Origin of the sequence: Citrobacter europaeus (assembly GCF_037482245.1) — a bacterium.
GTDB lineage: Bacteria > Pseudomonadota > Gammaproteobacteria > Enterobacterales > Enterobacteriaceae > Citrobacter > Citrobacter europaeus.
In genome coordinates this window covers 4,086,806-4,144,476 of sequence record NZ_CP148084.1, presented here as the reverse complement: position 1 = coordinate 4,144,476, position 57,671 = coordinate 4,086,806, and the positions used below count along the sequence as shown (strand labels likewise).

The window sequence follows — 57,671 nt, the reverse complement described above, 5'->3', positions numbered from 1 at the left end:
CCGTCGGTGACGTTACCTGCGCCAATACCGATAACCGGAATCGACAGCGCCTCAGTGACGCGCTTCGCCAGCTCAACCGGCACGCACTCCAGCACCAGCAACTGAGCGCCGGCGGCTTCTAAGGCCAGCGCGTCGTCCAGCAGTACCTGTCCGGCGTCGCCGCGACCCTGAATTTTATAGCCGCCGAAGATATTCACCGACTGGGGGGTTAATCCCAGATGACCGCAAACCGGCACCGCGCGTTCGGTGAGCATTTTTACGGTATCCGTAAGCCAGGCGCCACCTTCGATTTTGACCATATTCGCGCCCGCGCGCATCACGATGGCGGCGTTTTCAAATGCCTGCTCCGGAGTGGCGTAAGCCATAAACGGCAGGTCGGAGAGCAGCAGGCAGTTGGGCGCGCCACGGCGCACGGCGCGGGTGTGGTAGGCAATGTCTTCCACGGTGACCGGCAGGGTGGAGTCGTGCCCCTGTACCGTCATGCCCAGCGAATCGCCAACCAGCATCACGTTGAGGCCAACATCGGCGAACAGTTTAGCAAAGCTATAGTCGTAGGCAGTGATTGTTGCGAAGCGCTTTTTCTCTTGTTTGCATTTCTGCAGCACAGCGATAGTAGTGGGTTTGCTCATAACCTCTCCGGCCATAATATTGATGAATAGAATGGGCGCATTGTAGGGGAATGAAGCAGAAAAGCGTTAGCCCTTTGTGGGAATTCCCGACGGTGTTCCGTCGGGAATATGTTCAGGGACTGGCTGTTGTGAACGGACCGTGGCGTTATTCGTATTTTACATTCACTAACACACGGCTGCTTAACTCACCTGGCGTCACCGTGCCGCTATCAAGGATTTTTTGCATTCTGGAGTAAAAGGTCCAGCTGGTATCGCTGTAGGCCGTTGCGTTAAAGGTTGCTCGCGATGTGCCATCCGTATTCAACACATTCTTACGCGGGGCGTCCGTGGTAAAGATCACCACGCCTACGTTGTCTGCTCCGCCTGCGCTCTGAATAAGCTCGTTGGCAAACACCTGCTGATTGCCCGCGGCAAACTGCCCGCTTTGCGGCGTGAATTCAAACGTCACATTGGTCATGGCTCCGTCGCTGACCGGGCAACTCAGGAGCTTAATGGAGAACTCTTCTCCCCCCTTATAGTCGCTTTCGGCGGAAATGCCGTCAGCGAAATAGGCGGGACCTACGGTTGCGAAATTTACCGTTCCACTGCCATTAATTTCTATCTGGCAGGTATCCTTCTGCACGGTGGCGGTGAAATCCACGTTGGTGTCGGCATACAGCGGCGCGACAACCAGGGCTGTTGCCAGCCCTGAAATTAACGCGGAGAGTGTGAATCTACGCAAACGCATCATGGCGATTACCGTTACTGGTAAGTAATGGTGAAAATAGTTGAAGCCAGAAAATCACCCGCAGTCAGCTGAGAAAGTAGCGTTGACCCAGTGGATACCGGCACCAGACGCGCGCTTAGCGGATAATCCAGAGGCGTGGTAGATGTCGCAGTTGAGAGATCGATAGTATGCAGGTCTGTTGCAGCATGGCCACAGTAGAACCGTACGCTATCCGCGCCTTCTGGCGTTGCTGTCGTCCAGATTTCCAAACCGGTTTTAGCTGCCTTTGTTGCTGATGCTGAGGCGTTGGCAAACTCGGGGTTATCGGAGTTGCCTCCAGCGCACTTTCCTTCCGCCGCTTCAATCTTTAGTGTCGCCGTTTTATCTTTTAACCCGGCGCAGTCGCTAAAGCGCAGGCTAAAAGGTTTTGATTTGCTTTTAGCCCAGACTTCCGAGATATACACGTTGCCCAGACCAATCGTAGCGGTGGCTGTCCCACCGTCAACCACCGATGCTGAACAGGTGCCGGCGGTGATATTGGCTTCTACGGTTAAATCCAGGCTTGCCGTGCCGTCGGCCTGCGCCAGGGTGGAAACGCCCGTACCCATCGTTGCCAGTGCGCCAAAAATTAACCCGCGCAAAAATTGTTTTTTCATTATCATCGTCCCTGTTATTGATAAGTGAAGGTAAAGGTCGCTTTGGAGCTGAATGCGCCGGTGGTACCCGCGCCATCCGTCAGTTCGCGCAGCGCCACGGTCATTTCAAGGGCGTTGTTAGTGCGCTCCTCAGGAGACCAGGTGAGGGTACTAGAAGCACCCGGCGTCATATAGGTTTCACCGCTGGTGCTTTTACGCTTAAAGCCCATGCCAATATTGGTGGCGGCACCGGTTTCGAGGGATTCATTTTTAATAAAATTGCCGCTGGCGGATGCGGATGTCGCCAGTGTGGTGGTGATACTGGTCATTGAACCGGCACATTCGCTGGAGACAAACTTAAAGTTCTTCTGCGACTCTGCTGATTTCTTAACGATCTTATCCAGACCGACGTCGCCCACCGTTAACTTATAGCCGTTGGTGGCGTCGCCGGAAACTGATGAACCATCCAGCGCGGCAATGGTCATGTTACAGGTGGTGCCCAGTACGGTGGCGGTGAAGTCGACGTTCACTGTTTCCGCCTGGCTGGTCAGCGGAAACAGTACCGCGAGTACGGAGGCAGCTAAAAAGCGCTTATTCCTTTTCATTGGGGATTCCATTTACATTGTGGTTGATGACACGACACGTAATGTTGTCTAACAGTAGGGTCTGGCTGGCGCCGACCGTTTGTTGTGTTGCCGGCAACTGGAAGATTGCCTTACAACGGGTTGGCTGGTTGTTTTCGAACCAGTTCACCGAAAGTTCGCCGCTGTCGCTAATGCCGCGAACAAATGCCTGGCCGCCCTGGCCCATATTGCCGATCTGCACGTCGTTCTCGTAAACCTCAGCGCCGAATGGAATGGTTTTACCATCGTCGCGCGTCATGTTGAGAATGGCTGAACGCCCTTCATCGGTTTCAAAACTGGCGAAAACGACCGCGCCATCGCGTGGAACCAGGGTGGCGCTGGTGCTCTTGAGCTCGACGTCGTTATCCATTGTGTCAATGTCGAGGTTGACCTGGTTTTCACGGTAGGCCGTCAGCGAGTTCGTTGCGCCGTAACCCCAGCGGTCAATGGTGCTGCTGCCGCCGTTAATTTTGGCGCCTTTGGCGCCAGGGGCTTTCACCAGCACGATGGCATCGTTGTTGCCGAAGCTGTCGCTGGTAAAGGTCAGCCCGCCGCTGTGCAGTACAAAGCCGCCATTGGTGGAAAGCGAGTACTGACGGTTGCTGTCGTTATTGGCGGAGGCAGAGGCTGAAATATCACCCCACGGCGACTGGTAGCTGGTGTAGCCGCCGACATCGGAGATGTTCTTACCCTCTTTTTGCATGGTGTAGCCGGTATTGACGCTGTAGTTGAACTTGTTGTCTTCACTGCTGCCGCTACTATTCATGCTGAGCTGGTGCCCACCGTTAAAATCGGTACGCATCTGGGTGCTCAGGTTATTGAAGCCTGAGCGGCGATGTTCACCGCCCAGCAGGTTTGCCAGCGGTATGTTGAAGTTGATGTAGAGCGAATCATCCTTCTGACCCTCTTCATCCCAGGTGCGCTGCAGGTTGATGCTCATGCTGCCCCAGGAGAAGCCTTTTCCGTAGCCCATGCTGTAATCGCTGCGGCTTTCATTGCTCGCCCAATAGTCGGTCCAGGTGGCTGACAGATAAAATGAACCGTAATCAACCTCAGCCGACTGCAAAGGCTGGTTCATGCTGACGGTGACCTGATTCTTCATGCGCGAGAAGTTATTCATGGTGTCTTGCTCGGCATCTTCACCTTTGAATTTGGCGTCGTCGATAAGCTCGATAGCATCATTCAGGCCGAGATAGTTTTGCGTCGAATAACGGTAAGCCGCGACGTTGAACGACGTATCGGTCGCTTCAATCAGTTTGTTCCACGTTACGCGATAGCTTTGGCCCTGATAGGTTTTGTCGTCCGGGATTTCCGCGCGCGAGTGGGTTACGTCGACCGCCAGCGCGCCAAAGGACGTGTTCAGGCCGAGGCCGAAGAGTCCTGCAAGGTAGTTATTATCCGTGGCCTGAACGCCGGTGTAGGCCGTCAGCACGTTGTTCAGACCGTAGTAGTACGAACCCTGCGCCATATTGGGCTTGTCGTGAAGTTCGTCGTTATTGACTTCCCCGACGCTCAGATCCCAGCGCCCGACGCCCGGACGCTGCATCTGCATAACTGAAGAGAACGGCTGAGAGAAGGTGCGTTTGCTGCCGTCGGCTTCTTCGATGGTGACGACCAGATCGCTACCGTAGCCGGACGGGCTGATATCGTTGATTTCGAAAGGTCCCGGCGGGACGGTCGCTTCATAAATCTTGTAGCTGCCCTGAGTGATGGTCACTTTGGCGTTGGTGTTGGCGACGCCACGGATGATCGGCGCGTAGTTAGCCAACTGCGAAGGCAGCATGCGGGTGTCGCTATACAGACGCGCGCCGCGAATACTCACCGAGTCGAAGGTTTCGCCGGTGGTATAAGCTTCGCCGACGATCAGCTGTGAGCGTAGCGCCGGCAGGTCGCGCTGCAGATAACGGTTCTGATAGTCGAAATTACTGTCGCCATCTTTCGTCCAGTTATAGTTGCCGCTGGCGCGCAGGCGCCATGCGCCGAGGTTGATACCGGTGTTAAATGCGGCGTACAGGCTGTCGTTGTCAGTACCATTGCTGGTGCTGTGGTAGCCGTTAAGGTTATAGGAAAATAACGCCGCCGGAATACCGCTTTCCCACAGGGACGGTTCAACATAGCCAGAATAACCTTTGATCAGCCACGCCTGTGGAATGGAGACATCCAGACGTTGTTCGCCCATATCAAAGCTCACGTTTGACTGATCGATAAGCGCCGGAAGATTTAAACAGTCTTCCTCTTCTTCATTACCTTTCTTCAGAATGGCCTGCTCACCGGAGAGTTCTGGCTGTTTGATATGCAACTGCGCCAGGTTTTTTGACGTCAGGCAGGCTTGCGCACTCTTTTTACCGGTATCAATAAACGGTATCGACAGGGTGGCAACCGCTTTTTCGTTAACGTAAACCTTTACATTGTAGATCCCCGCTGGCGTTGGGTTGCCATCGGCATATTTACTGATATCAATCGTTGAGGCACTGCTCCCCATCAGGAAGGTGCTGTCATATTCAACGCTTTCGGCAGTTAAACCCGACTGGCTATAAAACAGTGCGCAGCAAACCGCCAGCAGCGTTTTTTTCGGCATCTTATTTTTATGAGGAACGTTTTGCACCGTCTTTTCATCCTGCGTTTTGATTAATTGATTACAGAGAAACGGAACCTTCGATCATGCCGCCGTAATCATTAATGGCGTGGTAGTCCAGCTTGCCTGAGGTGGCGTTTTGCAGACCTTTAACGCTGAAGGATGCTTTACTCAGAGGTGCAACCATGGTGGCGTCGACGGTGTAGCGTTTTCCGCCAACCGTAACGACGGCATCATTAAACGAAACGTAGTAAGGGGTTGGGTTATTCACCTGCACGGCTGCTTTGCCTTGTTCATTCCCCATCTGCCACTTCAACTGTTTGGTGGCTTCGGCAGGTGAACCCTGAAGACCTGCAGGGCGGTAAAACAATTTGATGCGAGTGCGGAAGGCTAACTGCAGTAAATTTTTGTTTTCTTCTTTGCTGGTGTCGGCTTTAGGCGGCACTTCCAGCACGTTGAACCAGAACACGCTTTCGCGGTCTTTTGGCAATGCGGTGGCCTGGGTATACATGATTTTTACGGATTGACCGCGTTTGGGTTCAATTCGTGAAACCGGAGGCGTAGAGACGAAAGGCGCCTTAATACTGCCCGGATCGCTGTTTTCATTCCCCATATCAATCCAGTTTTGCACCAGTAATGGGCGAGTCCCTTTGTTTTCCAGGCGAACACTGACATCTTTTTTATTTTCATCATAAATGATGCGCGTGCCGGAAATAATGATATCGGCATGGCTGATATTACTAAATAAGCTTCCTGCAAGTACCAATGTGGTAAGCGTTTTCTTAAAATTCAACATGAGCATTCCTTGCTTGTAGTGAGTTGGATGTTTATAAATCAATGACGGGGGAGTGATTGCTGTAGTCATCACTACCCCGTTATTACACGACGTGTTAATAGAAAATGAATCCTGATTACTACATGGTGCTATTAACGATCGTCTTATTACCTGTTTATTTCATCGTTTAAAAAAACGATTACTGATAGGTAAAGGTATACATTGCGTTGGTGGTAACGTGACCTGGGGTTACTGTATCAGTACCGTTCGCTTTAACGTAAGAAGCTACGAAGTTATAGGTCGCGATTTTGCCTTCACTGAAGGTGGCTTCGTGAACGTCTGCACCATCAACTTTCATCAGCGTTTTGGTGACGTCGTCATGGATAGCGATGTTTACGTTCTTCGCAGCAGCCATGCCAGCAGCAGTCAGGTTGGTGTCGTTATCCAGAGTCCCTTTGGTGTTACCAAAAGCAGAGACCATTGACAGACTAGCCTTAGTACCGGTGGTCACTTCGGCAGCATCTTTACAGTTCAGAATGATGGAGAAAGGTTCTGCTTTTGCGCCGTAAGTAGAATCAGCGACTTCAGTGGTGATATCAGCAGGTGTTGCGGTCTCCAGATAGACGTTGCCATCGGTGGACTCGTCACCACGGCTGGTGGAAACCACTTTAGAACAGGTTGTTGCGCTCACTAAACCGTGAAAATTAATCTGGCCGCCTTCTGCATCCGCTGCCATTGCTGAAGTTGAACCCATTGCCATAACCATGGCTGCTGCCAAAATTGCTTTTTTCATTACTGTATCCTTACAGGATTTGAAATATTAGATAATTGCTATTTTGCTATATTAAATAGCAGGGGCATATTTTAGCTGTTGGTAATGTTTTGTAAAATAATTTGGATTTATGGATTTGGTAAAATCATTTAATTTTGGCATTATTTTGGGGAAATTCTCATTTGGTTCTTTTTGTCATATTTTTACAGAATATGGTTTTTTGTAAGGGGGCGCAGAAACTAATCAATAATTATTCTTTAATAATAATTATTTTACATGGGTTGTAGTGGAAGAACGTGTATAAATTAGTTTTGCTGAAAACGAAATGTAGTTTAATTAATATGGAAAGTGTTTTTCCCGTAATTAACTTTGTTATATAACGCTACTACCAGCGTGCAGGGCAGGGGGAGGTTTGCTGGACGAGCAACGCAAGTGATTGTTGATCATCCGGGAAGATAAGCTCTGGCGCAATTTCGTATAACGGCCACAGCATAAAACCACGGTTTTTCATGTCGTAGTGCGGCACAGTCAGACGGTCGGTGTTAATCACTTCGTCGCCAAACAGCATAATGTCGAGGTCCAGCGTGCGTGGCCCCCAGCGTTCAGCTTTGCGCACGCGGCCCTGTTGCAGTTCAATACGCTGAGTATGGTCCAGCAATGCTTCGGGGGCGAGGGCGGTTTCCAGCGCCACGGCGGCGTTCAGGTAGTCTGGTTGATCCTGCGGACCTAACGGCGGTGTGCGGTAAAACGAGGAGATTGCCACGATACGGCTGTCGGGAATGTCGCCAATCGCTTTGACGGCAGCATTAACCTGCTCCAGCGGGGAAGCGAGGTTACTGCCGATGGCGATATATACCCGTCGTGTTTCAGGCTGCATCTGCGTCACCGCCTTGATGCAACCCGAAATCCATTGGGTATACGTGATGGGTCATGCGGAACCTTCGCGACGCGGCGCGCGTTTACGCGGGCGACGATGACGACGGCGTACGTCTGGCTCTTCATCCAGTTCGTTCAGCATGCCTTTTTGTTCCGGCGGCGCTGAAACCTGGAATTCACCCCACCATTTCGCCAGTCGTTGCAGTTCGGCATTGTTTTCTACTTCGGCGCGCAGGGCCAGCAGATCGTAAGCGGCGCGGAACTTCGGATGCTCCATCAGCTTCCAGGCGCGTTTACCCTGACGACGAGACATGCGTAGCTGCAGCTGCCAGATATCGCGGGTCAGCGAGGTCAGACGTTTTGGTATAGCCAGCGAGCGGCAGGCTTCGTCCAGCACGTCGTTCATTGCCAGCGCGAATGCGTCGTAGTAGGCCAGACCGCTTTCCTGCGCAATTTTCTGTGCGGCTTCCAGTAACGGATACCAGAACATGGCGGCGAACAAGAACGCTGGGTTAACGCGCATATCATTGTGAATGCGGTTATCGGTATTCTTCAGTACCTGGGCGATGATGCGTTCCATCGGGCTGTCACCGTCTTCGGTGAAATAGCGCGTAATGGTTGGGAACAGCGGCTGGAACAGGCTGTACTCACGCAGTTTTTTATAGGTTTCATACCCATAGCCAGCCTGTAACAGCTTAAGCGCTTCTTCGAACAGGCGTGCGGGGGGAATATCGTTAAGCAGCGTTGCCAGACGCGGGATCGGCTCTGCGGTTTCTGGGCTGATACGCATGTCGAGCTTGGCGGCAAAGCGCACGGCGCGCAGCATACGCACAGGGTCTTCGCGATAGCGCGTTTCCGGATTACCGATCAGGCGAATGATGCCCTCTTCGAGATCCTGCATGCCGCCGACGTAATCGCGCACGGTGAAATCGGCCACGCTGTAATACAGGCTGTTAATCGTGAAGTCGCGACGCTGGGCATCTTCTTCAATGGAGCCGAAGATGTTGTCGCGCAGCAGCATGCCGTTTTGTCCGCGCTGGGAAGTTGTGCGATCGGACTCGCTGCCTTCATGATGACCGCGGAAAGTCGCCACTTCGATGATTTCCGGGCCAAACATGACATGGGCCAGACGGAAACGGCGACCGACCAGGCGACAGTTACGAAACAGTTTTCGCACCTGATCTGGCGTAGCGTTAGTGGTGACATCAAAATCTTTCGGCTTTTTGCCCAGCAAAAGATCGCGTACGCCTCCGCCAACCAGCCATGCCTCGTATCCGGCCTTATTGAGCCTGTACATTACCTTCAGGGCATTTTCACTGATATCTTTGCGGGAGATAGAGTGCTGCTCACGCGGGATTACCGTCATATGTGGACGGGCGACGGCAAGCTCGGCCTCGCGCTCCTCGCGGCTTAGCACCTTGCGGCAAAAATTAGCGACTCGGGTAAAAATAGTGCACCTCGGTAGTGTCAAACTTCAATCAGAACAAGTGTTGCTGTGTAAAAATAGCGGCTAATCATAGCTCAGCATGGCGCATTTGAGAATGGCGGATTTAATATCGCCGATTCTGGCACTGCTTTCAGGCTCCAGTTTTCCACTGCAAACGCCAGGATCTGCTCCACGCGCATCTCCTGCCACGGAAGATCGGCGCGCTGGCCGAGAAAGCACAGCGCGGCGACAATCACCGGACGCGGATCGCCTTTCGGCAATGCAGGTGCATGATTTTGTTTGGAAAGTTTAGCGCCTTGTTCGTTAAGCGCCAGCGGCAGATGAATATAGTCTGGCGCCTGCCAGCCAAACTGCTGATACAACGAAATCTGCCGTACCGTTGGCTCGATAAGATCGGCGCCGCGCACAATCTCGGTTACGCCCTGGAAGTGGTCATCGACGACCACCGCGAGGTTATAGGCAAACAGTCCGTCGCGCCGGTGGATAATAAAATCTTCGCCTGCAAGCTGTGGGTCGGCCTGAATCACGCCGCGCAACTGGTCCGTAAACTGCATTACCGGATGGCGTTGCTTAATGCGAACTGCGGCCTGTTCAGGCCCGTGGCGCAGCTCACGGCAGTGACCATCGTAAATGCCGCCGACGCTTTGAATACGCGCGCGCGTACACGTGCAGTAATAGCTCAGATCCTGCTGATGCAGCCAGGTGAGCGCCTCTCTGTAGGCGTCATGGCGCTGGGATTGCCACAAAATGTCGCCATCCCAGTGCAGTCCGTAATGTTCCAGCTGACGCAGAATCGTATCTGCAGCACCGGGAACTTCACGAGGGGGGTCAATATCTTCAATGCGTACTCGCCAGATTCCGCGCCGGGCACGAGCCTGCAGGTAACTGCCGAGGGCGGCAATCAGTGAACCGAAATGCAGTTCGCCGGAGGGGGAAGGGGCGAAGCGGCCAATATAGTGTGAATCGCTCATTTTGCGGACTAACAAATAATAAGGCGGGAGATGCTCCCGCCTGTAGTAAACGTGGTAAAAATGACCGGAATTAACCTGCCATTTGTTTTTCGCGGATTTCTGCCAGCGTTTTACAGTCGATGCACAGATCGGCTGTCGGACGCGCTTCCAGACGGCGAATACCAATTTCTACGCCGCATGATTCGCAGTAGCCGAAATCTTCGTCTTCCACTTTCTTCAGCGTCTTCTCGATCTTTTTGATCAGTTTGCGCTCACGGTCACGGTTACGCAGCTCAAGGCTGAATTCTTCTTCCTGTGCGGCGCGGTCCACCGGATCAGGGAAGTTAGCCGCTTCGTCTTGCATATGAGATACGGTGCGATCAACTTCATCCCTAAGTTGATTACGCCATGCCTCAAGAATACGCCTGAAGTGCGACAGCTGGGCTTCGTTCATATACTCTTCGCCCGGTTTCTCCTGGTACGGCTCCACCCCAGCGATGGCGAGAATACTCAGGGACGATGTTTTACGGTTTTGCCCTTCTTGCATGTTGCTTCTCCTTAACACGCACTATCGATCCCCATGTTCGGGGGAAAAATCAGGTCGCTATAAATAGCAGATGCTTTTCCGGATAGCAATTATCTAAACGTAACACTTGACAACCCTGTGAGGAAAAGCGTATTTGCCCACGCGCCCAGAATACTAATTAACCAAATGTTTACACCATTACAAGGTAATGGGCAACGGCTCTTTAAGAGTCATACCATGGGCAGAAAGTTCCGCTTTATAAACCAGAATTTCTACCCCCTTAAGCTGTGCTTCAACTAATAATTGCGCATATTTTGCATCGATATGGCGCGCGGGTGAAAACCGTGTAATGGCTGAATGCAGCGCCGCGAAAAATATCACCGCCCGCTTGCCTTCGGCCGCTACGCTCATCAATTCCCGAAGATGTTTCTGACCTCGTTCAGTGATGGCATCGGGAAAATAACCCTGATCTTTTTCCGCCAACGTGACTGATTTCACTTCAATATAGCAGTCTGGTCGGGAATCCGCCTGCAACAAAAAGTCGATGCGGCTCCCTTCGGCGCCGTATTTTACTTCGCTTTTCAAGACGCTGTAGCCTGAAACTTCCGAAATTAACGCCTGCTGAATCGACTCTTTCGTTAATCTATTGGCCCACAGTGTGTTAACACAAATAAATGCCCCTGATTGGGTTTGCGTTAATTCCCAGGTATGTGGATATTTCCGTTTAGTATTTTCTGATGTCGAATACCAGACGGTGTCACCCGGGGTTGCGCATCCGGTCATCGCGCCGGTATTTGGGCAGTGTAGCGTTAACTCAGTGCCATCCGGTGTGATCACATCCGCTAAAAAGCGCTTGTAGCGCTGAATGAGCGTAGCCGGTTGTAAAGGTGGAGAAAATTGCATCAGCAGTCCCTTTAATTATTCAGTCAGCGTCCAGCGTTGCAGCTGTGTGTAACGCGTGCGTCCTCGTGCAAATGAGGAGGAGTAAAGCGCAAATTCCGTGACCGGAAACGACCAGCCAAAGCCCGGTGGGGGGATGGGAACCGCGTGGCCGGCATCGCGCAGCAGCGTGATATGCGGGTGAAACGGCTGCGGGCTTTGGTAGCACCCACTGCGTGCGGCCTGCGCCCGCAGCATATTCGCCAACTGCAGCAACCCGCGCGGCGGCTGACGCATTCCCAGCCACACGACCCTGGATCGCAGCCATTGCCCGGCATCATCGAACTTGAGCGTAAAACCCGGCTGGCGAATACGCCCCGCGAGCTGAGACAGCGCCTGCTGTTTCTCCGCGCTGACATCGCCTAAAAAGGCCAGCGTCAAATGCAGATTATCGGCGGCGACGGGACGACCCGCTTCTGGGGGGAACTGCGCGGCCCGCCAATGGATTAACTGCTCCCGAACCTCGCCTGGCAATTCAATCGCAAAGAACAGCCTTTTTGGCTCAGACATGATGGATACTCGGTTATGAATTAACGCGATGCTACAATGCAGCGCGAAGAATGTTAACCCTCTGGAGCCATTTGTGACGTCGTTGCCCGTTGCCGCCGTAGTGCCTGAACTGCTTACCGCCCTTGATGCCTCGTCGCAGGTTCTGCTGACGGCGCCGACCGGGGCCGGGAAATCGACCTGGCTGCCGTTGCGGCTTCTTGAGCATCGCGGGATCAAGGGACGGATTATTCTGCTGGAGCCGCGCCGTCTGGCGGCGCGCAACGTGGCGCAGCGGTTAGCGGAATTGCTGAATGAAAAGCCGGGCGAGACTGTGGGGTATCGCATGCGCGCGCAAAGCTGCATAGGGCCTCAGACCCGACTGGAGGTGGTAACGGAAGGTGTGCTGACGCGCATGATCCAGCGCGATCCTGAACTGGCGGGCGTTGGGTTAGTGATCCTCGACGAATTTCACGAGCGGAGCCTGCAGGCCGACCTGGCGCTGGCTTTGTTGCTGGACGTACAGCAAGGGCTGCGTGACGATTTAAAACTGTTGATTATGTCTGCCACTCTGGACAACGGGCGTTTGCAGCAGATGTTGCCCGATGCGCCGACGATCGTCTCTGAAGGCCGCGCATTTCCCGTTGAGCGGCGGTTTCAACCGTTAGCGGCGCATCTGCGTTTTGATGAAGCGGTGGCGATAGCAACAGCAGAGCTACTGCGCCATGAAAGCGGGTCGCTGCTGCTGTTTTTACCGGGCGTTGGCGAAATCCTGCGCGTGCAGGAGCAGCTGGCAACGCGAGTAGGCAGCGATGTGGTGCTGTGCCCGCTGTATGGCGCATTGACGCTTGCCGAACAGCGTCAGGCGATTTTGCCCGCGCCGCAAGGTAAGCGCAAAGTGGTGCTGGCGACCAATATTGCCGAAACCAGCTTAACGATTGAAGGTATCCGGCTGGTGGTGGACTGCGCGCAGGAGCGCATGGCGCGCTATGACGCACGTACCGGTTTGACGCGGCTGATTACCCAGCGCATCAGTCAGGCTTCAATGACCCAGCGAGCGGGTCGCGCAGGGCGTCTGGAGCCCGGTATCTGTTTGCATCTGCTTGCTAAAGAGCAGGCGGAAAGAGCGGCGGCGCAGGGAGACGCGGAGATATTACAGAGCGACCTGTCCGGGCTGTTGATGGAGTTGCTGCAATGGGGATGCACTGACCCTGAGCAACTGAACTGGCTGGATGCGCCGCCCACTATCAACCTGCAGGCGGCAAAACGGCTGCTGGAGATGCTGGGCGCGCTTGCAGGCGACAGGCTCAGCGCCACGGGGCAGAAAATGGCGGCGTTGGGTAACGACCCCCGTTTAGCGGCTATGCTGGTTAGCGCCAACAATGACGATGAAGCGGCAACGGCGGCGAAACTGGCTGCGATTCTGGAAGAGCCGCCGCGCGGCGGCAGTACCGATCTGGCTGTGGCGTTTTCACGAAATCAGCCTGCCTGGCAGCAGCGCAGTCAACAATTGCTGAAACGGCTTAACGTTCGCAACGGACAGCCCGACAGCGCGCTGCTCCCCTCATTGCTGGCGCAGGCGTTTGCCGATCGGATCGCGCGTAGACGCGGGCAGGAAGGGCGCTATCAACTGGCCAACGGTATGGGGGCAATGCTGGATGCTGATGACGCCTCAGGACGCCATGAATGGCTGATAGCACCGTTGTTACTGCAGGGCAGCGCTTCGCCGGATGCGCGTATTCTGCTGGCCTTGCCGCTGGATATCGAGGCGTTGATGCAGGCATGTCCTGAACTGCTGCAACAGTCCGACACCATCGAATGGGATGAGACTCAAGGAACGTTAAAGGCATTACGTCGGTCACGCATTGGTCAGCTAACGGTAAAAGTACAGCCGCTGGCCAAACCCTCGGAAGAGGAGTTGCACCAGGCGATGTTGAACGGCATTCGCGATAAAGGACTCAGTGTGCTCAACTGGACGCCGGAAGCCGAGCAGTTTCGCCTGCGTCTGCAATGCGCGGCAAACTGGTTGCCAGAGTATGACTGGCCCGCGGTAGATGAGGACTCTCTGCTGGCGTCGCTGGAGAGCTGGCTGCTGCCGCACATGAGCGGTGTGCACTCGTTACGCGCGTTAAAAGCGCTAAATGTGGCTCAGGCGTTGCGCGGTTTGCTGGATTGGTCAATGCTGCAACGTCTGGATAGTGAACTGCCGGCGCATTACACTGTGCCGACGGGAAGCCGGATCGCCATTCGCTATCATGAGGATAATCCTCCGGTACTGGCGGTGCGGATGCAGGAAATGTTTGGTGAAGCGAAGACCCCAACCATCGCCCAGGGACGCATACCGTTGGTGCTGGAACTGCTGTCTCCTGCCCAGCGACCGCTACAGGTGACCAGTGATTTGAGCGCGTTCTGGCAGGGATCGTACCGCGAGGTGCAAAAAGAGATGAAAGGGCGCTATCCCAAACATGTCTGGCCGGACGATCCGGCGAATACCGCGCCAACGCGGCGCACCAAAAAGTATTCGTAATGAAACGGTAGGCCGGATAAGGCGTTTATGCCGCATCCGGCGAAAGAGCGGTAATAATTGAGAGATTTCTTCTTCTGTCGCAGGACGGAAGAACAGAGAATCGGGCCCTTGCGCCTGAATGTTGCGGAGAAAAAGCATGGCGGGGAATGACCGCGAGCCAATTGGACGTAAAGGGAAACCATCGCGTCCGGTGAAACAAAAGGTGAGCCGTCGTCAACTCAGAGATGAAGAGTATGACGACGATTATGATGATGATGACTATGAGGATGAAGAACCGATGCCGCGTAAGGGTAAGGGCAAAGGGCGTAAGCCTCGTGGTAAGCGCGGCTGGTTCTGGCTGCTGGTAAAACTGTCGATTGTCTTTTTGGTGCTGATCGCCATTTACGGCGTGTATCTGGACCAAAAAATCCGTAGCCGTATTGATGGCAAAGTCTGGCAGCTTCCTGCGGCGGTATATGGCCGTATGGTTAACCTTGAGCCAGAAATGCCTATCGGTAAGAACGAGATGGTGAAGCTGCTGGAGGCCACGCAGTATCGTCAGGTGACGAAGATGACGCGTCCGGGCGAATTTACCGTGCAGGCGAAGAGCATCGAGATGATTCGTCGTCCGTTTGACTTCCCGGACAGCAAAGAAGGGCAGGTGCGCGCGCGTCTGACCTTTGACGGCGATCATCTGGACACCATCGAGAATATGGATAACAACCGCCAGTTCGGTTTCTTCCGTCTCGATCCGCGTCTGATCACCATGCTTTCTTCGCCTAACGGCGAGCAGCGCCTGTTTGTTCCGCGTAGCGGCTTCCCGGATCTGCTGGTGGATACGCTGCTGGCGACCGAAGACCGTCACTTCTATGAACATGACGGTATCAGCCTCTATTCCATTGGTCGTGCGGTGCTGGCGAACCTGACGGCGGGTCGTACGGTACAGGGTGCCAGTACGCTGACTCAGCAGTTGGTGAAAAACCTGTTCCTCTCCAGCGAACGCTCTTACTGGCGTAAAGCCAACGAAGCCTATATGGCGCTGATTATGGACGCGCGTTACAGCAAAGATCGCATTCTTGAGCTGTACATGAACGAAGTCTATCTCGGTCAAAGCGGTGATAATGAGATCCGCGGCTTCCCGCTGGCGAGCCTCTATTATTTCGGTCGTCCGGTGGAAGAACTGAGTCTCGACCAGCAGGCGCTGCTGGTAGGGATGGTTAAAGGGGCGTCGATCTACAACCCATGGCGTAACCCGAAGCTGGCGCTGGAGCGTCGTAACCTGGTTCTGCGTTTGCTGCAACAGCAGCAGATTATCGACCAGGATCTGTATGACATGCTTAGCGCGCGTCCATTAGGCGTACAGCCGCGTGGTGGGGTGATCTCCCCGCAGCCTGCGTTTATGCAGATGGTGCGTCAGGAGCTACAGGCGAAGCTGGGCGATAAAGTTAAAGATCTCTCCGGCGTGAAAATCTTCACCACCTTTGATTCCGTGGCGCAGGACGCCGCAGAAAAAGCGGCGGTGGAAGGTATTCCGGTGCTGAAGAAACAGCGTAAGCTGAGCGATCTGGAAACGGCGATTGTGGTGGTTGACCGCTTTAGCGGTGAAGTTCGCGCCATGGTCGGCGGAGCAGAACCGCAGTTTGCGGGCTATAACCGTGCGATGCAGGCGCGTCGTTCGATTGGCTCTCTGGCCAAGCCTGCGACCTATCTGACCGCACTCAGTCAGCCGAAGCTGTACCGTCTCAATACCTGGATTGCCGATGCGCCGATTGCGCTGCGTCAGCCGAACGGCCAGGTGTGGTCGCCGCAGAACGATGACCGTCGCTATAGCGAAAGCGGAAAAGTGATGCTGGTGGATGCGTTAACGCGCTCGATGAACGTGCCAACGGTAAATCTGGGGATGGCGCTGGGCCTGCCTGCTGTGACCGACACCTGGCTGAAGCTGGGCGCGCCGAAAGATCAGCTTAACCCGGTTCCGGCCATGCTGCTTGGAGCGTTGAACCTGACGCCAATCGAAGTAGCACAGGCGTTCCAGACTATCGCCAGTGGCGGGAACCGCGCGCCGCTGTCAGCGCTGCGTTCGGTGATTGCTGAAGATGGTACGGTGTTGTACCAGAGCTTCCCGCAGGCCGAGCGCGCCGTTCCGGCGCAGGCGGCGTATATGACGCTGTGGACCATGCAGCAGGTGGTTCAGCGTGGTACGGGTCGCCAGCTTGGCGCGAAGTATCCAGGGCTGCATCTGGCAGGGAAAACCGGGACCACCAACAACAACGTGGATACCTGGTTTGCCGGGATTGACGGCAGCCAGGTGACCATTACCTGGGTTGGCCGTGATAACAACCAGCCAACCAAGCTGTACGGCGCCAGCGGCGCGATGTCGATTTATCAGCGTTATCTGGCGAACCAGACGCCGACACCGCTGGTGCTGACGCCGCCGGAAGATGTGGTAGATATGGGCGTGGACTACGACGGCAACTTCGTATGTAGCGGCGGGATGCGTACGCTCCCGGTGTGGACCACCGATCCGGATTCACTGTGTCAGCAGGGTGAAATGCAGCAGCAGTCGGGGAATCCGTTCGATCAGTCAACGCCGCAGCAGCAGCCACAACAGCAGCAACAGCAACAACCGCCGCAGCAGGAGAAGAAAGATAGCGACGGTGTCGCTGGCTGGATTAAGGACATGTTCGGCAGTAACTGATTTTGGTTTTAACTGTTCTTCCCCCGCATCGGCACAGGCCGGTGTGGGGGACTTCCCCCACGCGTTGCTGGCACCTTTCCCTCTCTTTTCATTTTCTCTCTGCGTGCTGAATGTCTGCGCTTGCCTTCGCGTATGCGACTAATTTGCTGTAGATCACATTTCTTTGTTAATTGCCGCAGTAAGTAAAATTGATCTGCTGTGGTATTTGTAGCCCGCACTTGGGCTGTTAATTATAGACTCAATATATTACTTTTTTGTATATATTCGGTATTGACTAATTTTACTCGCATTTTTGTGCTGGTTTTTTCGCTATTCTTATTTTTTTGGGATCATAAGGTGGTATTTAATATTCCCTTGTTGAATTGATTAAAGTCTTCTTAATTCAAATTTAAGAAAATATTGTGTCTATTCTTATCGTTATGAATTTAAAGGAATAGTCAGCGTTCGGCATCATCTTTGGTGAATATGTTAGTTCGCTTTTATAGGTTATGAACCGTAGAATAGATCACGCAAAGGAATGTTTTGGATTGAATGAGTCGATAAAGATATATTATATATCAAGTGATGTTGTTGCATCCGTATCTACAGCCAGTCTTAAGTTCCTTTCGTTAAAATTGCTTTTTTCTTTGTTACTTTTTGTGAGCATATGTAAGGAATACGTTATGTGCAAAAAAATTCTCACCTCGTTGTTTGTAAGCAGTGTGCTGGCGGGTGCCGCAATGCCTGTATTAGCCGTTGATACGGGAACCGTAACCTTTAACGGAAAAATTATTCCTGATAGCTGCGTAGTGGATGTTAACGGTACAACGACAAACGGTACGGTGACGTTTAATAATCTTTCACAAACCGCATTTGGCGCAGATAAGAAAGTGGGGGATTCACAATCTTTTGCTATCACGCTGACGGAATGTGATGCCGCGATTGCCAACCTCAATATCAAATTTGATGGTACGCGTATCGCCGGATATAACGAGGAAGTATTGCAACCGACGGGAACCGCGACGAACCTCGGCGTGCGTATGTTGCCGGAAGGCAGCAGTAATTACGTAAAATTTGATGGCTCAGATCCTGATGCGTCTTTGAATAAAGCCAATGGCGACAGCGTAGTGTTCAATTATAAAGCTGAAGTTATTCAGGTTGGCAGCACGGTACCGACCACAGGTGATTATACCGCGCAAGCGACTTATACCCTGATTTATCGTTAATTGTCATACAACCTGGCCCAGGCTGGGCCAGTATTTCAATGGAATGGAAAAATGAAACGACTCATTACCACATTAGCCCTGGTGTTAGCTACTGGCATTAATATTGCTCATGCTGGCGTAGTGGTTGGCGGAACGCGAATTATTTATCCTGCCAACCAGTCTGAAGTACAGGTAACATTAAAAAATAAAGATAATGATAAACGTTATCTGGTGCATAGTTGGGTCAGTAATATTGATGACAGTAAAGCGCCATTTATTATTACCCCACCGATTTATAAACTGGATGAAAATCGCCAGACGCTGCTGCACGTAGTTTATACCGGTAATAAAACGGCCTTGCCGCAGGACCGTGAGTCGCTGTTTATGGCGAATATAAAATCTGTTTCTGCGATCCCGGAAGAATTACGCGATAACAACACGCTGCAATTTGCTATTAAGACCAAATTAAAGCTGTTCTATCGCCCGGCTTCGCTGAAAGAAAGTGAGGCGAAAACGGCCTGGCAGTCATTGCAGTTTAGCCGCAGCCAAAACCAGTTAGTGGTGAAAAACCCTACGCCATTCTATGTCACCTTTGGACAGCTAAAAGTCGCGGGAACAGAGATTAAAGCAGCATCAGAGCAAAACTCTCCCTCGGCATTAACCATGATGGTCGCGCCGTTTGCTGAGCAGCGTTTTCCGTTGCCATCGGCAGTAAAAGGTAACGTTGTCTGGACCGCAATTAATGATTACGGATCAGAAACCGGACAGCGGAAACAGTCGCTGTAAATGAGCTATCGATTTCTTACGGGTGGCGTTTATGTCTTCTCATCGTACTGTCCGGCTTTTTGCACTCAATACGCTGACATTCGCGATATTAACGGCGAGTGGTTCCGTTTGCGCTGACGATTATTTCAATCTCAACGCGCTGGAAACGGGGACGCCGCTGGAGAATACCGGCGCGCTTGAAGCCTATTTACGCCATAACGGATTATCTCCCGGGCGGTATTTAACGTCCATTGTCTGGGATCAGGATCGCATCGATAAACGAAATTTAAATTACCTCCTTTCAAAAGATAACAGCAAACTGATTCCGCAATTCACCAAAGCGGAACTGCGCGAATTAGGCGTCAAAGTCGATACCGTCCCGGCATTAAATAATATTAATGAAGATACGCTGCTGGGCGATATTAGTGAATATATTGCTGATGCGCGCTATGACTTCAGCCCGGAAACTCAGGTGCTGCAATTACGTATTCCGCAAATCTACCGCGACAAACAAATTTCGGGCGAAAGCAATCCTGCTTCCTGGGACGATGGCATTCCGGCGCTGTGGACCAGCTACTATGTTTCGGGTTCGCATCAGCAGTCGAATGGGGACAACAATACCTCTAACTGGGCCAGTCTCAATTCGGGTATGAACATCGGCCCATGGCGGGTGCGCAATTCCAGCAACTGGGGGAATGACAGCGGCTGGCAATCTATAAGCACAACGCTGGAGCGTGATATCAAACGCCTGCGCAGCCAGCTTCAGCTTGGGCAAACCTACACCAACGGCGAACTGTTCGACAGCGTACAAATGACCGGGGTGAAGCTGGAGACCGATACCAGCATGCTGCCCAGCGGATTACAGGGGTTCGCCCCGGTGGTGCGCGGCATCGCCAACAGCGATGCCAAAGTGACCATCAAACAAAACGGTTACACCATCTACCAGACCAACGTCTCGCCCGGGCCGTTTGAAATCCGTGATTTAACTCAGGTCACGGCAGGGGCGGATCTGGAAGTCACCGTCACGGAGGCCGACGGTACGGAGCGCAGCTTTATCCAGGCCAGCTCCTCGGTGCCGATTATGCAGCGCGAAGGCGCGCTGAAGTACAGCCTGGCGGCAGGAAAATATCGCGATGTGGATAACGGCGAGGAGCCGGAATTCGGCCAGGCGACGGCCATTTACGGCTTACCTTACGGGATTACCGCCTACGGCGGTCTGCAGGGTGCGTCGATGTATCATGCCGGGCTGGTCGGCATCGGGGCCGATTTACGCGATTTTGGTTCCGTGTCGATGGATTTGACGGCCGCCAGAACCGCGTTTGACGACGGTCGCGCAGATGCGAACGGCCAGTCGTGGCGCGCGCAGTACGCAAAAGATTTTCCGCTGACCAATACCACGGTCACGCTGGCCAGCTATCGTTATTCCACCTCCGGGTTTTATACCTTTCAGGAGGCGCTCGATCAGCGCAATAACACCTATGATGACGACAGCATTTACAGCTATCGCAATGCTTTTAACCGCCGGAGCCGCTTACAGCTAAACCTTTCACAGTCGTTACATAGCTGGGGGTCGGTATATGCCAACGCCTATCAGCAGGACTACTGGGGAATGGAAGGCCATGAGCGCAGCGTCAGTTTGGGTTACAGCAGTAGCTGGCAGGGCGTTAACTGGTCGCTGAACTACAGCCTGACGAAAACGCCTTCAACCGATAACGACCAGCAGGTTTCGATTTCGATTAACGTTCCGCTCTCGCGCTGGCTGGCGAACTCCTGGGGCACCTACAACCTGACCAGTTCGAAAAAAGGTAACACCTCGCACCAGGCGGGCGTTAGCGGCACGCTGCTGGAAAACAACAACTTAAATTACAATCTTCAGCAGACCTACACCGATAACAACGTGGGCTACGGCGCCTATCTCTCCTCGCGCTATCGGGCCTCGGTGGGGGAATTCAGCGCGAATTACAGCTATCAACAAGACAGCAAGCAGTGGGGCTATAGCGCGCAGGGATCCGTGGTCGCGCACTCGCAGGGAATCACGCTGGGACAATCAATCCAGGACGCTTTTGCGGTGGTACATATCGCCGATGGCGATAACGTCAAAATCCAGAATTCACAAGGGGTGTATACCGACCGTTGGGGCAATGCCATTGTGCCGACCTTAACCAACTATCGGCGCAATACCATCACCGTGAATACCCAGGGGCGCGATGATTTAGATATTCAGGATGCGTCTCTGGACGTGATTCCGACGAAAGGTGCGGTGGTGGCGGCTGACTTTACCGCGCGCGCGGGTAAACGCGCCTTGCTGACGTTGCGATATGGCCAGGGCGTAGTGCCTTTTGGGGCCGTGCTGAGTATGGACGGCGCGACGTCAATCGTAGGCGATGCCGGTGAAGTGTATGTCACCGGGTTAAAAGGGACGCAGCGTGTGACCGCACAATGGGGCGATACGGCGCAGCAGCGCTGCTCGGCGGAGGTGACGGTTCCGGCACAACCGGAACCGGGTATTTTTACCGCAACGCTCAACTGCCATTGATAAAAGGAGGCAATATGCAAAGGATGATAAAACGCGGGTGTCAGGTGGTGGTATGCGGTGGATTGTTGATGTGCTACCAGACGGCAAGCGCCAGTTGTTCAATTTTAAATGGTAAGGAACCTTCGACTGCGGTAATCACGCTGCCAGCATTAGTGGTGAATGCCGATGCCGAACCGGGAACCGTGCTCTACTCGCAAGAGTCATTAGGGGATGCGATTTCTGTTTCATGTACCAGCGATGGAGAGATCAAGACGGGCTACACCTTTTTAACCGCCAGCGATGAGCGTACCGATAATCCATTGTCCCGGGTTTATCAGACCAACGTTCCCGGGATTGGCGTACGCATGGCGTGGGTTAAAGACATCCAGGCGATAACGCCAGGCTCGTTGGTAACACCGATGCATACTGGGTCATCCCGAACCGAACCGAAGAGTATTTATGCAATGGACTCACACGCTGAGGCACAGTTTGTCGTGACCGGAGAAGTGAGCTCAGGGGACATTGATACTTCACAGTTAAGTGCTGACTGGATCTACGACGGCGTTACTGTGGCGAGGATCAGAGTTTCACCGACTACCGTAATCGTTCAGTCAAACAGCTGTAACCTGGTTGAAAAGAATGTTCTGGCGCCGCTCTCTACGATTGTCGCCAGCGAACTGGCTAATGGCGTGTCCAGAACGGTGTCCGATGACAGCTTTAAAATTCAGCTTAATAATTGCAGCGCGGGCATCCAGGTTGACTATCAGTTCACTACCGCGGGTTCGACCGGCGTCACGGATGGCAATATCCTGAATATTGCTACGGGCGATCACGCTGCTGACGGGGTCGGCATTCAAATTATGGACAGTAACGACAACGTGCTGCAGTTTGATCGCAACTATACGGCGGTCGCGCAAACGACACAGGATCAGTCGGTGACCATTCCACTTAAGGCGCGCTATATCAAAACGGGTAACGTGAAGGCGGGTCAGGTTGATGCGGTGGCGACGTTTGCCGTTTATTACCGGTAATCCACTGGGGAACGCGCCCAGGGATGTTGTTTAGCAAACAGGGAAGTTAACCAATGAGTAAAGGGAAAAAGGGATTTTCCAGGCTCTTCATGATGTTGGTTTTAGCCTTGGTGAGCGTCTGTTTTCAGCAGGCCAGAGCGGACTGCTCGTTTACCAATCCGAATGCGAATCCAACGATTACGTTTACCATGCCCGCGCAGATTGTGATTGACTCCGATGCCGCCGTAGGAACCATTGTCTATTCCGGAGAAACGGTCGGAGAATCACACGGATTGACCTGTAATACAGATGTACAGGTTCGCGAAGGTTACACGGTATTAACCGATGCCGATTACTCGGGAGTGTTAAGCGGCGTTTATAAAACCACGGTGCCGGGCATCGGGGTTCGCGCCGCCCGCGCGGAAAATAAAACCGCCACCTTTACCGACGATAACATTATTACTCCCTGGCATTATCTGGGGATGACGGGCAACTGGGTCTCGTATGATTCAACTTATCATGTCGGCGTTCAGTTAGTGGTTATCGGGACGGTCCAGTCTGGCACGCTGGATACCAGTAAATTTAACGCCGATTATCAAATGGGAAGTTTAACCGTAGCGAAATTACGCTTTGCGCCTGCCACGGTTGATGTGATTGCTAATACCTGCAATCTGAAAAGCAAAAATATCAATGTGTTGCTGGATACGGTGACAGCCGGTGGGTTATCTCAGGGATATTCATCCGTGCTCACCGATGACAGCTTTAAAATTGAAGTCGCCAATTGTACTGCCGGAACGCACATTGATTATAAGTTTACCAGCGCCGGTTCAACCGGTGTTACCGACGGCAATATTCTGAACATTGCCCGCGGAGAAGGGGCCGCCAGCGGCGTCGGGATCCAGATCCTCGACAAAGACAATCATGTGCTGAATTTTGATCAGGAATATACGGGGATCGAAAGCGCGACCGGGCAGGGAACAGAGGCGATCCCGCTGAAAGCGCGATACGCTAAAACCGGAACGGTGAAGGGGGGCCAGGTCGATGCGGTGGCTACCTTTGAAGTGTATTACCGCTAATGTGGATCTATGCAGACGCGATACCCCTACGGGGTTCTTTTTGAGCCCTAACATTTCAGCCTAATTTATTAACCCTTTCTTTTCATCTGGTTATTTCTTAACCCCTCAGTTTTAGTAGGGACGCGTATTGCTTGCTATCTCGCCAGAGTTTCGAATATTATGCTGCCGTTATAATAATAATTCTCGTTTACGTTATCATTCACTTTCATCAGAGAAATACCAATGGCGCGTCTTAAAACTGCTCAGCCAAGTTCATCGCTGCGTAAAATCGCAGTAGTGGTAGCCACAGCGGTTAGCGGCATGTCTGTCTATGCACAGGCGGCGGTTGACCCGAAAGAAGAAACCATCACCGTAACTGCTGCACCTGCCCCGCAGGAAAGCGCATGGGGACCAGCGGCAACCATCGCTGCACGACAGTCTGCTACGGCGACCAAAACCGATACTCCGATTCAAAAAGTTCCTCAGTCTATTTCCGTGGTCACCGCCGAAGAGATGGCGTTGCATCAGCCGAAATCGGTTAAAGAGGCGCTCAGCTACACCCCTGGCGTTGCCGTGGGTACGCGTGGTGCGTCCAATACCTATGACTATCTGATTATTCGCGGATTTGCCGCCGACGGCCAAAGTCAGAATAACTATCTGAATGGCCTGAAGATGCAGGGTAACTTCTATAACGATGCGGTAATCGACCCCTATATGCTGGAACGCGCTGAAGTGATGCGCGGTCCGGTTTCCGTTCTTTACGGAAAGAGCAACCCTGGCGGGTTGTTGAACATGGTCAGCAAGCGTCCGACGACGGAGCCGCTGAAAGAAGTTCAGTTCAAAATGGGCACCGACAGCCTGTTCCAGACCGGTTTCGACTTCAGCGATGCGCTGGATGACGATGGCGTGTACTCATACCGCCTGACCGGCCTGGCGCGTTCTGCGAATGCGCAGCAGCAGGGTGCGGAAGAACAACGCTACGCCATCGCGCCATCGTTCTCATGGCGTCCGGATGATAAGACAAACTTCACCTTCCTCTCCTACTTCCAGAACGAGCCGGAAACCGGCTATTACGGCTGGTTGCCGAAAGAGGGGACCGTATCTAAGCTGCCAAACGGTTCACGTCTGCCTACCGATTTCAACGAAGGTGCGAACAACAATACCTATTCTCGTAACGAGAAGATGGTGGGCTACAGCTTCGATCACGAATTTAACGATACCTTTACCGTGCGTCAGAACCTGCGTTATGCGCAAAACAAGGTTTCGCAGAATAGCGTGTATGGCTACGGCATGTGCTCCGATCCGCTCTATACAAAGGATCCGGCCAACAGTCCTTGCGCCAGCGTTCCTCAGGCCGATTGGGATCACACGCTAACTCGTCAGTACGTTGACGATAATGAAAAATTGCAGAATTTCTCTGTTGATACCCAGTTACAGAGCAAATTCGCTACCGGTTCCCTGGATCACACGCTGCTGACCGGCGTTGACTATATGCGTATGCGTAACGATATCAACTCCTGGTTCGGTTGGGCTGGTTCGGTTGCGCCGTCTGATATCTATAACATTGACCGTAGCGACTTTGATTTTGGAGCGCATAATGGGCCAGGCGCACCTTATCGCGTTCTGAATAAACAGGAACAAACGGGCCTGTACGCTCAGGATCAGATGCAGTGGGATAAGGTGCTGGTCACTCTGGGCGGTCGTTACGACTGGGCTAAACAGGACTCCCTGAACCGCGTTTCTGGCGTGCAGGATTCCCGTGATGATAAGCAATTCACTTGGCGTGGCGGTGTTAACTACCTGTTCGACAACGGTGTGACCCCGTATTTCAGCTACAGCGAGTCGTTTGAACCTGCTTCTCAGGTCGGGGAAAGCGGCAACATCTTTGCGCCATCTAAAGGTAAGCAGTACGAAGCTGGCGTGAAGTACGTGCCGAGCGATCGTCCGATCGTGATCACTGGTGCCGTTTACCAGTTGACCAAAACCAACAACCTGATGGCCGACCCGAATGGATCGTTCTGGTCAGTTGAAGGCGGTGAAATTCGTTCACGCGGTGTGGAAATCGAAGCGAAAGCGGCGCTGTCTGCCAGCGTCAACGTAGTGGGTTCTTATACCTACACCGACGCGGAATACACTACCGACACCACCTACAAAGGCAACACGCCTGCTCAGGTGCCAAAACATATGGCATCACTGTGGGGAGATTACACCCTCTATGACGGCGCGCTTTCCGGGCTGACGTTGGGTACGGGTGTTCGTTATACTGGCTCCAGCTATGGCGATCCGGCAAACTCCTTTAAAGTGGGGAGCTATACGCTGGTGGATGCGTTAGTACGTTACGATCTGGCGCGCGTCGGCATGGCGGGCTCCAACGTGGCGCTGCATGTGAACAACCTGTTTGACCGTGAATACGTCGCCAGCTGCTTCAATACCTATGGCTGCTTCTGGGGCGCAGAACGTCAGGTCGTTGCAACCGCAACCTTCCGTTTCTAATTTCTTTTTGGGCACGCTTTGCGTGCCCGTTTTACAAGTTGGCTGCTATGCAGGAAAACAGATCCCATCCCGACACCACTTTTGCGTTGCGTAATGTCTCCTTTCGTGTGCCTGGCCGCACGCTTTTGCATCCTCTCTCATTAACTTTTCCTGTGGGAAAAGTGACCGGTCTTATCGGCCACAACGGTTCCGGAAAATCGACGTTATTGAAAATGCTGGGACGTCATCAGCCGCCGTCAGAAGGTGAAATCCTGCTCGACGAACAGCCGCTGGAGAACTGGAGCAGTAAAGCGTTTGCCCGCAAGGTCGCCTATCTGCCGCAGCAGCTGCCGCAGGCCGAAGGGATGACGGTGCGCGAACTGGTGGCGATTGGCCGCTATCCGTGGCACGGGGCGCTGGGACGTTTTGGCGTTGCCGACAGAGAGAAAGTAGAAGAAGCGATTTCGCTGGTCGGCTTAAAACCGCTGGCGCACCGTTTGGTTGATAGTCTGTCCGGCGGAGAACGTCAGCGCGCGTGGATTGCCATGCTGGTTGCGCAGGACAGCCGCTGTCTGCTGCTTGATGAACCGACTTCCGCGCTGGATATCGCCCATCAGGTTGACGTACTGGCGCTGGTGCATAGCTTAAGCCAGCAGCGCGGGCTGACGGTGATTGCGGTGCTGCATGATATCAACATGGCGGCCCGCTACTGTGATTACTTAGTTGCGCTGCGCGGCGGAGAAATGATTGCGCAAGGGACGCCTGCTGAACTGATGCGCAGTGAAACTCTGGAACAGATTTACGGTATCCCGATGGGCATTTTGCCGCATCCGGCCGGTGCCGCACCCGTGAGTTTTGTCTATTAATGATTGAATTACATCATATTACCCGTCGGCGCTTGCTTACGGCGATGGCGCTGTCGCCGCTGCTGTGGCAGATGAAGACGGCGCACGCCGCGGCGGTTGATCCACAGCGCATTGTGGCGCTGGAATGGCTGCCGGTAGAGCTATTGCTGGCGCTGGGTATTACGCCGTATGGCATTGCCGATATCCCTAACTACAAGCTGTGGGTCAATGAGCCCCCGCTGCCGGACTCGGTGATTGATGTCGGGCTACGCACGGAACCCAATCTCGAACTGCTGACCGAAATGAAACCCTCGTTTTTGCTCTGGTCGGCAGGCTATGGTCCTTCTCCCGAAAAGCTGGCGCGGATTGCGCCTGGCCGGGGATTTAACTTCAGCGACGGCAAAAAACCGCTGGCGGTTGCGCGACAATCGCTGCAGGAAATGGCGCAATTGTTCAATCTGCAGGCCTCTGCTGAACGCCATCTGACCGAGTACGATCGTTTTATCGCCAGTCTGAAGCCGCGCTTCATTCAACGCGGCGCGCGCCCTGTACTTCTCACTTCCCTGCTTGATTCGCGACATATGCTGGTGTTTGGCCCAAATAGCCTGTTCCAGGACGTGCTGGACGATTATGGGATCCCCAACGCCTGGCAGGGAGAGACAAACTTTTGGGGCAGCACTGCCGTGAGTATTGACCGTCTGGCTGCCTTTCAGGATGTTGATGTATTGTGCTTTGACCACGGCAACGATAAAGAGATGGCTGCATTGATGTCTACGCCGTTGTGGCAAGCGATGCCGTTTGTCCGTAGCGGACGTTTTCAGCGCGTGCCGGCCGTCTGGTTCTATGGCGCAACGCTCTCGGCAATGCATTTTGCCCGTATTCTGGATAATGCGCTGGGAGGCAAAGCGTGAGCAGGAAATTTGAAATGCCGGATGGCGACGCTAAAAGCGCCTTATCCGGCCTACGGTTTGCGCGCGTTGTAGGCCGGATAAGGCGAAGCCGCCATCCGGCGTTATTGTTGCTGGTACTGGTTATTGTTGCTCTCTGGCTGACCTGGGTTAACTTCTCCGTTGCGCTACCGCGCAGCCAGTGGCAACAGGCTATCTGGTCACCGGATATCGACGCCATTAAACAGATGGTTTTCCACTATAGCCTGCTGCCGAGGCTGGCGATTTCGCTGCTGGTCGGTGCCGGGCTGGGGCTGGTCGGCGTATTGTTTCAGCAGGTGCTGCGTAACCCGCTGGCGGAGCCAACCACGTTGGGCGTGGCGACCGGTGCGCAGTTGGGCATTACGGTTACCACGCTGTGGGCTATTCCCGGTGCGCTGACCACGCAATTTGCGGCGCTGGCGGGGGCATGTGTCGTTGGGGCGTTGGTGTTTGGCGTAGCCTGGGGCAAGCGTCTTTCCCCGGTGACGTTAATCCTTGCCGGGCTGGTGGTCAGCCTGTACTGCGGGGCAATTAACCAGTTGATGGTTATCTTCCATCACGATCAGCTGCAAAGCATGTTTTTATGGAGCAGCGGTACGCTAACGCAAACCGACTGGAGCGGCGTACAGCGCCTGTGGCCGCAACTGCTGGGTGGCGTGATGCTGACTCTGTTGCTGTTGCGGCCTATGACGCTGATGGGACTGGATGACGGCGTGGCGCGTAACCTTGGTCTGGCGCTGTCGCTGGCGCGTCTGGCGGCTTTATCGCTGGCGATTGTTCTCAGCGCCTTGCTGGTGAACGCCGTGGGGATTATCGGCTTTATTGGCCTGTTTGCGCCGCTGCTGGCGAAAATGCTTGGTGCACGTCGTCTGCTGGCGCGTCTGATGCTGGCCCCGCTGATTGGTGCGTTGATCCTCTGGCTCTCCGACCAAATCATTCTGTGGCTGACCCGCGTATGGATGGAAGTCTCCACCGGATCGGTGACGGCGCTGATTGGCGCGCCATTACTGCTGTGGCTATTACCGCGCCTTAGGAGTATGAGCGCGCCGGATATGAATGCCAGCAACCGCATCGCCGCTGAGCGTCAGAATGTGCTGATGTTTACGCTGGCGGGTGGGGCGCTCTTGCTGTTGACCCTGGTGGTGGCGCTGTCGTTTGGCCGCGATGCGCACGGCTGGACATGGGCCAGCGGCGCGATGCTGGATGAGCTGATGCCCTGGCGCTGGCCACGTATTATGGCGGCGCTGATTGCCGGGGTAATGTTGGCGGTAGCGGGCTGTATTATTCAACGTCTGACGGGCAACCCAATGGCCAGCCCGGAAGTGCTGGGCATTAGCTCCGGTGCGGCATTTGGCGTAGTGCTGATGCTGTTTCTGGTCCCAGGAAATGCCTTTGGCTGGCTGATGCCTGCCGGGAGTCTCGGGGCTGCGGCCACCTTGCTTATCATTATGATTGCCGCCGGGCGCGGTGGTTTTTCGCCGCACCGTATGCTGCTGGCAGGGATGGCGCTCAGCACGGCGTTTACAATGTTGCTGATGATGCTGCAGGCCAGCGGCGATCCGCGTATGGCGGGCGTACTGACCTGGATCTCCGGCTCAACCTATAACGCGACGGGTGAACAGGTACTGCGCACCGGGATTGTGATGGTTATCCTGCTGGCGATGACGCCGCTGTGCCGTCGTTGGCTGACGATTTTACCGCTCGGCGGCGATACGGCGCGGGCGGTGGGGATGGCAATCACGCCGTCGCGCGTAGGGTTACTGCTCCTGGCTGCAGGGTTGACGGCGACAGCAACCATGACCATTGGACCGTTGAGCTTTGTCGGGTTGATGGCTCCGCATATTGCCCGAATGATGGGTTTTCGTCGGGCGATGCCGCATATGCTGATTTCGGCGCTGGCGGGAGGCGTACTTTTGGTCTTTGCTGACTGGTGCGGCAGAATGGTGCTGTTTCCATATCAGATCCCGGCGGGGTTATTGTCGACGTTTATTGGCGCGCCGTACTTTATCTATCTGCTGAGAAAACAGAGTCGCTGAGGCTGATTCTTTTCATGTAGGTCGGATAAGACGCTTTGCGTCGCCATCCGGCAATAAAAAAGCCGGGTGGCGGCTTCGCCTTACCCGGCCTACGTTGTTTCTGTACGTTCTCTTTTACAGTTTCGCAAACACCCGACGCGCGGCGTCGATGGTGTTATTGATATCGCCTTCACTGTGCGCCACGGACATAAAGCCTGCTTCGAAAGCAGAAGGCGCCAGGTAAATCCCTTCATCCAGCATCATGTGGAAGAAACGCTTGAAGCGTTCAACGTCGCATGCCATCACATCCTGATAGCAGGTTACGGTTTCTGCATCGGTGAAGAAAATCCCGAACATTCCGCCCACATGGTTAACTACCAGCGGAATATTTGCTTCCTCGGCAGCTTCCAGCAGACCTTCCGCCAGACGCGTCGTGAGTTCGTTCAGCGTTTCATGAATACCCGGTTGGGCCACTTCGGTCAGACAGGCAAAACCTGCTGCCATCGCTATTGGGTTACCGGAAAGCGTACCCGCCTGGTAAACCGGACCGGTCGGCGCCAGCGCGTCCATCACATCGCGGCGGCCGCCGAATGCGCCAACGGGCATCCCGCCGCCGATGATTTTACCCAGGCAGGTCAGATCCGGAACGACGCCGTAATAATCCTGTGCACCGGCCAGCGCTACGCGGAAACCGGTCATGACTTCATCGATGATCAACAGCGCGCCAAACTCATCGCACAGCGCGCGCAGGCCCGGCAGGAATTCCGGCAGCGGCGGGATGCAGTTCATGTTGCCCGCGACCGGCTCAACGATGATGCAGGCGATCTCTTGTGGATACTGTTCAAATGCCTCACGTACTGAAGAGAGATCGTTGTAGGTGCAGGTGAGGGTGTGTTTCGCAAAGTCGGCCGGAACGCCCGGGGAGTTAGGCTGGCCCAGCGTTAATGCGCCGGAACCGGCTTTGACCAGCAGGCAGTCGGCATGACCGTGATAGCAGCCTTCAAATTTGATGATCTTATCGCGTCCGGTGAAACCGCGCGCCAGACGGATTGCGCTCATCGTCGCTTCCGTACCGGAGTTCACCATACGTACCATGTCCATGGTTGGCACGAGTTCAGTGACCAGCGCCGCCATTTTTACTTCCATCTCGGTCGGCGCGCCGAAGCTTAAACCGCGCTCCGCAGCTTCAATCACCGCATTACGGATTGCCGGGTGGTTATGGCCCAGTACCATCGGTCCCCAGGAACCGACGTAATCGACATAGGCTTTACCATCAACATCGTACAGATATGCGCCGTCCGCTTTTTCGATAAACAGCGGAGTTCCACCCACGCCAGTAAAGGCGCGAACAGGGGAGTTAACGCCGCCAGGGATAAGTTCGCGTGCTGCGCTGTAGAGATTTTCAGACTTACTCATGGATGGGGTCCTGGTTCGTAGAAAAAGTAAATGCCCGCTATTCTAGTTATTCAGAGAAGGTTATGAAAGTTTTACGCAATTGAAACAATGCGATTTGCAGGGGATTTTCGTGAAATGTGCGAGTAGAATGCCGATTCCGTATTTGTATTACCAATTAATGATCATCTGATGAAGACTGACTCTCCCTCTTTTGAAGCACAACAAATTGTGCGTTTACGCCGCAGGGATCAAATCCGTCGACTCCTGGAACGAGACAAAACGCCGTTGGCGATCCTGTTGATGGCCGCAGTTGTCGGTACCGTGACGGGACTGGTTGGCGTGGCATTTGAAAAAGCGGTGACCTGGGTACAGAACCACCGTATTGGCGCGCTGGCTCAGGTTGCGGACCATGCCATTCTGCTGTGGCCGCTGGCGTTTATTCTCTCCGCGCTGCTGGCGATGGTCGGCTATTTTCTGGTGCGTAAATTTGCGCCGGAAGCGGGAGGTTCCGGGATCCCTGAGATTGAAGGCGCGCTGGAAGAGCTACGGCCTGTGCGCTGGTGGCGCGTTCTGCCGGTGAAATTTATCGGCGGTATGGGGACGCTGGGGGCCGGGATGGTGCTTGGGCGAGAAGGGCCGACCGTGCAGATTGGCGGCAATATTGGGCGCATGGTGCTGGATATTTTCCGCATGCGCAGCGCCGAAGCGCGGCATACCCTGCTGGCCACCGGTGCGGCTGCGGGGCTGTCGGCGGCGTTTAATGCGCCTCTGGCCGGGATCCTGTTCATTATTGAAGAGATGCGCCCGCAGTTTCGCTATAACCTTGTCTCGATCAAAGCCGTGTTTACCGGCGTTATTATGTCGAGCATTGTGTTTCGCGTGTTCAACGGCGAAGCGCCGATTATTGAAGTTGGGAAGCTCTCCAATGCGCCGGTAAATACGCTGTGGCTGTATCTGGTGCTCGGGCTTATTTTTGGCTGTGTCGGGCCATTGTTTAACACCATGGTGTTGCGTACCCAGGATATGTTCCAGCGCTTCCACGGTGGTGAAATTAAAAAATGGGTGCTGATGGGCGGCGCGATCGGCGGCCTGTGCGGGATCCTCGGGTTAATTCAACCGGAAGCGGCAGGCGGCGGGTTTAACCTGATTCCTATCGCCGCGGCAGGCAATTTTAGCGTTGGTCTGCTGCTGTTTATATTTATTACCAGGGTCGTCACCACGCTGCTGTGCTTCTCGTCCGGCGCGCCCGGTGGGATTTTTGCCCCGATGCTGGCGTTGGGCACGTTGCTTGGCACCGCGTTCGGTATGGCTGCGGCAGCTTCTTTTCCGCAGTATCATCTGGAGGCCGGAACCTTTGCCATTGCCGGAATGGGGGCTTTGTTAGCGGCTTCGGTGCGTGCGCCGTTAACCGGTATTGTGCTGGTGCTGGAGATGACCGATAACTATCAGCTCATTTTGCCAATGATTATTACCTGTCTTGGCGCAACACTATTAGCCCAATTTATGGGCGGAAAGCCGCTATACTCGACTATCCTTGCCCGCACGCTGGCAAAACAGGAAGCGGAGCAGGCGGCAAAAAGCCAGGGTACTGCCGCTGGCGAGAATACTTGAACGAAATACCAGGGTATTAGATAATGGCCTTAACCATTGGGTTATAATTTGCCCAATTGCCAATGTCGTTTGGAGCAAAATATGAGTGATGACGTAGCGCTGCCACTGCAATTTACAGAAGCAGCAGCCAATAAAGTAAAAAGCCTGATCGCTGACGAAGATAACCCGAATCTGAAATTACGCGTGTATATCACCGGCGGTGGTTGCAGCGGTTTCCAGTATGGTTTCACCTTTGATGATCAGGTGAACGATGGTGATATGACCATTGAGAAACAAGGTGTTGGTCTGGTAGTTGATCCGATGAGCCTGCAATATCTGGTGGGCGGCGCGGTTGACTATACCGAAGGTCTGGAAGGTTCCCGCTTCGTTGTGACTAACCCGAATGCGAAAAGCACCTGCGGGTGTGGCTCTTCTTTCAGCATCTGATTGCTGTCTGTAATACCGATGGTCTGATGGTGTAGGCCCGGTAAGCGTAGCGCCACCGGGCAATGTGCCGGATGGCGGCGTAAACGCCTTATCCGGCCTACATGTTCTGTATCGTCACATCAACGCCCGTTATCATCCAGCGCAAATGTCGGCAACTTCAAATGCCAGCGAATGGCGGCAAGCCGAATCAGCAGGGTGACGATCATCCCCATCATACTGGCGTTTTCCAGCGATACATTAAAGGTATAAAACGCTGTCGCATGCACGATACCGCCGATAATACACGCCGTGGCGTAGATTTCGGTGCGCAGAATCATTGGGACTTCACGCGCTAACACGTCGCGAATGATCCCGCCGCCAACGCCGGTAATCACCCCCATACAAATCGCCACAAGCGGTCCCGTGCCTGCAAGAAATGCTTTATTGACGCCAATCCCTACGAACACCGCCAGGCCCACGGCATCCAGCACCGGCAGGATCCACTTCGGCAACCGTCGGGGCTGACGCACCAGCAGGATCGTCAGCATGCTGGTGATCATCGCCACCACCAGATCGGTAGGATCCTTAACCCAAAAAACCGGTCCGTGATCCAATGCCATATCGCGGATCGTACCGCCGCCAACGGCGGTAACCACGCCGAGGACCAGGACGCCAAACGGATCCATACGCAATTTTCCGGCCAGTAACACGCCAGAGATAGCAAATACCGCGGTGCCGACAATATCCAGCCAATAGACGAGCATTTTTAAATCCTCACAACAGACCTGGTGGGGGCAGGCGCTAATTTATCTGTGAAAGCGCATTACAGAGTTGTTTTGCGGCGAGGATAATACGCGGGCTCGCGCGTTCGAACCAGTCACTATTAAGTGTAATAATGGGTATTTTTAGCTGGTTTCCCCAGTATTGCTCAATTTTCAGAGTTTCGCCCGGGCCTCCGGTTGCAACAATCGCCTGGGGCGCGCGTGCCAGGACCTGCTCACGGCTAACCTGCGGCCAGGGAACCCGACTGCCGGCAAAGATGTTTTCTCCGCCGCATACCTCAAGAACCTCGTGCTGAATGGAGCCTTTTCCACTGGTAAACAGAGGATTAGCGCCAAACTGGAGAAACACGCGTTTTTTCGGTTTGTTGGCATATCGAGATTTAAGTAAAGCATAGTCATCAAGCAGGGTTTGCGCCGCCTGTTTGGCTTGCTCAGGCTTAGGGCTCCATGCCGCCAACTGGCGGAGCGCATCGGCAACCTGCTCGATGGTAACGGCGTCTACCCAGATGACCTTAATTCCCAGGGCGGTCAGTTGATTCACTTGCCGCTCTGCATTTCCCCCGCGCCAGGCGATGACTAAATCCGGTTTGAGCGCCACAATGCGTTCCAGATTCATGCCTTGCCAGGTGGAGACCTCCTCGATATTTTTGGCCTCTGGCGGGTAATTTGAATAGCTACTGACGCCTACGGGGGTAATGCCAGCGGCAAAAGCGAGTTCAGTATTGGCAGGAGAAAGCGTCACAACGCGCGGTGCGGCGTAAAGGAACGCCGGGAGAGTGAAAAGCAGGGCGACCAGCGCCCTGGAGAGTAATTTAGCCATGCGCCAGTTTCTGTACCAGCGTTTCAACCATCAGGCTTGACTGTTTCGCGGCAACGACCAGGAACTCGTCAAAGCTGAGATGGGACTGCTGATCGGCGACGTCAGAGATGGCGCGAACCACGACGAACGGCACATTAAAGTTGTGGCAAACGTGCGCAATTGCGGTCGCTTCCATCTCAACGGCGATCGCCTGCGGGAAGTTATGCTTGATTTTAGCCAGGCCCACAGAGCCATTAATAAAGGCATCGCCGCTGACGATAAGACCGCGAACGGCGTTCAGGTTAAGTTCTGCAATGCAGGATTCTGCTGCAGCAATCAGCGCCGGGTCGGCTTTAAAACCAGCCGGGCAGCCCGGGAGTTGGCCAAATTCATAGCCAAAGGCGGTAACGTCAGCATCGTGATAGCGCGTTTCGTCAGAAACCACGATATCGCCGACTTTCAGCGTTGAGGCCAGGCCGCCCGCTGAACCGGTGTTAATAATGGCGTCCGGCTTGCAGCGTTCAAGCAGCAGCGTAGCGCCCAGCGCTGCAGCCACTTTGCCGATACCTGATTTCAGTAGCGCAACCTCTGTACCGTTCAGTTGGCCGGTGTAAATTTCACAACCGCCGAGAGTGATGGTCTGACGGTTTTCGATTTTGTCACGCAGCAGCGTAACTTCTTCTTCCATTGCACCAATGATGCCGATTTTCATAGATTTACTCGCGATAAGCCAGATTTGAGGGCATAGTCTATCATGCGCTTAAGGGGTAGCGCATTTCTCAGGCGGGAGAGGATATGGTACAGATCGATTTCCGAAAAAAAATAAACTGGCATCGCCGTTACCGTTCGCCGCAGGGCGTGAAGACGGAGCATGAGATCCTGCGAATTTTTGAAAGCGATCGTGGACGTATTATCAATTCTCCGGCAATTCGCCGACTGCAACAAAAAACCCAGGTCTTTCCGCTGGAGCGTAACGCGGCGGTGCGTACGCGCCTGACGCACTCGATGGAAGTGCAGCAGGTTGGGCGCTATATCGCGAAAGAGATCCTCAGCCGGCTGAAAGAGCTAAAGCTGCTGGAGCTGTATGGTCTGGATGAACTGACGGGACCGTTTGAGAGTATTGTCGAAATGTCGTGTCTGATGCATGACATCGGTAATCCGCCGTTTGGTCATTTTGGCGAAGCGGCGATTAATGACTGGTTCCGCCAGCGACTGTATCCGGCCGACGCGGAAAGTCAGCCGCTTAGCGATGACCGCTGCCTGGTAGCGGCGTTGCGTTTGCGCGAAGGTGAAGAGTCGCTGAATGATATTCGCCGTAAGGTGCGCCAGGACCTGTGCCATTTTGAAGGCAATGCGCAGGGTATTCGTCTGGTGCATACTTTGATGCGTATGAATCTTACCTGGGCGCAGGTCGGCGGTATTTTAAAATATACCCGTCCGGCGTGGTGGCGAGGCGATACGCCCGCGACGCATAACTATTTAATGAAGAAGCCGGGCTATTACCTTTCCGAGGAACCGTATATTGAGCGGTTACGTAAAGAATTATCATTAGCACCTTACAGTCGTTTTCCATTAACCTGGATTATGGAAGCTGCCGATGATATCTCATATTGCGTGGCCGACCTGGAAGATGCCGTTGAGAAAAGAATCTTTAGCGTCGAGCAACTTTATCACCATCTGCATGAGGCGTGGGGGCATCACGAAAAAGGCTCTCTGTTTAGTCAGGTTGTTGAGAACGCCTGGGAGAAGTCACGTTCAAATACATTAAGCCGGAGCACCGAAGATCAGTTCTTTATGTATTTACGCGTTAATACGCTGAATAAACTGGTGCCGTATGCGGCCCAGCGGTTTATTGATAACTTACCGCAGATATTTGCCGGCAGCTTTAATCACGCGCTGTTGGAAGATGCCAGTAGCTTTAGCCAGTTGCTGGGTGTCTATAAAAATGTGGCGGTAAAACATGTATTTAGTCATCCTGACGTAGAGCAGCTGGAATTGCAGGGCTATCGGGTGATCACCGGATTGTTGGAAATCTATCAGCCTTTATTAAAAATGTCCCAGTCAGATTTTACTGAACTGGTCGAAAATGAAAGAGTAAAACGTTTTCCTATCGAATCCCGATTATTTCAGAAGTTGTCAACTCGCCATCGTCTTGCTTATGTTGAGGTGGTTAGTAAAATATCAACGGGTTGCGCCGAGTTTCCGGTTCTGGAATATTATTATCGCTGTCGGCTGATTCAGGATTATATCAGCGGGATGACAGATTTGTATGCATGGGATGAATATCGTCGCTTGATGGCCGTAGAACAATAAATACTCATTTGTAAAGACGGCCAATAAAATTTTACTTTTTCCTTAAACTCAATTCTGGAACTTAGCGCTATAAAACGACTCTGACGTATACAGCAATTTTGCGTTATCTGTTAATCGAGAACGAAACACATGAAAAAAACCACATTAGCAATGAGTGCACTGGCTCTGAGTTTAGGTTTGGCGTTGTCCCCCCTGTCTGCCACAGCGGCTGAGACGTCGTCTTCAGCAATGACCGCCCAACAGATGCCAAGCCTGGCCCCGATGCTCGAAAAAGTGATGCCATCGGTGGTAAGTATTAACGTCGAGGGGAGCACGACGGTAAATACGCCGCGTATGCCGCGTAATTTCCAGCAGTTCTTTGGTGATAACTCACCGTTCTGCCAGGACGGTTCTCCGTTCCAGAGTTCACCGTTCTGTCAGGGCGGCGCGCCGGGCGCTGGTAACGGCGGCGGCCAGCAGCAGAAATTTATGGCGCTGGGTTCTGGTGTAATTATTGATGCCGCGAAAGGATATGTCGTAACCAACAACCACGTGGTGGATAACGCTACGGTGATTAAGGTTCAACTGAGCGATGGCCGTAAATTTGACGCGAAGATCGTGGGTAAAGATCCGCGCTCCGATATCGCGCTGATCCAAATTCAGGATCCGAAAAATCTGACGGCGATTAAGCTGGCAGATTCCGACGCGCTGCGCGTGGGTGATTACACCGTAGCAATCGGTAACCCGTTTGGCCTCGGTGAGACCGTGACCTCCGGCATCGTTTCTGCGCTGGGTCGTAGCGGCCTGAACGCGGAGAACTATGAAAACTTTATTCAGACGGATGCTGCGATCAACCGTGGTAACTCCGGTGGCGCGCTGGTCAACCTGAACGGTGAGCTGATCGGCATTAACACTGCGATCCTCGCGCCGGACGGCGGTAACATCGGTATCGGTTTTGCAATCCCAAGCAACATGGTGAAAAACCTGACTTCGCAGATGGTTGAGTTTGGTCAGGTTAAACGTGGTGAGCTGGGTATTATGGGGACCGAACTGAGCTCTGAGCTGGCGAAAGCGATGAAAGTTGACGCTCAGCGCGGCGCATTCGTCAGCCAGGTAATGCCGAACTCTTCCGCAGCGAAAGCCGGTATTAAAGCCGGGGATGTGATTACCTCCCTGAATGGCAAACCTATCAGCAGCTTCGCCGCCCTGCGTGCGCAGGTGGGTACGATGCCGGTAGGCAGCAAAATTAACCTTGGCCTGCTGCGCGACGGTAAGCCGGTCACCGTGAATCTGGAACTGCAGCAGAGCAGCCAGACTCAGGTTGATTCCAGCTCTATCTTCAAAGGCATTGAAGGTGCGGATATGAGCAACAAAGGCCAGGATAAAGGGGTCGTGGTCAGCGACGTGAAACCGAATACTCCGGCTGCACAGATTGGCCTGAAGAAAGGTGACGTGATTATCGGTGCTAACCAGCAGCCGGTGAAAAACATCGCCGAACTGCGCAAAATCCTCGACAGCAAACCGGCGGTGCTGGCGCTGAACATTCAGCGTGGTGACAGCTCCATCTATCTGTTGATGCAGTAATCTCCCTCAACCCCTTCCTGCACTGGAAGGGGTTTCTTTTTGTGATATTTGCCACAACTCCATACTTCTCCCTTCTGCTTTGTGCATTTGCACAATGTCGGCGCTTATTATCTTCCCTATGCTTGAGCTCTGCTCACAGGAGGGATTTATGGCTGGCTGGCATCTTGATACCAAAATGGCGCAGGATATCGTTGCGCGCACCATGCGCATCATCGATACCAATATCAACGTAATGGATGCCCGTGGGCGGATAATCGGCAGCGGCGATCGCGAGCGTATTGGTGAATTGCACGAAGGGGCGCTGCTGGTGCTTTCGCAAGGTCGAGTGGTCGATATTGACGATGCGGTAGCCCGGCATCTGCACGGTGTGCGTCAGGGGATAAACCTGCCGCTGCGTCTGGAAGGCGAAATTGTTGGCGTTATCGGCCTTACCGGCGAACCGGAACATCTGCGCAAGTATGGCGAACTGGTGTGCATGACCGCCGAAATGATGCTGGAACAGTCGCGTCTGATGCATCTGTTAGCGCAGGATAGCCGTCTGCGTGAAGAGCTGGTGATGAACCTGATTCAGGCGGAGGAGAATACTCCGGCGCTGATGGAATGGGCCCAGCGACTGGGCATTGATTTGAACCAGCCGCGCGTGGTAGCGGTGGTGGAGGTCGACAGCGGCCAGCTTGGCGTTGACAGCGCGATGGCAGAGCTACAGCAATTGCAGAACGCGTTGACCACGCCTGAACGTAATAATCTGATTGCGATTGTTTCCCTGACCGAGATGGTAGTGTTGAAACCGGCGCTCAATCAGTTTGGTCGCTGGGACGCTGAAGATCATCGCAAGCGCGTTGAGCAGCTTATTACCCGTATGAAAGAGAATGGACAGCTGCGTTTTCGCGTGTCGCTGGGCAACTATTTTACCGGGCCTGGCAGCATTGCCCGTTCGTATCGTACGGCGCGCACCACCATGATGGTCGGCAAGCAGCGGATGCCGGAAAGCCGTAGCTATTTCTATCAGGATTTGATGCTGCCGGTACTGCTGGACAGTCTGCGCGGCGGCTGGCAGGCCAATGAGCTGGCGCGCCCGCTGGCAAGGCTGAAAGCGATGGATAACAACGGTTTGCTGCGTCGGACATTAGCGGCATGGTTTCGGCATAACGTTCAGCCGCTGGCAACCTCAAAAGCATTGTTTATTCACCGCAATACGCTGGAGTATCGTCTGAACCGTATTTCAGAACTGACCGGGCTGGATCTGGGGAATTTTGACGATCGACTGCTGTTGTATGTGGCGTTGCAGTTAGATGAGCAGCATTGATTAATTGCCTGATGGCGGCACGCTTATCAGGCAAAATGCCGGGTGGCGGCATCGCCTTACCCGGCCTACAAATACATCCACTCACGGTTATTTACGCGTTAGTTTTTCCAGATCGGCTTCAATTTCGCTGATCTTATTGGTCACAACGCTTTCCAGATGACGTAAATCATCGAGGATCTTGCGTTTAAGATCGACTTCGCTGCGATCGCGCTGGCAGATCTGATCCAGTTCGTCGATCACGTAGCGCAGGTTGGGGCTGATCTCCTGCACCTCTTTGTAACCCTGGCCGACGCCATCGGCGACAACCGTTTTACGCTGACGGGGATATTTGAACTTCACGCTCTTGGCAAAAAACTCGCCTTTATCCTTCTGGAAATAGATTTTCAGGATATCGTTGTTGGCTTCTTGCCGCAGGCTGTAACGATCGATTTCTTCAGGATTAGTAATGCCCAGACTTTTCAGATTGTCATACATAGCGGTACCCTTAAGCTCACTATAACCATTGAATAATTAACGAAAAGCCTTGTTTATGCCACTCGCAGATGTAAAAAAAGCGGGCTAAGCCCGCTTTTTCAAATCGCTGTTAGTCGATGGTGCGTAACAGTTCGTTGATTCCCACTTTGCCGCGCGTTTTGGCATCGACTTTCTTCACGATGACCGCGCAGTACAGGCTGTACTTGCCATCTTTCGACGGCAGGTTGCCGGAGACAACCACGGAGCCCGCCGGAACGCGGCCGTAGAAAACTTCGCCGGTTTCGCGGTCATAGATTTTGGTGCTCTGGCCCAGGTATACGCCCATAGAAATAACAGAGCCTTCTTCGACGATTACGCCTTCAACCACTTCAGAACGTGCGCCGATGAAGCAGTTGTCTTCGATGATGGTCGGGTTAGCCTGTAACGGCTCCAGTACGCCGCCGATGCCAACGCCGCCGGACAGGTGAACGTTTTTACCGATTTGCGCGCAGGAACCCACGGTCGCCCAGGTATCAACCATCGTGCCTTCATCCACATAAGCGCCGATGTTCACGTAAGACGGCATCAGCACGGTGTTACGGGCGATAAACGCGCCCTGACGCACGGCAGCTGGCGGAACCACGCGGAAACCTTCTTTCTGGAAGCGCGCTTCGTCGTAGTTGGCGAATTTCATCGGCACTTTATCGAAGTAACGGCTTTCCGCACCCTCGATAACCTGATTATCGTTAATACGGAAAGAGAGCAGGACCGCCTTTTTCAGCCACTGATGCGTGACCCACTGACCCTCAATCTTTTCTGCGACGCGCAGTGCACCGGAATCCAGTAAGGAAATAACCTGATTCACCGCTTCGCGGGTTACGGTATCTACATTTGCCGGAGTAATGTCGGCACGGCGCTCGAAAGCGGACTCAATAACGTTCTGTAACTGCTGCATTGTTAAACTCTTTCCATAATAAATAAAAACATTACCCTTTATCGTTTGGATTGAGGGCCTCTGTCAACCGTTGATGCACTTCCTGCTGCAGCTCATTATTAAGAGCGCGCCGGTCGGCGGTGGCGATTATGAATAAATCTTCTACTCGCTCGCCAATAGTTGTAATTCGGGCGCCATGCAGCGAAATTCCCAGATCGGCAAAAATCTGCCCGACCCGCGCCAGCAGCCCAGGCTGGTCGAGAGCGATAAGCTCAAGGAATGATTTTCGGTCGGTATGGGTCGGCAGAAAGGTGACCTCGGTATCGACGGTAAAGTGACGTAATTTTGCCGGCTGGCGACGCGGTTGCGGCGGCTGCCAGCTACGCTGGGTGATCGCCTGTTCCAGTCCAAAACGGATCGCTTCGTGTCGGTCTGACGACAGCGGACTGCCGTCCGGTTCCAGTACGATGAACGTATCCATCGCCATCCCATCGCGTGTGGTGAAGATCTGCGCGTCGTGGACGCTAAGATTACGCCGGTCCAGTTCGGCGCAAACGGCGGCAAACAGGTAAGGGCGGTCAGGGCTCCAGATGAAAATCTCCGTCCCGCCGCGGGTGGCCTGCGGGCTTAGCAGGATCAGCGGCTTGCTGAGATCGTGTTGCAGCAGATGACGCGCATGCCAGGCCAGCTGATTTGGGCTGTGACGCACGAAGTAGTTGGCGCGACAGCGTGACCAGATGTGGTGCAGCGCTTCTTCATCGATGTTGTCCATGCGCAGTAGCGCCAGCGCCTGAAGCTGATGATGGCGCACGCGCTCACGCATATCTGGCGTGTTTTGCATCCCACGACGTAACTGTTTTTCCGTGGCGAAATACAGCTCACGCAGCAGGCTTTGCTTCCAGCTATTCCACAGCGTTTCGTTGGTGGCGCAAATATCCGCGACGGTCAGGCACACCAGAAAGCGCAGACGATGTTCCGTTTGCACTTCTTCGGCGAATTGCTTGATCACTTCGGGATCCTGAATATCGCGACGCTGAGCGGTAACCGACATCAGTAAATGCTGGCGCACCAGCCATGCGATCAGCTGCGTTTCGCGGGAGTTCAGACCGTGCAGTTCGGCGAATTTGAGCACGTCCTGAGCGCCGAGAACCGAATGATCGCCGCCGCGACCTTTGGCGATATCGTGGAACAGCGCGGCAATCAGAATCAGCTCTGGCTGTCGCAGACGCGGCCACAGATCCACACACAGCGGATGGCGCTGGCGGGTTTCTTCATTGGCAAAACTTTCCAGCTTGAGCATTACGCGGATGGTGTGCTCATCCACCGTATAGGCATGAAACAGGTCAAACTGCATTTGGCCGACAATATGCGACCATTGCGGCATATAGGCCCACAACACGCTGTGGCGATGCATTGGCAGCAGGCCGCGACTCACCGCGCCTGGATGGCGCAACATACTGAGAAACAGCGAACGCGCTTCCGGGATGTAGCATAGCGGCTGGGTTAAATGACGGCGGGCATGGCGCAGATGGCGCAGCGTGGTGGAGTAAATCCCGCTGATCGCGCTGTTACGTACCATGATGTAAAACATCCGCAGTATCGCTTCGGGTTTGCGGATAAACAGGTCGTCGTTGCGCAGATCGATCAATGTGCCGCGCAGTTGAAAGTCGTCATCAATCGGACGCGGCTTTTCGTCGGCGGGCATGGCGAGGATCGCCTCGTCGAATAGCTGCAACAGCATGTGGTTCAGCTCGCTGACCCGTCGGGTGACGCGGAAATAGTCTTTCATCATCCGCTCGATAGGCTCGTTGCCTTCGCCGCCGTAGTTCAGGCGTTGCGCCACGCTGAGCTGACGGTCAAACAGCAGACGATTGTCGTAACGACTAACGACCAGATGCAGGGCAAAACGTATGCGCCACAGGATATGCAAACATTCATTGAGCTCGGCACGTTCTGCCAGCGTCAAAAAGCCGAAACCGACCATTTCATCCAGCGAGGTGGCGCCAAAATGGCGGCGGGCCACCCACTGCAGGGTATGGATATCGCGCAGGCCGCCGGGACTGCTTTTGATATCTGGCTCCAGGTTGTAGCTGGTGCCGTGATAGCGCTGGTGGCGCTGATTTTGTTCTTCCACTTTGGCGGCGTAAAACTTATCGGAAGGCCAGAAACCTTCGCTAAAAATATGTTTTTGTAGCTCAAGAAACAGCGCTACGTCGCCAATCAGCAGGCGTGTTTCAATCAGGTTGGTGGCGACGGTTAAATCTGACAATCCTTCCAGCAGACACTCTTCCAGCGTACGCACGCTGTGCCCCACTTCCAGCCTTACGTCCCAGAGCAGCGTTAACAGTTCGCCGACTTTTTCGGCCTGCGCGTCAGGTAGCTTTTTACGACTGAGGATTAGCAGGTCGATGTCGGAAAGCGGATGCAGTTCGCCGCGCCCGTAACCACCAACGGCAACCAGCGCCAGGTCGGCAATTTGGCCGAAACCGGCTTCAATCCACAGGCGCTGAAGCAACTGATCAATAAATTCGGTGCGGGCTTCTATCAGCTGCTCTGCGGAAATTCCACTGTCAAACGCGTCACCTAACCAGAGCTGGAACGTGTCGATATGCGCTTTAATTCCGGGGCAGTTGAGATCGTGCTGTGGCCAGGTGCCGGGGTTTTGCGGTTGGCCTGGCAGGGTGGGGAGGGCCGTATTTGCGTGCTGTTCAGGAAGAGTATTCATTGTTACCACCCATTAAAAAGCCGGATGACGCTTACGCTTATCCGGCCTACGGGAGAGTGCCATTTGTAGGCCTGATAAGCGACAGCGCCATCAGGCAATAAGTTATTCGTCGTGCGTAATAATCGCCGGGATGGTGTCATCCTTGCGCAGCGTCAGAATTTCACAGCCATTTTCCGTCACCACAATAGTATGCTCGTACTGAGCAGACAAGCTCCGGTCTTTGGTTTTCACCGTCCAGCCGTCTTTCATGGTGCGAATACGGTAATCACCAGCATTCAGCATGGGTTCTACGGTGAAGGTCATACCCGGTTGCAGAACCACACCGCCGTCGTCTGCATCGTAGTGCAGAACCTGCGGCTCCTCATGGAAGCCGCGACCAATGCCGTGACCGCAGTATTCGCGGACTACAGAGAAACCTTCGCCTTCCGCATATTTCTGAATCGCAGCGCCCAGCGTACGCAGGCGAATACCCGGTTTTACCATCCGCAGCGCCAGATACAGGCTTTCCTGCGTGACGCGGCACAGACGCTCGCCCAGAATAGTTGGTTTGCCGACGATGAACATTTTCGAGGTGTCACCGTGGTACTCATCTTTAATCACGGTAACGTCGATGTTGACGATATCGCCGTCTTTCAGGAGCTTGGCGTCGTCCGGGATCCCGTGGCACACTACCTCATTAATAGAGATGCATACGGATTTCGGATAACCGTGATAGCCCAGGCAGGCGGAAATGGCCTGCTGCTCGTTCACGATGTAGTCATTACAGATGCGATCCAACTCGCCGGTGCTGACGCCCGGTTTAACAAACGGTTCGATCATTTCCAGAACATCGGCGGCCAGGCGGCCAGCGACGCGCATTTTTTCGATTTCTTCAGGGGTCTTGATTGAGATAGCCATGAATTCTGTCCATCAGTGTCGATTATTTCGACAATAATTGTGTAAGTGCGGTCAATGGTATCAGTCTGGGGTGTACCCTGCCAAATTGAGAATCATTCTGAACTTCGCCTTTCGTGCCACAGATGCGTTGGCTACATTTTTTCACCCCGGTCACTTACTGGTCGTAAGCTCCCGGGGATTCAAAAATTTGCCGCCTGCCTGTAACACGAAATTCATTGTTTAATCCAGCACGGACCGCCAACAATTATTGGTGTCGGTGGCGTATTTGTGGTATAAAGCGCGCCGGACTTCCGATCCATTCGAAGACTACACACGATGGACGGGAGCGACAAATCTCACTTTGTGTAACAACACACACGTATCGGCACATATTCCGGGGTGCCCTTTGGGGTCGGTAATATGGGATGCGTGGAGGCTTAACCCCAACTTTTATATATAGAGGTTTTAATCATGGCAACTGTTTCCATGCGCGACATGCTCAAGGCTGGTGTTCACTTTGGTCACCAGACCCGTTACTGGAACCCGAAAATGAAGCCGTTCATCTTCGGTGCGCGTAACAAAGTTCACATCATCAACCTTGAGAAAACTGTACCGATGTTCAACGAAGCTCTGGCTGAACTGAACAAGATCTCTGCTCGTAAAGGTAAAATCCTTTTCGTTGGTACTAAACGCGCTGCAAGCGAAGCGGTGAAAGAAGCTGCTAACAACTGCGACCAGTTCTTCGTGAACCATCGCTGGTTGGGCGGCATGCTGACTAACTGGAAAACCGTTCGTCAGTCCATCAAACGTCTGAAAGATCTGGAAACTCAGTCTCAGGACGGTACTTTCGAAAAGCTGACCAAGAAAGAAGCGCTGATGCGTACTCGTGAGCTTGAGAAACTGGAAAACAGCCTGGGCGGTATCAAAGACATGGGCGGTCTGCCGGACGCTCTGTTCGTAATCGATGCTGACCACGAGCACATTGCTATTAAAGAAGCAAACAACCTGGGTATCCCAGTATTTGCTATCGTTGATACCAACTCTGATCCGGACGGTGTTGATTTCGTTATCCCGGGTAACGACGACGCAATCCGTGCTGTGACCCTGTACCTGGGCGCTGTAGCTACTACCGTTCGTGAAGGCCGTTCTCAGGATCTGGCTTCCCAGGCGGAAGAAAGCTTCGTAGAAGCTGAATAATAAGGCTTGATAACTTCCCTGAGATAGTTCGAGTTGCAGGAAGGCGGCAAGCTCGAGAATTCCCGGGAGCTTACATAAGTAAGTGACTGGGATGAGCGAGCGAAGGCAACGCACCTGCGGCTCGGAGTATGAAGGGGAAGAGCCCTTATAAACCAGGTAGTATCATGTTTGGTTAGGGGCCCTTTAGGCCCCTTTTTCACTTTTAAATCTGTGCGGTTTCATGCCGGGCAGATCAAATCTTCCGAGGATTTTAGAATGGCTGAAATTACCGCATCCCTGGTAAAAGAGCTGCGTGAGCGTACTGGCGCAGGCATGATGGATTGCAAAAAAGCACTGACTGAAGCTAATGGCGACATCGAGCTGGCAATCGAAAACATGCGTAAGTCTGGCGCAATCAAAGCGGCGAAAAAAGCAGGCAACGTTGCTGCTGACGGCGTAATCAAAACCAAAATCGACGGCAACATCGCTTTCATTCTGGAAGTTAACTGCCAGACTGACTTCGTTGCTAAAGATGCTGGTTTCCAGGCATTTGCTGACAAAGTACTGGACGCTGCCGTTGCTGGCAAAATCACTGACGTTGAAGTTCTGAAAGCACAGTTCGAAGAAGAACGTGTTGCTCTGGTTGCTAAAATCGGTGAGAACATCAACATCCGTCGCGTTGCTTCCCTGGAAGGCGAAGTTCTGGGTAACTACCAGCACGGTGCTCGTATCGGTGTTCTGGTTGCTGCAACTGGCGCTGACGAAGAGCTGGTTAAACAGCTGGCAATGCACGTTGCTGCAAGCAAACCAGAATTCGTTAAGCCGGAAGACGTTTCTGCTGAAGTGGTAGAGAAAGAATACCAGGTTCAGCTGGACATCGCGATGCAGTCTGGTAAGCCGAAAGAAATCGCAGAGAAAATGGTTGAAGGCCGCATGAAGAAATTCACCGGCGAAGTTTCTCTGACTGGCCAGCCTTTCGTTATGGATCCGAGCAAATCTGTTGGTCAGCTGCTGAAAGAGCACAACGCTGACGTAACAGGCTTCATCCGCTTTGAAGTGGGTGAAGGTATCGAGAAAGTTGAGACTGACTTTGCAGCAGAAGTTGCTGCGATGTCCAAGCAGTCTTAATTTTTAAAGGAGCCGCCTGAGGGCGGCTTCTTTTTGTGTCTGGCTTGTAAATTCAGCGAACCGCTATAGTGGTCATGCTGAAAAGCGACATACAATGTCGCCGGAATTAACTCATCTCATTCGTTGACAGTCTCAGGAAAGAAACATGGCTACCAATGCAAAACCCGTCTACAAACGTATTCTGCTTAAGTTAAGTGGCGAAGCCCTGCAAGGTTCAGAAGGCTTCGGTATTGATGCAAGCATCCTTGACCGTATGGCTCAGGAAATCAAAGAGCTGGTTGAGCTGGGTATCCAGGTTGGCGTAGTGATTGGTGGTGGTAACCTGTTCCGTGGCGCTGGTCTGGCGAAAGCAGGGATGAACCGTGTTGTGGGCGACCACATGGGCATGTTAGCCACCGTCATGAACGGTCTGGCGATGCGCGATGCGCTTCACCGCGCCTATGTGAACGCTCGCTTGATGTCCGCAATTCCTCTGAACGGCGTGTGTGATAACTACAGCTGGGCGGAAGCGATCAGCCTGCTGCGTAACAACCGCGTTGTTATTTTGTCTGCGGGTACTGGCAATCCGTTCTTTACTACCGACTCTGCGGCCTGCCTGCGCGGTATTGAAATTGAAGCGGATGTTGTACTGAAAGCCACCAAAGTCGATGGCGTATTTACTGCTGACCCGGCTAAAGATCCAACCGCGACCATGTACGAACAGTTGACCTATGCTGAAGTACTGGATAAAGAGCTGAAAGTGATGGATCTGGCGGCGTTCACGCTGGCTCGTGACCACAAATTACCGATTCGTGTCTTTAACATGAACAAACCGGGTGCACTGCGCCGCGTTGTTATGGGTGAAAAAGAAGGCACGTTAATCACGGAATAATTCCCGTTGCGGCTAAATGCAGGTAATATTCCGCTTTAATGTCGCGGGATACGTCCCTCAAAATTAATCAAGACTATACTTGTCACATCTTACGTGGTGGGTATGGTCTGACTGAAACAAGCTTTCAAGGATTCGTAACGTGATCAACGATATCAGAAAAGATGCTGAAGTACGCATGGAAAAATGCGTCGAAGCGTTCAAAAACCAAATCAGCAAAATTCGCACGGGCCGTGCTTCTCCTAGCCTGCTGGATGGTATTGTCGTGGAATATTACGGCACGCCGACCCCGCTGCGCCAGCTGGCAAGCGTAACGGTTGAAGATTCCCGTACCCTGAAAATCAACGTGTTCGACCGTTCTATGGGTCCAGCCGTTGAGAAAGCAATTATGGCTTCCGACCTCGGTCTGAATCCAAGCTCTGCCGGTTCCGACATCCGCGTTCCGCTGCCGCCGCTGACTGAAGAACGTCGTAAAGATCTGACCAAGATCGTGCGTGGCGAAGCAGAAGGTGCGCGCGTTGCCGTACGTAACGTTCGTCGCGATGCCAACGACAAAGTGAAAGCGCTGTTGAAAGAAAAAGAGATCAGCGAAGATGACGATCGCCGTTCTCAGGACGACGTGCAGAAACTGACTGACGCAGCTATCAAGAAAGTTGATGCGGCGCTGGCAGAGAAAGAAACGGAACTGATGCAGTTCTGATTCGCCTGTACGCTAAAAACGCCGCTTAGAAGGCCTGAGAAGGCTGGATGGCGGCGTTTTGCTTTTTTCTGTCTATATACCTTAAAGGGTAAAATTCTTCTGGATGTCTCATGAAGCAATTAACCATCCTGGGATCAACCGGTTCCATTGGTTGCAGTACGCTGGATGTAGTACGCCATAACCCGGAAAAATTTCGTGTTGCTGCGTTGGTGGCGGGTAAAAATGTCGCCCGCATGGTAGAGCAGTGCCTGGAGTTTTCTCCTCGCTATGCGGTAATGGACGATGAAAAAAGCGCTGCGTTGGTAAAAGCAGCTCTGCTGGAGCAGGGCAGTCGCACTGAGGTCATGAGCGGTCAGCAGGCTGCCTGTGATATGGCTGCGCTGGATGATGTTGATCAGGTGATGGCGGCGATTGTTGGCGCGGCGGGCCTGCTGCCGACGCTGGCGGCAATTCGTGCGAGTAAAAGCATTTTACTGGCGAATAAAGAGTCTCTGGTGACCTGTGGGCGTTTGTTTATGGACGACGTGAAACGCCACAAAGCGCAGCTTTTGCCGGTAGATAGCGAACATAACGCGATTTTTCAGAGTTTACCGCAACCTATCCAACACAATCTGGGATACGCTGACCTTGAGCAAAACGGCGTTATGTCAGTTCTGCTTACCGGGTCTGGTGGCCCTTTCCGTGAAACGCCATTGTCCGATCTGGTTTCTATGACCCCCGATCAGGCATGTCGTCATCCGAATTGGTCGATGGGACGAAAAATCTCTGTCGATTCCGCCACTATGATGAATAAAGGTCTGGAATACATTGAAGCGCGTTGGCTATTTAATGCCAGCGCAAGCCAGATGGAAGTGCTGATTCACCCGCAGTCGGTTATTCATTCGATGGTTCGTTATCAGGATGGTAGCGTTCTGGCGCAGTTGGGGGAACCTGATATGCGTACACCAATTGCTCATACGATGGCATGGCCAGAACGTGTGACGTCCGGCGTTAAGCCTGTCGACTTTTGCCAACTCAGTGCGTTGACGTTTTCCGCACCTGATTACCAGCGTTATCCGTGCCTGAAACTGGCGATGGACGCGTTTGAGCAAGGGCAGGCGGCGACGACCGCGTTGAATGCTGCGAATGAAATTACCGTTGCCGCGTTCCTGGCGCAGCAGATCCGATTTACCGATATTGCTGACCTGAATTTATCCGTGCTGGATAAGATGGATTTGCAGGAGCCGCAGAGCGTTGATGACGTGCTGAAGGTTGATGCCATCGCACGGGACGTCGCCAGAAAAGAAGTGATGCGACTCTCAAGCTGATGATAATCCCTCTACGGAGAATCGCGCTATTTGTTAGCGTTGGGCTTCAGTGATATAGTCTGCGCCACTCGATCGCGGGTATTTGCTTTTTTCCGGTCGGGTAAGCCGTGGTTTGACACGGCTTTTTTGTGGATGGGCTTCAGTATTCCTGAGTACCGTAAATCCTTTCAGGGACTAAAAACGCGTTATGTTGTCTGCAACTAAACCATTAAGCGAAAATTTGCCAGCACATGGTTGTCGCCATGTAGCAATTATCATGGATGGCAATGGCCGCTGGGCGAAAAAGCAAGGGAAGATTCGCGCCTTTGGGCATAAGGCCGGAGCAAAATCCGTCCGCCGGGCTGTCTCTTTTGCTGCCAATAACGGTATTGATGCGTTAACGCTGTATGCCTTTAGCAGTGAGAACTGGAACCGACCTGCGCAGGAAGTGAGCGCGTTAATGGAACTGTTTGTGTGGGCGCTTGATAGCGAAGTGAAAAACCTGCACCGCCATAACGTACGCCTGCGTATTATCGGGGATATCAGTCGATTTAACTCACGTTTGCAAGAACGGATTCGCAAATCAGAAGCGATTACCGCCCAGAATACCGGGTTGACGCTGAATATTGCAGCGAATTACGGTGGACGGTGGGATATAGTCCAGGGAGTCAGGCAACTGGCACAACAGGTGCAGGATGGTCTGCTGCGTCCAGAGCAAATCGATGAAGAGATGCTTGGGCAGCAAATTTGTATGCATGAACTGGCTCCTGTGGATTTAGTGATAAGGACTGGGGGGGAGCATCGAATTAGTAATTTTCTGTTGTGGCAAATCGCCTATGCCGAACTTTACTTTACGGATGTTCTCTGGCCCGATTTCGATGAACAAGACTTTGAAGGTGCGCTGCATGCCTTTGCTAATCGTGAGCGTCGTTTCGGCGGCACCGAGCCCGGTGATGAAAAAGCCTGATGGGGGTCGCTTTTGCTGAAGTATCGCCTGATTTCTGCTTTTGTTTTAATACCCGTTGTCATCGCGGCGCTGTTTTTGCTGCCGCCGGTGGGGTTCGCCATTGTTACGTTGGTCGTCTGTATGTTGGCCGCCTGGGAATGGGGACAGTTAAGCGGTTTTACCACGCGTACGCAGCGAGTCTGGCTGGCGGTTTTGTGCGGGCTATTGCTGGCACTGATGCTATTTTTGCTGCCAGAATATCATCGCAATATTCATCAACCGCTGGTTGAAATATCGCTGTGGGCATCGCTGGGCTGGTGGGTTGTGGCGCTGTTACTGGTGCTGTTTTATCCCGGCTCTGCGTCGGTCTGGCGTAATTCCAAAACATTACGCATAATTTTCGGCGTGTTAACCATTGTCCCATTCTTTTGGGGAATGCTTGCGCTACGCGCATGGCACTATGATGAGAATCATTATAGTGGCGCGCTATGGCTTCTGTATGTCATGATCCTCGTTTGGGGAGCGGACTCTGGTGCCTATATGTTTGGTAAGATGTTTGGCAAACATAAGCTGGCGCCGAAGGTTTCTCCCGGTAAAACCTGGCAGGGTTTTATTGGCGGACTCGCCACTGCGGCCGTGATCTCATGGGGTTATGGCATGTGGGCGAATCTTGAGGTTGCTCCTGTCACCTTGCTCATTTGCTCCATCGTTGCAGCCCTGGCCTCCGTGCTGGGTGACCTGACAGAGAGTATGTTTAAGCGTGAAGCAGGTATTAAGGACAGTGGTCACTTAATTCCAGGACACGGCGGTATTCTGGATCGTATTGATAGCCTGACGGCTGCGGTACCGGTCTTTGCCTGCCTGTTGTTACTGGTATTCAGGACGCTCTAACGGATGGTCTTATGCTGAGTATTCTCTGGAATCTGGCTGCATTCATTGTCGCACTTGGTGTGCTTATCACCGTGCATGAATTTGGTCATTTCTGGGTTGCACGGCGCTGCGGAGTCCGCGTCGAACGCTTTTCCATTGGCTTTGGAAAAGCGCTTTGGCGGCGTACCGATAAATCGGGTACGGAATACGTCATCGCCCTGATTCCCCTCGGCGGTTACGTCAAGATGCTGGATGAGCGCGCTGAACCGGTCGCACCGGAGCTGCGCCATTACGCTTTCAACAATAAAACGGTTGGACAACGCGCAGCCATCATCGCCGCAGGTCCGATTGCAAACTTCCTTTTTGCTATTTTCGCTTACTGGCTGGTGTTTATCATCGGTGTCCCTGGCGTTCGTCCGGTTGTTGGTGAAATAACGCCCAACTCGATTGCCGCGCAGGCGCAAATTCAGCCGGGTACGGAACTAAAAGCGGTTGATGGTATCGAAACCCCTGATTGGGATGCCGTGCGATTGCAACTGGTATCCAAAATCGGCGATGAGCGTACGACTCTCAGCGTGGCGCAGTTTGGCAGCGACCAGCGGCAGAACAAAACGCTGGATTTACGCCATTGGGCATTCGAGCCAGACAAAGAGGATCCCGTCTCCAGTTTAGGGATTCGTCCGCGCGGTCCGCAGATCGAATCGGTGCTGTCAGAAGTGCAGGTTAACTCCGCTGCAAGTAAGGCGGGTTTGCAAGCTGGCGACAGGATCGTTAAAGTCAATGGTCAGCCGCTTACGCAATGGATGACGTTCGTGACGCTGGTGCGCGATAATCCGGATAAGCCGTTAGCGCTAGATATTGAAAGACAAGGAAGTTCCTTGTCTTTAACGTTAACCCCAGATTCAAAACAGGTTAACGGAAAGGCAGAAGGTTTTGCGGGCGTGGTGCCTAAAGTTATTCCTCTGCCTGATGAGTATAAGACTGTACGCCAGTATGGGCCATTCAGCGCCATCCTCGAAGCCTCGGATAAAACGTGGCAGTTGATGAAGCTGACGGTCAGTATGCTGGGAAAATTGATTACCGGTGATGTAAAACTGAACAACCTCAGTGGGCCGATTTCTATCGCCCAGGGGGCTGGGATGTCAGCGGAGTTCGGGGTTATTTATTACCTGATGTTCCTTGCGCTTATCAGCGTGAACTTAGGGATAATCAACCTGTTTCCGTTGCCCGTTCTTGACGGGGGGCATCTGCTGTTCCTGGCGATTGAAAAGCTGAAGGGCGGTCCGGTATCCGAGCGGGTTCAAGACTTTAGTTATCGCATTGGCTCTATCTTGCTGGTGTTGTTAATGGGGCTTGCACTTTTCAATGATTTCTCTCGGTTGTAAGAGAGTGTTAGGAAGAACGCATAATAACGATGGCGATGAAAAAGTTGCTCATAGCGTCGCTGCTGTTTAGCAGCGCCACCGTATACGGTGCTGAAGGGTTCGTAGTGAAGGACATTCATTTCGAAGGCCTACAGCGAGTCGCCGTTGGTGCGGCTCTCCTCAGTATGCCGGTGCGCACAGGCGACACGGTTAATGATGAAGACATCAGTAATACCATTCGTGCTCTGTTCGCCACCGGTAACTTTGAGGATGTCCGCGTCCTGCGCGATGGTGATACCCTTCTGGTTCAGGTAAAAGAACGTCCGACGATTGCCAGCATCACTTTCTCCGGTAACAAATCGGTGAAAGATGACATGCTCAAGCAAAACCTCGAGGCGTCTGGCGTACGTGTTGGCGAGTCTCTGGATCGCACCACGCTTGCCGATATCGAAAAAGGGCTGGAAGATTTCTACTACAGCGTCGGTAAGTACAGCGCCAGTGTGAAAGCGGTGGTAACGCCGTTGCCGCGTAACCGCGTTGACCTCAAGCTGGTCTTCCAGGAAGGCGTTTCGGCGAAGATCCAACAGATCAACATCGTCGGCAACCATGCCTTCTCGACCGACGAACTGATCTCTCACTTCCAACTGCGTGATGAAGTGCCGTGGTGGAACGTAGTGGGCGATCGTAAATACCAGAAACAGAAACTGGCGGGCGACCTCGAAACCCTGCGCAGTTACTATCTGGATCGCGGTTATGCTCGCTTCAATATCGATTCTACCCAGGTCAGCCTGACGCCGGATAAAAAAGGTATCTATATCACCGTTAACATCACTGAAGGCGAGCAGTACAAGCTTTCTGGGGTACAGGTGAGCGGTAACCTGGCCGGGCATTCCGCCGAAATTGAGACCCTGACTAAAATCGAGCCAGGCGAACTCTATAACGGCACCAAAGTGACCAAAATGGAAGATGATATCAAGAAGCTTCTGGGTCGCTATGGTTATGCCTATCCGCGCGTACAGTCGCAGCCTGAAATCAACGATGCCGATAAAACCGTTAAATTACGTGTAAACGTAGATGCGGGTAACCGTTTCTATGTGCGTAAGATTCGTTTTGAAGGTAACGACACCTCTAAAGATTCCGTTCTGCGTCGCGAAATGCGCCAGATGGAAGGTGCCTGGTTGGGTAGCGATCTGGTCGATCAGGGTAAAGAGCGTCTGAACCGTCTGGGTTACTTTGAAACCGTTGATACCGATACTCAGCGTATACCGGGCAGCCCGGATCAGGTTGATGTGGTCTACAAGGTCAAAGAGCGTAACACCGGTAGCTTTAACTTCGGCGTCGGTTACGGTACTGAGAGCGGTGTGAGCTTCCAGGCCGGTGTCCAGCAAGATAACTGGTTAGGTACCGGTTATTCTGTCGGAATTAACGGCACCAAAAACGACTACCAGACCTATACTGAGTTGTCTGTAACTAACCCGTACTTCACCGTTGATGGTGTGAGTCTCGGTGGCCGCGTCTTCTATAACGATTTTGAAGCGGATGACGCAGACCTGTCTGACTATACCAACAAAAGTTATGGTACTGACGTAACGCTTGGCTTCCCGATTAACGAATACAACACGTTGCGTGCGGGTGTCGGTTATGTACATAACTCCTTGTCTAACATGGATCCACAGGTTGCGATGCAACGTTATCTGGAATCCATGGGTGAAAATCCTGACGCTGATAGCTTCAAATCAGACGACTTCACCTTCAACTATGGTTGGACATATAACAAGCTGGACCGTGGCTACTTCCCAACGGAAGGTACGCGTGTCAACCTGAACGGTAAAGTGACCATTCCGGGTTCTGACAACGAATACTACAAAGCGACGCTGGATACCGCGACCTATGTACCGATCGATGACGATCACAAGTGGGTTGTTCTGGGTCGTACCAAGTGGGGTTACGGTGATGGAATAGGCGGCAAAGAGATGCCGTTCTACGAGAACTTCTATGCCGGTGGTTCCAGCACCGTGCGTGGCTTCCAGTCCAATACCATCGGTCCGAAGGCTGTCTATTTACCGGCTAATCGTTATCACGACGATGACAATTATGATAACGAGTGTGACGCCAGCAATACTTCACCGTGTGAATCGGATGATGCGGTGGGCGGTAACGCCATGGCTGTCGCCAGCCTGGAATTCATCACCCCGACGCCGTTTATCAGCGACAAGTATGCCAACTCGGTCCGTACCTCGTTCTTCTGGGATATGGGTACCGTTTGGGATACGAACTGGGATTCAGCTAAGTACTCTGGTTATCCGGACTACAGCGATCCAAGCAATATCCGTATGTCCGCGGGTATCGCTTTACAATGGATGTCCCCATTGGGGCCGTTGGTTTTCTCCTACGCCCAGCCGTTCAAGAAGTACGATGGAGACAAAGCGGAACAGTTCCAGTTTAACATTGGTAAAACCTGGTAATTGTTCTTCGCAAAGGAATGTAGTGGTAGTGTAGCGCTGACTTTAGGCGATCTTGCATGGGATCGCCTGGCCACGCAAAGAACTGTACCTTCGGGTGCAAATGGGATGGTAAGGAGTTAATTGTGAAAAAGTGGTTATTAGCTGCAGGTCTCGGTTTAGCGATGGCAACGTCCGCACAGGCTGCTGACAAAATTGCAATCGTCAACATGGGTAGCCTGTTCCAACAGGTTGCACAGAAGACGGGCGTTTCTGCTACGCTGGAAAACGAGTTCAAAGGCCGTGCCAGCGAACTGCAGCGTATGGAATCCGATCTGCAATCTAAAATGCAGCGTCTGCAATCCATGAAAGCGGGTAGCGATCGTACCAAGCTGGAAAAAGACGTTATGGCTCAGCGTCAGACTTTCTCTCAGAAAGCTCAGGCTTTTGAGCAGGATCGTGCGCGTCGTTCCAACGAAGAACGTGGCAAACTGGTTACTCGTATCCAGACAGCTGTGAAATCTGTTGCTAACAGCCAGAGCATCGATCTGGTTGTTGACGCAAACACCGTTGCATACAACAGCAGCGATGTAAAAGACATCACCGCTGACGTACTGAAACAGGTTAAATAAGTAATGCCTTCAATTCGACTGGCTGATTTAGCAGAGCAGTTGGATGCAGAATTACACGGTGATGGCGATATCGTCATCACCGGCGTAGCGTCCATGCAATCTGCGCAAACTGGCAATATCACGTTCATGGTGAATCCTAAGTACCGTGAAAACTTAGGCGTATGCCAGGCCTCTGCCGTTGTGATGACGCAGGACGATCTTCCTTTTGCTAAGTGTGCAGCGCTGGTAGTGAAGAATCCCTACCTGACCTATGCACGCATGGCGCAAATCTTAGATACCACGCCGCAGCCCGCACAAAACATTGCACCGAGTGCAGCGATCGATGCGACGGCGAAGCTGGGTAATAATGTCTCTGTGGGCGCAAATGCGGTCATTGAGTCTGGCGTAGAACTGGGCGATAACGTCGTTATCGGCGCAGGCTGCTTCGTCGGAAAAAATACAAAAATCGGCGCAGGTTCTCGCTTGTGGGCGAATGTGACGATTTACCACGATATTCAGATCGGTGAGAATTGCCTGATCCAGTCCAGTACTGTCGTCGGATCTGATGGATTCGGTTACGCGAACGATCGCGGTAACTGGGTGAAGATCCCGCAACTTGGTCGGGTGATTATCGGCGATCGCGTCGAGATCGGCGCTTGTACCACTATTGACCGTGGTGCTCTGGACGATACTGTGATCGGCAATGGTGTTATCATTGATAACCAGTGCCAGATTGCGCATAACGTTGTGATTGGCGACAATACGGCGGTAGCCGGTGGCGTCATTATGGCGGGTAGCCTGAAGATTGGCCGTTACTGCATGATTGGCGGCGCCAGCGTGATCAATGGGCATATGGAAATATGCGATAAAGTCACGGTTACTGGCATGGGTATGGTGATGCGTCCTATCACTGAACCTGGCGTCTATTCCTCAGGCATTCCGCTACAGCCCAACAAGGTATGGCGTAAAACAGCTGCACTGGTGATGAATATTGATGATATGAGCAAGCGTCTCAAAGCGATTGAGCGCAAGGTTAATCAACAAGACTAAAACACCTTTTTTGCATGTCTGACTTTTCGGCCTGTCCCATTCATACGATTGCGACAGGCCGTGTTATTATTGCCTTTTAGTATATTTTGACAGGAAGAGTATTTTGACTACTAACACTCATACTCTGCATATTGAA

49 protein-coding genes and 1 pseudogene (2 of these 50 running past the window's edge) are annotated in these 57,671 nt (G+C 53.1%); 29 read left to right on the top strand and 21 right to left on the bottom strand.

Annotation, left to right across the window (positions count from 1 at the left end; genetic code table 11):
• From panB to thpR, 13 genes are all read right to left on the bottom strand, one after another.
• On the bottom strand, positions 1 to 629 hold the 5' portion of the coding sequence (gene panB / locus WHR59_RS19450; protein WP_047406146.1) for a 3-methyl-2-oxobutanoate hydroxymethyltransferase. 166 nt of this gene lie to the left of the window's left edge; only the first 629 of its 795 coding nucleotides appear in the window; the start codon lies at positions 627 to 629; its stop codon lies beyond the left edge, outside the window.
• Positions 630 to 774: 145 nt separating this feature from the next.
• Positions 775 to 1,359, bottom strand: a complete 585-nt coding sequence (locus WHR59_RS19445) for a fimbrial-like protein (protein WP_043018456.1) — start codon at positions 1,357 to 1,359, stop codon at positions 775 to 777.
• A gap of 11 nt (positions 1,360 to 1,370) precedes the next feature.
• Entirely contained in the window at positions 1,371 to 1,991 is a 621-nt protein-coding gene (locus WHR59_RS19440) for a fimbrial protein (RefSeq protein ID WP_043018457.1), read from the bottom strand.
• A 14-nt stretch (positions 1,992 to 2,005) separates the two neighbouring features.
• Positions 2,006 to 2,575, bottom strand: a complete 570-nt coding sequence (locus WHR59_RS19435; protein WP_043018458.1) for a fimbrial protein — start codon at positions 2,573 to 2,575, stop codon at positions 2,006 to 2,008.
• Positions 2,562 to 5,171 (bottom strand): outer membrane usher protein, encoded by a 2,610-nt coding sequence (locus tag WHR59_RS19430; protein ID WP_338844085.1) that lies wholly within the window; start codon positions 5,169 to 5,171, stop codon positions 2,562 to 2,564. The genes WHR59_RS19435 and WHR59_RS19430 overlap by 14 nt, the downstream gene beginning before the upstream one ends.
• Positions 5,172 to 5,229: 58 nt before the next feature.
• Positions 5,230 to 5,964, bottom strand: coding sequence for a fimbrial chaperone (locus tag WHR59_RS19425; RefSeq protein WP_043018459.1), 735 nt, complete (start codon positions 5,962 to 5,964; stop codon positions 5,230 to 5,232).
• A 178-nt stretch (positions 5,965 to 6,142) separates the two neighbouring features.
• Positions 6,143 to 6,736, bottom strand: coding sequence for a fimbrial protein (locus WHR59_RS19420; RefSeq protein ID WP_043018460.1), 594 nt, complete (start codon positions 6,734 to 6,736; stop codon positions 6,143 to 6,145).
• 364 nt (positions 6,737 to 7,100) lie between these two features.
• Positions 7,101 to 7,592 (bottom strand): 2-amino-4-hydroxy-6-hydroxymethyldihydropteridine diphosphokinase, encoded by a 492-nt coding sequence (gene folK, locus WHR59_RS19415; RefSeq protein WP_080625715.1) that lies wholly within the window; start codon positions 7,590 to 7,592, stop codon positions 7,101 to 7,103.
• A 51-nt stretch (positions 7,593 to 7,643) separates the two neighbouring features.
• Positions 7,644 to 9,041, bottom strand: coding sequence for a polynucleotide adenylyltransferase PcnB (gene pcnB / locus WHR59_RS19410; RefSeq protein WP_204363990.1), 1,398 nt, complete (start codon positions 9,039 to 9,041; stop codon positions 7,644 to 7,646).
• 71 nt (positions 9,042 to 9,112) lie between these two features.
• Positions 9,113 to 10,009, bottom strand: coding sequence for a tRNA glutamyl-Q(34) synthetase GluQRS (gene gluQRS / locus WHR59_RS19405; RefSeq protein WP_181634067.1), 897 nt, complete (start codon positions 10,007 to 10,009; stop codon positions 9,113 to 9,115).
• A 70-nt stretch (positions 10,010 to 10,079) separates the two neighbouring features.
• Positions 10,080 to 10,535 carry an RNA polymerase-binding protein DksA gene (gene dksA, locus WHR59_RS19400; RefSeq protein WP_003018625.1) on the bottom strand — a complete coding sequence of 152 codons (456 nt, stop codon included), beginning with the start codon at positions 10,533 to 10,535 and terminating at the stop codon, positions 10,080 to 10,082.
• A gap of 177 nt (positions 10,536 to 10,712) precedes the next feature.
• Positions 10,713 to 11,417 carry a DNA/RNA nuclease SfsA gene (gene sfsA, locus WHR59_RS19395; RefSeq protein WP_338843384.1) on the bottom strand — a complete coding sequence of 235 codons (705 nt, stop codon included), beginning with the start codon at positions 11,415 to 11,417 and terminating at the stop codon, positions 10,713 to 10,715.
• Positions 11,418 to 11,432: 15 nt separating this feature from the next.
• Complete coding sequence (thpR, locus tag WHR59_RS19390) at positions 11,433 to 11,963, bottom strand: RNA 2',3'-cyclic phosphodiesterase (protein WP_043018465.1); 531 nt, start codon at positions 11,961 to 11,963, stop codon at positions 11,433 to 11,435.
• Between the two features lie 73 nt (positions 11,964 to 12,036).
• Here thpR and hrpB point away from each other — a divergent pair, with 73 nt between their 5' ends.
• From hrpB to fhuB, 11 genes are all read left to right on the top strand, one after another.
• Entirely contained in the window at positions 12,037 to 14,466 is a 2,430-nt protein-coding gene (gene hrpB, locus WHR59_RS19385; RefSeq protein ID WP_338843383.1) for an ATP-dependent helicase HrpB, read from the top strand.
• A gap of 136 nt (positions 14,467 to 14,602) precedes the next feature.
• Positions 14,603 to 17,143 (top strand): bifunctional glycosyl transferase/transpeptidase, encoded by a 2,541-nt coding sequence (mrcB, locus tag WHR59_RS19380; RefSeq protein ID WP_075145190.1) that lies wholly within the window; start codon positions 14,603 to 14,605, stop codon positions 17,141 to 17,143.
• 662 nt (positions 17,144 to 17,805) lie between these two features.
• Positions 17,806 to 18,348, top strand: coding sequence for a fimbrial protein (locus WHR59_RS19375; RefSeq protein ID WP_075145189.1), 543 nt, complete (start codon positions 17,806 to 17,808; stop codon positions 18,346 to 18,348).
• A 51-nt stretch (positions 18,349 to 18,399) separates the two neighbouring features.
• Positions 18,400 to 19,113: a fimbrial biogenesis chaperone gene (locus WHR59_RS19370; RefSeq protein WP_080625713.1), complete on the top strand. Its 714-nt coding sequence runs from the start codon at positions 18,400 to 18,402 to the stop codon at positions 19,111 to 19,113.
• 31 nt (positions 19,114 to 19,144) lie between these two features.
• Positions 19,145 to 21,628 carry a fimbria/pilus outer membrane usher protein gene (locus WHR59_RS19365; protein ID WP_338843382.1) on the top strand — a complete coding sequence of 828 codons (2,484 nt, stop codon included), beginning with the start codon at positions 19,145 to 19,147 and terminating at the stop codon, positions 21,626 to 21,628.
• A gap of 14 nt (positions 21,629 to 21,642) precedes the next feature.
• Complete coding sequence (locus tag WHR59_RS19360; RefSeq protein WP_080625711.1) at positions 21,643 to 22,638, top strand: fimbrial protein; 996 nt, start codon at positions 21,643 to 21,645, stop codon at positions 22,636 to 22,638.
• A gap of 89 nt (positions 22,639 to 22,727) precedes the next feature.
• Positions 22,728 to 23,693 carry a fimbrial protein gene (locus WHR59_RS19355; protein ID WP_226792369.1) on the top strand — a complete coding sequence of 322 codons (966 nt, stop codon included), beginning with the start codon at positions 22,728 to 22,730 and terminating at the stop codon, positions 23,691 to 23,693.
• A 222-nt stretch (positions 23,694 to 23,915) separates the two neighbouring features.
• Positions 23,916 to 26,165 carry a ferrichrome porin FhuA gene (fhuA, locus tag WHR59_RS19350; protein ID WP_213733348.1) on the top strand — a complete coding sequence of 750 codons (2,250 nt, stop codon included), beginning with the start codon at positions 23,916 to 23,918 and terminating at the stop codon, positions 26,163 to 26,165.
• A gap of 47 nt (positions 26,166 to 26,212) precedes the next feature.
• Positions 26,213 to 27,010, top strand: coding sequence for a Fe3+-hydroxamate ABC transporter ATP-binding protein FhuC (fhuC, locus tag WHR59_RS19345; protein ID WP_213733347.1), 798 nt, complete (start codon positions 26,213 to 26,215; stop codon positions 27,008 to 27,010).
• On the top strand, positions 27,010 to 27,900 hold the full coding sequence (gene fhuD / locus WHR59_RS19340; protein WP_047406104.1) for a Fe(3+)-hydroxamate ABC transporter substrate-binding protein FhuD: 891 nt from the start codon (positions 27,010 to 27,012) through the stop codon (positions 27,898 to 27,900). Before fhuC ends, fhuD begins: the two co-directional genes overlap by 1 nt.
• Before the next feature lie 14 nt (positions 27,901 to 27,914).
• Positions 27,915 to 29,954 (top strand): Fe(3+)-hydroxamate ABC transporter permease FhuB, encoded by a 2,040-nt coding sequence (fhuB, locus tag WHR59_RS19335; protein ID WP_101706111.1) that lies wholly within the window; start codon positions 27,915 to 27,917, stop codon positions 29,952 to 29,954.
• 114 nt (positions 29,955 to 30,068) lie between these two features.
• On the opposite strand, the gene hemL is transcribed toward fhuB, so the two are convergent.
• On the bottom strand, positions 30,069 to 31,349 hold the full coding sequence (gene hemL, locus WHR59_RS19330; RefSeq protein WP_286518244.1) for a glutamate-1-semialdehyde 2,1-aminomutase: 1,281 nt from the start codon (positions 31,347 to 31,349) through the stop codon (positions 30,069 to 30,071).
• Between the two features lie 168 nt (positions 31,350 to 31,517).
• Here hemL and clcA point away from each other — a divergent pair, with 168 nt between their 5' ends.
• The 3 genes and pseudogenes from clcA to erpA all read left to right on the top strand — a co-directional run bounded on the left by clcA (position 31,518) and on the right by erpA (position 33,365).
• Positions 31,518 to 32,939 carry a H(+)/Cl(-) exchange transporter ClcA gene (gene clcA / locus WHR59_RS19325; RefSeq protein ID WP_043018476.1) on the top strand — a complete coding sequence of 474 codons (1,422 nt, stop codon included), beginning with the start codon at positions 31,518 to 31,520 and terminating at the stop codon, positions 32,937 to 32,939.
• A 23-nt stretch (positions 32,940 to 32,962) separates the two neighbouring features.
• A pseudogene (yadW, locus tag WHR59_RS19320) lies at positions 32,963 to 33,028 on the top strand (small protein YadW).
• Positions 33,021 to 33,365, top strand: coding sequence for an iron-sulfur cluster insertion protein ErpA (gene erpA / locus WHR59_RS19315; protein WP_003018581.1), 345 nt, complete (start codon positions 33,021 to 33,023; stop codon positions 33,363 to 33,365). Before yadW ends, erpA begins: the two are co-directional and overlap by 8 nt.
• A gap of 119 nt (positions 33,366 to 33,484) precedes the next feature.
• Here erpA and WHR59_RS19310 read toward each other — a convergent pair whose 3' ends face one another.
• From WHR59_RS19310 to mtnN, 3 genes are read right to left on the bottom strand one after another with little or no spacing between them, the layout of a single operon-like run.
• Positions 33,485 to 34,108, bottom strand: a complete 624-nt coding sequence (locus tag WHR59_RS19310; protein ID WP_006686772.1) for a TRIC cation channel family protein — start codon at positions 34,106 to 34,108, stop codon at positions 33,485 to 33,487.
• Positions 34,109 to 34,145: 37 nt separating this feature from the next.
• Entirely contained in the window at positions 34,146 to 34,946 is an 801-nt protein-coding gene (gene btuF / locus WHR59_RS19305) for a vitamin B12 ABC transporter substrate-binding protein BtuF (RefSeq protein ID WP_043018478.1), read from the bottom strand.
• On the bottom strand, positions 34,939 to 35,637 hold the full coding sequence (gene mtnN / locus WHR59_RS19300; protein ID WP_080625706.1) for a 5'-methylthioadenosine/S-adenosylhomocysteine nucleosidase: 699 nt from the start codon (positions 35,635 to 35,637) through the stop codon (positions 34,939 to 34,941). Before mtnN ends, btuF begins: the two co-directional genes overlap by 8 nt.
• Positions 35,638 to 35,720: 83 nt before the next feature.
• Here mtnN and dgt point away from each other — a divergent pair, with 83 nt between their 5' ends.
• From dgt to cdaR, 3 genes are all read left to right on the top strand, one after another.
• Positions 35,721 to 37,238, top strand: coding sequence for a dGTPase (gene dgt / locus WHR59_RS19295; protein WP_181230757.1), 1,518 nt, complete (start codon positions 35,721 to 35,723; stop codon positions 37,236 to 37,238).
• 129 nt (positions 37,239 to 37,367) lie between these two features.
• A complete protein-coding gene (gene degP, locus WHR59_RS19290; RefSeq protein ID WP_043018481.1) occupies positions 37,368 to 38,801 on the top strand; it encodes a serine endoprotease DegP in 1,434 nt (477 codons plus the stop codon).
• Between the two features lie 148 nt (positions 38,802 to 38,949).
• Positions 38,950 to 40,107: a DNA-binding transcriptional regulator CdaR gene (gene cdaR, locus WHR59_RS19285; RefSeq protein ID WP_043018482.1), complete on the top strand. Its 1,158-nt coding sequence runs from the start codon at positions 38,950 to 38,952 to the stop codon at positions 40,105 to 40,107.
• 87 nt (positions 40,108 to 40,194) lie between these two features.
• Here cdaR and WHR59_RS19280 read toward each other — a convergent pair whose 3' ends face one another.
• The 4 genes from WHR59_RS19280 to map all read right to left on the bottom strand — a co-directional run bounded on the left by WHR59_RS19280 (position 40,195) and on the right by map (position 45,116).
• A complete protein-coding gene (locus tag WHR59_RS19280) occupies positions 40,195 to 40,581 on the bottom strand; it encodes a DUF3461 family protein (RefSeq protein ID WP_003018562.1) in 387 nt (128 codons plus the stop codon).
• A 109-nt stretch (positions 40,582 to 40,690) separates the two neighbouring features.
• A complete protein-coding gene (gene dapD / locus WHR59_RS19275) occupies positions 40,691 to 41,515 on the bottom strand; it encodes a 2,3,4,5-tetrahydropyridine-2,6-dicarboxylate N-succinyltransferase (protein ID WP_043018483.1) in 825 nt (274 codons plus the stop codon).
• A 31-nt stretch (positions 41,516 to 41,546) separates the two neighbouring features.
• Entirely contained in the window at positions 41,547 to 44,219 is a 2,673-nt protein-coding gene (gene glnD / locus WHR59_RS19270) for a bifunctional uridylyltransferase/uridylyl-removing protein GlnD (protein WP_047406089.1), read from the bottom strand.
• 102 nt (positions 44,220 to 44,321) lie between these two features.
• Complete coding sequence (gene map, locus WHR59_RS19265) at positions 44,322 to 45,116, bottom strand: type I methionyl aminopeptidase (RefSeq protein ID WP_043018485.1); 795 nt, start codon at positions 45,114 to 45,116, stop codon at positions 44,322 to 44,324.
• A 450-nt stretch (positions 45,117 to 45,566) separates the two neighbouring features.
• On the opposite strand from map, the gene rpsB reads away from it, so the two are divergent.
• From rpsB to fabZ, 12 genes are all read left to right on the top strand, one after another.
• Positions 45,567 to 46,292 carry a 30S ribosomal protein S2 gene (gene rpsB / locus WHR59_RS19260; protein WP_016151758.1) on the top strand — a complete coding sequence of 242 codons (726 nt, stop codon included), beginning with the start codon at positions 45,567 to 45,569 and terminating at the stop codon, positions 46,290 to 46,292.
• A gap of 255 nt (positions 46,293 to 46,547) precedes the next feature.
• Positions 46,548 to 47,399 carry a translation elongation factor Ts gene (tsf, locus tag WHR59_RS19255; protein ID WP_016151759.1) on the top strand — a complete coding sequence of 284 codons (852 nt, stop codon included), beginning with the start codon at positions 46,548 to 46,550 and terminating at the stop codon, positions 47,397 to 47,399.
• A gap of 145 nt (positions 47,400 to 47,544) precedes the next feature.
• The gene (pyrH, locus tag WHR59_RS19250; protein ID WP_005132114.1) at positions 47,545 to 48,270 is read left to right on the top strand and encodes a UMP kinase; all 726 of its coding nucleotides are present in this window, start codon (positions 47,545 to 47,547) and stop codon (positions 48,268 to 48,270) included.
• A 139-nt stretch (positions 48,271 to 48,409) separates the two neighbouring features.
• Positions 48,410 to 48,967: a ribosome recycling factor gene (gene frr, locus WHR59_RS19245; protein ID WP_043018486.1), complete on the top strand. Its 558-nt coding sequence runs from the start codon at positions 48,410 to 48,412 to the stop codon at positions 48,965 to 48,967.
• Between the two features lie 110 nt (positions 48,968 to 49,077).
• Positions 49,078 to 50,274 carry a 1-deoxy-D-xylulose-5-phosphate reductoisomerase gene (ispC, locus tag WHR59_RS19240; RefSeq protein WP_087051035.1) on the top strand — a complete coding sequence of 399 codons (1,197 nt, stop codon included), beginning with the start codon at positions 49,078 to 49,080 and terminating at the stop codon, positions 50,272 to 50,274.
• Between the two features lie 187 nt (positions 50,275 to 50,461).
• Positions 50,462 to 51,220: a (2E,6E)-farnesyl-diphosphate-specific ditrans,polycis-undecaprenyl-diphosphate synthase gene (gene ispU / locus WHR59_RS19235; RefSeq protein ID WP_003018543.1), complete on the top strand. Its 759-nt coding sequence runs from the start codon at positions 50,462 to 50,464 to the stop codon at positions 51,218 to 51,220.
• Between the two features lie 12 nt (positions 51,221 to 51,232).
• Positions 51,233 to 52,090: a phosphatidate cytidylyltransferase gene (cdsA, locus tag WHR59_RS19230; RefSeq protein ID WP_043018488.1), complete on the top strand. Its 858-nt coding sequence runs from the start codon at positions 51,233 to 51,235 to the stop codon at positions 52,088 to 52,090.
• Positions 52,091 to 52,101: 11 nt separating this feature from the next.
• A complete protein-coding gene (gene rseP, locus WHR59_RS19225; RefSeq protein WP_043018489.1) occupies positions 52,102 to 53,454 on the top strand; it encodes a sigma E protease regulator RseP in 1,353 nt (450 codons plus the stop codon).
• Positions 53,455 to 53,483: 29 nt separating this feature from the next.
• On the top strand, positions 53,484 to 55,898 hold the full coding sequence (bamA, locus tag WHR59_RS19220; RefSeq protein ID WP_043018490.1) for an outer membrane protein assembly factor BamA: 2,415 nt from the start codon (positions 53,484 to 53,486) through the stop codon (positions 55,896 to 55,898).
• Positions 55,899 to 56,020: 122 nt separating this feature from the next.
• Positions 56,021 to 56,506: a molecular chaperone Skp gene (gene skp, locus WHR59_RS19215; protein ID WP_016151765.1), complete on the top strand. Its 486-nt coding sequence runs from the start codon at positions 56,021 to 56,023 to the stop codon at positions 56,504 to 56,506.
• A 3-nt stretch (positions 56,507 to 56,509) separates the two neighbouring features.
• Positions 56,510 to 57,535 carry a UDP-3-O-(3-hydroxymyristoyl)glucosamine N-acyltransferase gene (gene lpxD, locus WHR59_RS19210; protein WP_338843381.1) on the top strand — a complete coding sequence of 342 codons (1,026 nt, stop codon included), beginning with the start codon at positions 56,510 to 56,512 and terminating at the stop codon, positions 57,533 to 57,535.
• A gap of 103 nt (positions 57,536 to 57,638) precedes the next feature.
• Positions 57,639 to 57,671, top strand: the start of a protein-coding gene (fabZ, locus tag WHR59_RS19205) for a 3-hydroxyacyl-ACP dehydratase FabZ (RefSeq protein ID WP_003018528.1). It continues 423 nt past the right edge of the window; only the first 33 of its 456 coding nucleotides appear in the window; the start codon lies at positions 57,639 to 57,641; the stop codon falls past the right edge of the window.

Excerpts from the sequence above, each read along its gene's own strand:
- WHR59_RS19445 (WP_043018456.1), bottom strand. The coding sequence starts at position 1,359 with ATGATGCGTTTGCGTAGATTCACACTCTCCGCGTTAATTTCAGGGCTG.
- WHR59_RS19440 (WP_043018457.1), bottom strand. The coding sequence starts at position 1,991 with ATGAAAAAACAATTTTTGCGCGGGTTAATTTTTGGCGCACTGGCAACG.
- WHR59_RS19435 (WP_043018458.1), bottom strand. The coding sequence starts at position 2,575 with ATGAAAAGGAATAAGCGCTTTTTAGCTGCCTCCGTACTCGCGGTACTG.
- WHR59_RS19430 (WP_338844085.1), bottom strand. The coding sequence starts at position 5,171 with ATGCCGAAAAAAACGCTGCTGGCGGTTTGCTGCGCACTGTTTTATAGC.
- WHR59_RS19425 (WP_043018459.1), bottom strand. The coding sequence starts at position 5,964 with ATGTTGAATTTTAAGAAAACGCTTACCACATTGGTACTTGCAGGAAGC.
- WHR59_RS19420 (WP_043018460.1), bottom strand. The coding sequence starts at position 6,736 with ATGAAAAAAGCAATTTTGGCAGCAGCCATGGTTATGGCAATGGGTTCA.
- folK (WP_080625715.1), bottom strand. The coding sequence starts at position 7,592 with ATGCAGCCTGAAACACGACGGGTATATATCGCCATCGGCAGTAACCTC.
- gluQRS (WP_181634067.1), bottom strand. The coding sequence starts at position 10,009 with ATGAGCGATTCACACTATATTGGCCGCTTCGCCCCTTCCCCCTCCGGC.
- dksA (WP_003018625.1), bottom strand. The coding sequence starts at position 10,535 with ATGCAAGAAGGGCAAAACCGTAAAACATCGTCCCTGAGTATTCTCGCC.
- sfsA (WP_338843384.1), bottom strand. The coding sequence starts at position 11,417 with ATGCAATTTTCTCCACCTTTACAACCGGCTACGCTCATTCAGCGCTAC.
- thpR (WP_043018465.1), bottom strand. The coding sequence starts at position 11,963 with ATGTCTGAGCCAAAAAGGCTGTTCTTTGCGATTGAATTGCCAGGCGAG.
- mrcB (WP_075145190.1), top strand. The coding sequence starts at position 14,603 with ATGGCGGGGAATGACCGCGAGCCAATTGGACGTAAAGGGAAACCATCG.
- WHR59_RS19375 (WP_075145189.1), top strand. The coding sequence starts at position 17,806 with ATGTGCAAAAAAATTCTCACCTCGTTGTTTGTAAGCAGTGTGCTGGCG.
- WHR59_RS19370 (WP_080625713.1), top strand. The coding sequence starts at position 18,400 with ATGAAACGACTCATTACCACATTAGCCCTGGTGTTAGCTACTGGCATT.
- WHR59_RS19365 (WP_338843382.1), top strand. The coding sequence starts at position 19,145 with ATGTCTTCTCATCGTACTGTCCGGCTTTTTGCACTCAATACGCTGACA.
- WHR59_RS19360 (WP_080625711.1), top strand. The coding sequence starts at position 21,643 with ATGCAAAGGATGATAAAACGCGGGTGTCAGGTGGTGGTATGCGGTGGA.
- WHR59_RS19355 (WP_226792369.1), top strand. The coding sequence starts at position 22,728 with ATGATGTTGGTTTTAGCCTTGGTGAGCGTCTGTTTTCAGCAGGCCAGA.
- fhuA (WP_213733348.1), top strand. The coding sequence starts at position 23,916 with ATGGCGCGTCTTAAAACTGCTCAGCCAAGTTCATCGCTGCGTAAAATC.
- fhuC (WP_213733347.1), top strand. The coding sequence starts at position 26,213 with ATGCAGGAAAACAGATCCCATCCCGACACCACTTTTGCGTTGCGTAAT.
- fhuD (WP_047406104.1), top strand. The coding sequence starts at position 27,010 with ATGATTGAATTACATCATATTACCCGTCGGCGCTTGCTTACGGCGATG.
- fhuB (WP_101706111.1), top strand. The coding sequence starts at position 27,915 with ATGCCGGATGGCGACGCTAAAAGCGCCTTATCCGGCCTACGGTTTGCG.
- hemL (WP_286518244.1), bottom strand. The coding sequence starts at position 31,349 with ATGAGTAAGTCTGAAAATCTCTACAGCGCAGCACGCGAACTTATCCCT.
- clcA (WP_043018476.1), top strand. The coding sequence starts at position 31,518 with ATGAAGACTGACTCTCCCTCTTTTGAAGCACAACAAATTGTGCGTTTA.
- erpA (WP_003018581.1), top strand. The coding sequence starts at position 33,021 with ATGAGTGATGACGTAGCGCTGCCACTGCAATTTACAGAAGCAGCAGCC.
- WHR59_RS19310 (WP_006686772.1), bottom strand. The coding sequence starts at position 34,108 with ATGCTCGTCTATTGGCTGGATATTGTCGGCACCGCGGTATTTGCTATC.
- btuF (WP_043018478.1), bottom strand. The coding sequence starts at position 34,946 with ATGGCTAAATTACTCTCCAGGGCGCTGGTCGCCCTGCTTTTCACTCTC.
- mtnN (WP_080625706.1), bottom strand. The coding sequence starts at position 35,637 with ATGAAAATCGGCATCATTGGTGCAATGGAAGAAGAAGTTACGCTGCTG.
- dgt (WP_181230757.1), top strand. The coding sequence starts at position 35,721 with ATGGTACAGATCGATTTCCGAAAAAAAATAAACTGGCATCGCCGTTAC.
- degP (WP_043018481.1), top strand. The coding sequence starts at position 37,368 with ATGAAAAAAACCACATTAGCAATGAGTGCACTGGCTCTGAGTTTAGGT.
- cdaR (WP_043018482.1), top strand. The coding sequence starts at position 38,950 with ATGGCTGGCTGGCATCTTGATACCAAAATGGCGCAGGATATCGTTGCG.
- WHR59_RS19280 (WP_003018562.1), bottom strand. The coding sequence starts at position 40,581 with ATGTATGACAATCTGAAAAGTCTGGGCATTACTAATCCTGAAGAAATC.
- dapD (WP_043018483.1), bottom strand. The coding sequence starts at position 41,515 with ATGCAGCAGTTACAGAACGTTATTGAGTCCGCTTTCGAGCGCCGTGCC.
- glnD (WP_047406089.1), bottom strand. The coding sequence starts at position 44,219 with ATGAATACTCTTCCTGAACAGCACGCAAATACGGCCCTCCCCACCCTG.
- map (WP_043018485.1), bottom strand. The coding sequence starts at position 45,116 with ATGGCTATCTCAATCAAGACCCCTGAAGAAATCGAAAAAATGCGCGTC.
- rpsB (WP_016151758.1), top strand. The coding sequence starts at position 45,567 with ATGGCAACTGTTTCCATGCGCGACATGCTCAAGGCTGGTGTTCACTTT.
- tsf (WP_016151759.1), top strand. The coding sequence starts at position 46,548 with ATGGCTGAAATTACCGCATCCCTGGTAAAAGAGCTGCGTGAGCGTACT.
- pyrH (WP_005132114.1), top strand. The coding sequence starts at position 47,545 with ATGGCTACCAATGCAAAACCCGTCTACAAACGTATTCTGCTTAAGTTA.
- ispC (WP_087051035.1), top strand. The coding sequence starts at position 49,078 with ATGAAGCAATTAACCATCCTGGGATCAACCGGTTCCATTGGTTGCAGT.
- ispU (WP_003018543.1), top strand. The coding sequence starts at position 50,462 with ATGTTGTCTGCAACTAAACCATTAAGCGAAAATTTGCCAGCACATGGT.
- rseP (WP_043018489.1), top strand. The coding sequence starts at position 52,102 with ATGCTGAGTATTCTCTGGAATCTGGCTGCATTCATTGTCGCACTTGGT.
- bamA (WP_043018490.1), top strand. The coding sequence starts at position 53,484 with ATGGCGATGAAAAAGTTGCTCATAGCGTCGCTGCTGTTTAGCAGCGCC.
- lpxD (WP_338843381.1), top strand. The coding sequence starts at position 56,510 with ATGCCTTCAATTCGACTGGCTGATTTAGCAGAGCAGTTGGATGCAGAA.